The following is a 41,604-nucleotide window of genomic DNA, read 5'->3' as shown; positions in this document are numbered from 1 at the left end:
TTATACCAAATAGGTATTATTTAGAACTATATGGTTTAGGAAAATTGCGAAAACATTTTAAAATTTGAGTTTAACTTTTCTGTAAAAATCAGGCAGAATTTAAACGCAATGCGATATGAAAAAAATGTTTTGGATGTTATGCTTACTGAGCCTGCATATTACTGCTCAGACAGTTGTAGAAAACGGCGCTACGGATGATTATACTTATGATGCTTCTGGCAATCTGATCCGGGATGCTAACAAGAACATCACCAATATTACCTACAACCACCTGAATTTACCGGTAGTCATTACCTTTTCCAACGGTGACAAAATTGTGTATCTTTACAATGCTGTGGGTGAAAAAAGACAAAAGAAAGTCACTGTTGGCGATAAGACTACCGTTACCGATTATCTGGGCGGATTCCAGTATGAAGATGGCGAATTGAAATTCTTTCAGCATGAAGAAGGATATGTGGCTGTAACGAATAGTGACAGCGGAATGGATTTTACGTATGTGTACAATTATACCGATCATTTGGGTAATGTGCGTCTGAGCTGGGCAAAGGACAATACTACCGATGCTCTTAAAATCATCCGCGAAAGTCATTATTATCCGTACGGACTGGAACATAAAGGCTATAATACACAAAAGTATGCTTTTATAGTCCCTCAAAACGGTACTTCAGGTATCTGGACGGAACAGAAAAAGGCAATAGTAAACCCTTATCGATACAGCTATAACGGAAAAGAATTTCAGCATGAATTAAGATTAAACCTATACGATTACGGTGCCCGGAATTATGATCCTGCGATCGGGAGATGGATGAATATCGATCCGCTGGCAGAAAAATCCAGGCGTTTTTCGCCTTATGTTTATGCATTGGACAATCCGGTCTATTTTATCGATCCGGATGGTATGCAGGCCATAAGTACTTCGAATATTTATGATGACCGTATACAAATGACTACGGCGGTGGGGAATGAAAAATATGGGGAGAATGATGGAGATTATTTTAATAAAAATGGAACGTATTTAGGTTCTGACAACAAAAATGATAAGGCTATTTATATCACGAATACTACTACATTAGGTGGACAAATATCTCCTTTTAATGCCCCTAAAGGATTCTATAATAATGATGGTTCAGTGAATGAAGGAATTGCTCAAGGGGTTTCTAAATCTGTTCGGCAATTAGCAGCAGATGATAGAATTCAGGCAGCCGGAGGTATTTATAATCATTATTATCAAGAAGCAGGTTATAATCTTAAGGAATTAAAATCTGGAAAAATTGACGATACCAAAGGAGGTTGGGAGTCTGCATTATCCTATACAAAATTAGGAGGTGTAACGGGAAATTCGAATCATTTGGGAAAAGGTGAAAGAGCTGTTGAAATCAGTTACGGAGGTTTAGGATTGGTTTTAAATAATGGATATGATGTGTTAAACTTAATTTCTCATGAGGGAGGTAAACATATGGAAGATTTAAATATGATGAGCTCAGGTGTTTCATTAGGTAAATGGCAACTCGAGAATAGGGCCGCATTACATCAACTACAAGATTCCAGTTGGCCAAAAACTTCTCCTGAATTTAAGTCTCATATTAAATATAATATGAGTCCATATCTTACATCTGAACAAGTTAAAAAGTATTTTAAATAAACAATTATTTATTATGAAATTTATAAAGCTATTATTAGTAATACTGGTCTTTAATTGTTGTAAAAAAGAAACTACAGAGAAAGGTATTTGTTTGGTTAACATGACTTATAAATCTGATAAAAATGTTTTAGCTCCACCAACAATAAAAGTTGATTTTCTTGATCGTTCTGATTTAATTGAAAAAAAAATAAAATCGGAGTCATTTAAAAGTATTTTTTTTTACGGTTATGAGGAAAATCAGCGAAATGCTATTTTCATGAAATACGGTAATTATGAAAAGAAGAATGATACAATCAGTCTGTATGTAAGTACATCCTATTTCGAGTCAGAGAAGTATCACACATGGAGTACACAAAAAATAGAATCTTTCTTAATGAAAAAAGGAGTTGGATTAGTAATAGAAAATGATACTTTAAATATAACAGGTTGTAATTGAGTGGTTATGGGGACTTATAGGTATTCCTAATGTTACTACTTTAAGTAGTTCAATTAAATTCAATAACAAATTATCAAAATAATATTAAAGATGAAATAAAAAATAATTTTACTGTTAATTTCTTTGATACTTATATCATGTTATAAAACAAAAGAGATATTACAAATGAAGATTTAAATCTTTTTTTAAAAGTGTTCACAGATAGTTTAAAACATAAAGTGGCCGGAATTTCTCCCGGCCACTTTTACTTTTATATAGTTCATGCAAATACTATTGCACACCGCCACCCAATGCTTTATAAAGCATGATGATGGCATTGTATTGTTTGTATTTGTTATTAATCAAATCCAGTTCGCTGCTTAAAGCAGAATCTTTAGCCGTTAACACTTCTAAATAGTTAACAAAACCCTGCGTTAACAACTCGTCAGAATAACTTGCTGCTTTGCGTAAAGCATCTACCTGTTTTTCGCGGATGACTAACTTGTCCGTTTCGTTTTTATATTGTGCCAACGCATCCGAAACTTCTTTTCCGGCATTCAGCAAAGACTGTTCAAATTGTAAATAGGCTTTTTCCTGATTGGATTTTGCTACTTCATATTTGGTTCGGATCTGGCGCTGATTGAAAATCGGCTGGGTTAACCCGGCAACAATGTTCGCAAACAGGGAATTGGTACTAAACCATTCTTTTAACTGCAAACTCTGGAAACCACCGGTAGCGGTAACCGTAAAGGACGGATAGAAATTACTTTTGGCCACATTGGTCAATTCGAAACTGGTAATCAGATTGTATTCAGCCGCAATAACGTCCGGTCTTTTGCTTAACAGCTCTGAAGGCACGCCAAAATCAACATCCACATTCATTTTCTGGGCTTCAAGAGTACTTCTTTCGATTTTCCCCGGAGCCTGTCCTAAAAGAATAGACATGGTATTCTCTAACAATGTGATGTTTGTTTTCAAATCGGCAATAATCAAATCGGTTGCATATTTCTGCGCTTCCGTTTGTTTAACAGCCACCTCGTTTACATTACCGGCATCTTTTAACGCTTTAATCGTAACAATACTGTTATCGCGGTTTAAAAGCGTTTCCTGTGCTATTTTTAACTGCGAATCCAAAGACAGCAATTGGTAATAGGTAGCAGCAATACTCGCTAACAACTGTGTTTTAACTGCCTGGTTCGCGGCTACCGTTTGTAAATAGGAAGCATTTGCTGCTCTTTTATTACTTCTGATTTTTCCCCAGACATCTGCTTCCCAGGACAGGTTTCCGGAAAGCTGGTACTGATCCAGAGAACCGTTAAAGAACGATCCGAACTGACTGTTTTTTGCCAGTTCCTGGTGGGTCAGGTTAGCCCCTAAACTCAAGGTAGGGAAGTAACCTGCTTTTCCTTGTTTCAGATTGGCTTCGGCAGCAACAATGGTTTGTATCGCAATACGGATATCAAAATTGTTTTGCAGTCCTTTTTCAATATGTCCCTGTAAAATTGGATCTGTAAAAAGCGTTTTCCATGAAACACTCGCCATAGAAGTACTGTCTTTAGCTGTCTGGTCTGTTCGGTACAGGTTTTCGGTAGCTACTTTCGGTCTTTCGTATTTTTTAGCGACAAAGCAGGACTGCATCACCGATGCAGCTGCTATGACAACCATTATTTTATATGATTTTTGATAGTTCATGTTCATGATTTTATAGTGCAACATTTTCAGAATCTTCTTCTGCCGCTTTTTGAGCTGCTGTTTTTCCGCTCATACGTTCCTGTAATCCCTGGAAGATGACAAACAATACCGGAATAAAAAATACCCCTAAAATAGTACCGATTAACATTCCTCCAACAGCACCCATACCGATAGAACGGTTACCTACCGCTCCGATTCCATTGGCTAATGCCAGCGGTAATAAACCGAAGATAAAGGCGAAAGAGGTCATCAAGATCGGACGCAGACGCGCTTTAGCACCTTCAACTGCCGATTCAAAGAGACTCATTCCGTGCCTTCTACGCTGGATGGCAAATTCGACAATCAGAATGGCATTCTTCGCAAGTAGTCCGATTAACATGATCAGGGCAATCTGGAAGTAAATATTGTTTTCCAGTCCAACGAGTTTTACAAATCCGATGGCTCCTGCAATACCAACCGGTAACGATAGGATTACCGATAACGGAAGCAGGTAACTTTCATATTGTGCACTTAACAGGAAGTAAACGAATATCAAACTCAACAGGAATACACCAATCGCCTGTCCGCCGGAAGAAATCTCCTCACGGGTCATACCGGAAAACTCATAATCGTAATTGTTCGGCAAATGTTCGGCAGCCACTTCTTTAATCGCGTTAATCGCATCACCGGAGCTATATCCCGGATTAGCTTTACCGTTAATGTTAACCGATTTCAATAGGTTGAAACGGGTAACCGCTTCCGGACCATAGGTCTTTTTCAGACTCACAAACTGACTGATGGCTACCAGTTCGTCATTTTGGTTCTTGATATAAATCTTATCCAGACTTTGCTCTGTAGCGCGATCTTCGGGTTTTGCCTGGATCATAACACGGTATTGCTTACCGAACCGGTTAAAATCCGTTGTGTACAATCCACCGTAATACCCCTGTAGCGTATTGAAAATATCGGATACGGAAATTCCGGCATCTTTGGTTTTTTCAATATTGATATCCAGCTGGTATTGCGGGAAGTTCGGGTTAAAATTGGTCATGGCATACTGAATCTCCGGTCTTTTGTTTAAAGCCTGTAAGAACTCGCCGCTAACTTTACTGATTGTTCCCCAATCGTCATCGCCTTTGGACTGTAACTTAAATTCGAAACCGTCCGCAGTACCGAATCCCTGTACACTTGGCGGTGTAAAGAACAATGCTTTTGCATCTTTAAAGTGTGCCGTTCTTCCGAATAGTTCACCCACTACGGCTTCAATGGACTGATTAGCTTCTTTACGCTGTGACCAGTCTTTTAATTTGATAACGGTAAAGGCATAAGAACCACCGTTTACGTTGTTTAATAAACTGAATCCGACAACGCTCATACGGGATTCAATGATATCCATAGAAGCTAAAATAGAATCCAGCTCGTTAACGGCTTTCTGTGTTTTTTCTAAAGTTGTTCCCGGAGGCAGGGTTAAATCTCCCATGATGATTCCACGGTCTTCATTCGGAATAAATCCGGACGGCGTGGATTTGAACAACAGGAAGGTGATCCCTACAACTGCTAATAAAGCAATTCCGGTGATCCATTTTCTTCTTACCAGGAAGTTCAGGGATCTACTGTATTTATTATTCATCGAGTCGAATGCCGTATTGAAAGACGTAAAGAAACGGTCTTTCAAGCCTTTTTTGGCATGCTCGGAATCATCGTGTGGTTTCAGGAACAAAGCACAAAGCGCCGGACTCAGGGTTAAGGCATTAATCGCTGAAATTACAATCGCTACGGCTAATGTAATAGCAAACTGCTTATAGAATACTCCCGAAGGTCCTTTCAGGAAGGATACCGGTACGAATACCGCCGACATAACCAGGGTGATCGAAACAATCGCTCCGGTAATTTCGTCCATCGCAGAAATGGTTGCTTTTTTTGCATCCTTGATACCGTGATCCAGTTTGGCATGGACCGCCTCGACGACGACAATCGCATCATCGACCACAATACCAATAGCCAGAATCATAGCAAACAGGGTTAGCATGTTAATCGAGAATCCGAAGAGCTGCAGGAAGAAGAAAGTACCAACAATTGCTACCGGAACCGCAATGGCCGGAATTAGCGTTGATCTTAAATCCTGAAGGAAAACGAATACCACGATAAATACCAATATAAAGGCTTCTACCAAAGTGGAAACCACTTTTGCAATAGAAGCATCCAAAAAGGTTTTGGAGTTATAAGGAATAACATAATCCAGTCCTTTAGGGAAAGTACCTTTGCTCTCTTCCAGGATATGCATTACTTCCGTCATGATATCCTGTGCATTTGAACCGGATGTCTGGAAAATACCAACGGCAACACCCTGTTTACCCATGGCCATATTCTTGGCGCCATAGTTGAAAGCCCCTAATTCTACAGTGGCAACATCTTTTAAACGAAGGAAATTTCCGTTTCCGGTCGATTTGATAATGATGTTTTCATATTCTGAGATCTGGGAAAGACGGCCTTTGTATTTGATTACATATTCGTAAACCCCTTCTGCGTTTTCACCGAATTTTCCGGGAGCCGCTTCTAAGTTCTGCTCTCGTAAAGCGTCCTGGATTTCAGACGGAACCACTTTGTAGTTCGCCATTTTTTCAGGATCGATCCAGATACGCATTGAGTAGTCTTTTGCACCAAACACGTTTACCTGACCAACACCCTTAACACGTTGTAACTTGGGTACCAGGTTAATTCTGGCGTAGTTCTGGATAAAGGTTTCGTCATATACTTTATTGTCAGAATAAAGGGCAAAGAACATCAGGGCACTCGTCTGGCTCTTGATGGTGGTAACACCGGTATTTACTACTGCCTGAGGCAATTTACTGGTTGCTCTTGCCACACGGTTTTGTACGTTTACGGCAGCGATATCAGGATTAACCCCTAATTCGAAGAACACACTGATGTTTGCCGAACCGTTATTTGCCGATGTAGAAGTCATGTAGGTCATCCCTTCCACACCGTTAATTTCTTCTTCAATAGGTGTTACCACACTATTTAAAACGGTTTCTGCATTTGCTCCGGTATAGGTAGCACTTACCTGAACGGTAGGCGGAGCAATTTCCGGATATTGCTCTATTGGCAACGACGTTAATCCCAATATCCCGAGTATGGTAATGATAATGGAGATTACGGTTGAAAGAACCGGTCTGTTTATAAACGTTTTTATCATAATCTATTTTTTAGCTTGAGCATTAGGAGCCGGAGCGGACTGGGCATTTTTACCAGCTTCCTGAGGAATGATTTCCTGGTTGTCTGTTAATTTGGTTACCCCTTCGACAACAACAATTTCATTAGGTTCGATACCGCTGGTAACGATGAAATTCAATCCGGATGTTCCGTTAGTCTCAATAATTTTGGAATGTACTTTATTGTCTTTGCCAACCGTATATACCATTTGTTTCCCCTGCATGTCGTACACTGCATTTTGCGGTAATAAAATCACGTCTTTTTCCTCTATTGGCAAACGGATGATCCCGCTGCCGCCGCTTCTCAATACGGCCTGAGGGTTTGGAAACTGTGCTCTGAATTCGGTACTACCGGTACGGGCGTTAACCAATCCGTTGATCGTTTCAATTTTTCCTTTCTGATCATATACTGAATTGTCGGCCAAAATCAGCTCAACAGGAGGCAATGCCTTGATCTTTTCAGCAGTTGTAGCGCCTTTAAAGGTTTTGTTGAAATGGATAAGCTGTTTTTCATTCATCGTGAAATAAGCACGGATGTTACGGATATCCGATACGGTTGTCAGCGGATCTACTGTAGTAGAACCAACAAGGCTTCCCACTTTGTACGGTATGCTTCCGATAACACCGTCTACCGGGCTGGTTATCGTCGCAAAATTGATATTGGAAGCAATACTGTTGTAATTCGCTTTTGCCTGAGCTAAATTGGCTTTCGCCGTTTCAAGCGTCACATTACTGATGATTTTGCGCTCCACTAAAGGAATCAGCCTGTTTACTTCCACCTGAGCAGCGTTTACAGCAGCCTTGCTGGCGTTTGCATCCTGCGAAAGGGTGTTGGTTTCCAGTTTAAACAGTATTTGACCTTTTCGTACGTTTTGTCCTTCGTCAACAAAGATCTTTTCAATAAAACCGTTTACTTTCGGTCTGATTTCAACATTTTGCTGTCCTTGTAAATTCGCAGAATATTCTTGATAGGTTATAGCGTTCTCTTTAACTACTTTTTGAACCGGGAAGGGCATCGGTCCATTTGCCTGCTGTTGTTGTGATTTCTTGTCGCCACACGATGCCAGAATCAGTGTAGTCACCAACATGCTAAAGATTAATTTATTCTTCATAAGATAACTATTTATATAATTGTAAATAAACTTTTAAAATTCGTCTCGGGATAGGGATTCTTCGGTAATGGATTTATTCAGTAATTTTTCAAACTCAAGCAAATATTTCATATAGGTATCAATTGCTTTTGTTACCATAGGGGTGTGTCCTTCGGCAGGATACCGGACTTCATAGTCCCGGACTCTCATCAGCATTTTCTTTTCGGAGTCAAGGAATTTCAGATGGTTTTGAATGCGTTCGCCGGGAGGAGAGGGGAGGAAATATTTTTTCCGGTCTCCGGGTTTGGTATAGTAGCTTATTTTGCCCAATTTCAGCAGGAGGTTGATATTGGTAGAGATCGTGCTTTTACTGGCATTTCCCTGTTCTACCAATTCTTCAAAAGTCAGCCCTTTGGTTCTGCTGTTCAGGATCAGGATCCCAAGCAGTCGGGAAGCACAAGGGGGTAAATTATAGTAGGTTTCAAAGTGAATACCGAACAATTCGATCAACTCGTCTTTTTCTTCTTGCTGCTTATCCATAGTATTCTTTTTGTTAAATTGGTTGCAAAGATACAATTAGTTCGGTTTGAACCAAACTAACCGAACTAGTCGGCACGTTAAAAAAAGCTTAATATTTTATGGCTTGGATGGCTTGGAAAAAAAAGAATCTGAATATTAGTAAGTTACCAATATTCAGATTCTAAATTCTTTAACTAATTTACAACAAAAAAGGATTAAAAAGACATTTTCCTGTTAAGAAATTATTTAATATTACTTTGCGTGTTAAAAAAATCCGGTCAGGGGATTAGTTTGCCACTTTTATTTCAAACATTTTATCCCAGTTTTTACCGGTAACAAAAATGGTTTTGGTCTTAGGATTGTAGGCAATTCCGTTTAAAACGTCCAGATCCGGATGTGCCGTTACTTTCGATTTCAGATCGGTTAAATTAATGATGGCTTCCACCGCACCGTTTTTAGGGTCAATGATGGCAATAGCATCTTTGGTATAAATATTTGCGAATATTTTCCCGTCGATCCATTCCATTTCATTTACGGCCTTGATTTTCGAACCGGCAGTATAGACATTAATATAATCGACTTCTTTAAAATCGGCAGGATTAACAAACCAGATTTTTTCAGTACCGTCAGACATTAAAAGGTTTTTACCGTCATTGGATAATCCCCAGCCTTCCATTTGCGGTTTAAAGTACGGGAAGGTTTTCTCTTTTTTAAAGGTATCGGCATTGTAAACGTATGCTTCGTTGTTCTGATACGTTAACTGGTATACTTTATTGTTCAGTACGGTAGCGCCTTCTCCGAAAACAGTTTGCGGAAGTTCTACAATTTTATATACTTTTCCGGTTTTATAATCGGTTTTACGCAAGCTTGAAATACCGCGCAGACCGGTTCCGTTTCCGGCACCGTTTCCGGTACTTTCAATTAAAGTATCACGGTAAAATTCCAATCCCTGTGTGTATGCCTTGATATCGTGAGGGTAGGTGTTTATAATTTTATAGTCTAAAAGTTTAGGCTGAATTGCCGAAACCAGTTCGACTCTTCCGGTGGCTTCATTGTTTTCGCCTTCAAAATAAACCAGTGCCTTAATATTCTGATAACCCAGTTTCTGGTCTTTTAAGGCAAAACTGAATTTACCGTTTCCTTTTACAGCGCCAACTTTTTTATCGTTTACATAGTAAATAACCGAGTCAATCGCCTTGTTTTCGATGTTTGTTATACCCAAAGGAAGGGTTTCCTGAGGCTGATAAACCTCTTTTAAGCCCGTTGTATCAATGCTGAATAAAATTTTTTCATTATTTTTTTCTTTGTCACAGGAGAAGAAAAAACTGCTTAATAAAATGAATGCTAATGCATTATAATTTTTCATGATTACTAAAATTGATTACCACAATATACGATTGTATTTTATATCTCACAATTGCCTTGCAAAAATATAAAAAGATTGTATATTTGCACCGGCAAGTCCTACACGACCAGCTCCTGCAGACTCCTCCAGGGTGGGAACACAGCAAAGGTATGTGGTTGTAGCGGTGCGATGTAGGTCGCTTGCCATTTTTTACAAAATACACGAATTATCTCCTTTAGGGAGATTTTTTTGTTTTAGGGCCTTTTTGGTTTTTATAAGCGTGCGAACTTCCTTATTTTAGCATGCTGAAAAGCAAATTAAACAATCAATTACAGTTCCATGAATAAAGTGGTTTTAATTACCGGCGGTTCTTCCGGTATTGGTAAAGCAATCGGAGAATTATTGTTCCGCAGCGGATATAAAGTTTATGGAACCAGCAGGAATCCGGAACGGGTACCGCAAAGTGTTTTTCCATTGGTAGCTTTGGATGTACGGGATGCCGTTTCTATCCGGAAGGCTGTTGCCGAAGTGATTGCCAAAGAAGGCAGGCTGGATGTACTGATCAACAATGCCGGCGTGGGAATCACAGGGCCGCTGGAAGAGATTCCGGCTGAGGAAATCCGCAATAATTTTGAAACCAATTTATTCGGGCCGATAGAAGTAATGAAAGCCGTGCTGCCGCAAATGCGTCAGCAGCAATCGGGTTTAATCATTAATGTAACGTCTATAGCCGGTTATATGGGACTGCCTTACAGAAGCGTATATTCGTCGTCCAAAGGCGCCCTGGAATTAATTACGGAAGCCTTGCGAATGGAAGTGAAAAAATTCGGTATTCATATTACAAATGTGGCACCGGGGGATTTTGCGACCAATATTGCTGCCGGACGTTACCATGCACCTGTTATTAAAGGCTCGGCCTATGAGCTTCCGTATGGCAATACGCTAAAGGAAATGAACGAACATGTAGACGGTGGAAGCAATCCCGGTCAGATGGCGGAAGCGGTATTGAAGATCATTCAGAACCCGGATCCGAAAATTCATTATAAAGTAGGGGCTTTTATGCAGAAATTTTCCATTGTACTCAAACGGATCCTGCCGGATAAAGTATATGAAAAATTACTGATGAACCATTATAAATTGTAATTTTGTATTCCGTTTTTTAACACAACTATTATTAAATATATTTAAGATGAAATTTTTTATAGACACGGCTAATTTAGAGCAGATTAAAGAAGCACAGGCTTTGGGAGTATTGGATGGCGTTACAACAAACCCATCATTAATGGCGAAAGAAGGTATTACAGGAAAAGACAATATCTTAAAACACTATGTGGATATTTGTAATATAGTTGAAGGTGATGTGAGCGCGGAAGTAATCGCTACCGATTATGACGGAATGATCAGAGAAGGTGAGGAGCTGGCAGAATTGCACGAGCAGATCGTAGTGAAATTACCAATGACTCAGGAAGGTATTAAAGCGTGTAAATATTTCTCAGACAGAGGCGTTAAAACAAATGTAACGTTAGTATTCTCTGCAGGTCAGGCATTGTTAGCCGCAAAAGCAGGTGCTACTTATGTATCGCCTTTCCTGGGAAGACTGGATGATATCTCTATGGATGGTTTGAACCTGATTGATGAAATCCGTCAGATCTATGATAACTATGCTTTCGAAACGCAAATTTTAGCCGCTTCGGTACGTCACACGATGCATGTTGTTAACTGTGCTAAAATCGGAGCAGATGTAATGACAGGACCTTTATCGTCTATCCTTGGATTGTTAAAACACCCTTTAACGGATATCGGTTTGGCGCAATTTTTAGCAGACTACGAAAAAGGAAACAAATAGTTTTCTACAGTTATACATTAAAAAAGGCGGTTTCTTATAAAAGTAACCGCCTTTTTCGCTGATTTAGTTTGTGTATTCTCTTTATTTAAGGTTCTTTTCAAAGTCGGCATCAAAAAGGCTTACAAAAGCATTTTTGATAGTCCCGTCCGGTCGCAGCAATATTGTCCGCTGGATTTTTGTAATTACCCAATGATCTTTTAAAGCTTCAAAATTATTGGACCGCAACTCGTTTGTATCTTCATTTTCAAACTGATATTGCGCTAAAATCTGTTTCCATTCCTGTTCGGAATCGTCTACATTGATCGATATAAAATTGGTTGCCGGATATTTCTTTTTAAGGGCACTTACTTTCTTGTGTACGGTAACCATATGTGCTTTGGCGTTTGACGTCCAGAAAAACAATACGGTTTGTTTGCCTTTTGTCAAAGCAGCCAGGTCCACTTTTTCACCGTTCAGGTTGGAAAGGTCGGCCGGCGGTAATTTTTTTCCTTCTGTAAGCGACTGAATCGCATCACTTATTTTTTTGATTTCGTTATGATTGCTGTTGTCTGTAGACAATTGCGAATAACGGTCAAAGAATTTCTTTTTATTATGCATGTTCTGGTCTTCCAGCAAATACATAAAAGCGATATTGTTTAAAACGCTGTTTTTGATCTTTTCGTTTTTAAACAAGGTATCGGCAATGTTCAGCTTTTTGATATTGCTTTCAATAGCGCTTTCTTCCAGGTTGAAATGATGATTCGGGTCGGAATAAGCAACATTGTTCAGCATGGCTGTTAAATAGCGTACAAAAGGAGAGTAGTTCGTCAGCTTCGCATTGTTGAAGTTGATTTCTTTACGGAAATCGTAATACTCTTTTGGCAGCTTGGTGTTTATTTCTTCTCCGGTGCGGCGTTCGTGTGCAAACGGATAAATTTCTTTTTTGGCAAGATGATTGAATTCCAGACTGGCTTTGGCAAATAAATCAAAGTTTTCATCCCAGTTGATTTCTGTTTTCTTTCTCAGATAAAATGCTTTTTTGCGGGCGTAAATGGAATCAATGCTTTTGGAGAAGCTGTTATAATCCTTATCGAAAAGATTAAACATATTGTTTTTGTCCGATTCGTTTTTAAGATACATTTCCATCAGGAAATTGTTTTTCTGATCGCCGCGTCCGCAAAAAACGATAGAATTATCAAAATCACCGGAATTGATCCGCACCATCAAACTGTCGTTTTTATCAAAATACACATACTGGTATTCCGGATCATGGCGGAAGGTGTACATACCCGGCGTTAAGGAATCGAATTTCTTAAAGAATCTGTTTTTGTCATCTAAGGTCAGGGTATCAATAACCTTATTATCTTTACAGAAAAGCACGTAACGACTAAGGGGATTGATTACTTCGCCTCCAAAATATGCGGAATAATTGTCACTCTCAAATTTCTTATTGCAAGAAGTAAGGGAACAGATTAATATTGAGGAAACCGGAAGTATAAAATTTCTTATATAGGCAAACATTCAAACAAATTTATCTCTAAACAAAAGTATTTCTATATTATAGAACAGGCTGTTAATGTACAGTTAAAATAAAGCTTTATAGATTCTAAATTAGATAGTTCAAAACTGCACTATTTTTTCTACTTTTGCAACAATTTTATAAAAAATCAATTTCAATGTTAACAGTTTCTAATTTATCGGTTCAGTTTGGTAAGCGAATTTTGTTTGACGAGGTAAATGTAACTTTTACCCAAGGTAACTGCTACGGTATTATCGGTGCTAACGGAGCAGGAAAATCAACGTTTTTAAAGATATTATCAGGAGATATAGATCCAACGTCAGGTCGTGTAATCCTTGAACCGGGCAAACGTATGTCGGTTTTAAACCAGAACCACAACATGTTTGATGAGCATACGGTGCTTGAAACTATCTTAATGGGAAATAAAACCTTATTTGCCGTTAAAAAAGAAATGGATGAGCTTTATCTGGATTATAAAGATGAAAATGCAGACAGAATAGGGGAATTACAGGTTCAGTTTGAAGAAATGAACGGATGGAATGCCGATTCGGATGCAGCAGCAATGTTGTCGAATTTAGGGATTTCGGAAGAACATCACTATACTTTAATGGGTGAAATGGATGCTAAATTAAAAGTACGTGTCCTTTTAGCGCAGGCTTTATTTGGCAGTCCGGATGTATTGATCATGGATGAGCCTACGAATGACCTGGATTTCGAAACCATCGGATGGCTGGAGAATTTCTTAGCTAATTATGACAATACGGTATTGGTAGTATCGCACGACCGTCACTTCCTGGACGCTGTTTGTACACACGTTTCGGATATCGACTTCGGAAAAATCAACCATTATTCCGGTAACTATACTTTCTGGTACGAGTCCAGCCAGTTAGCGGCGAAACAACGTGCGCAGCAAAACAAAAAAGCAGAAGAGAAAAAAGCAGAATTAGAAGAGTTTATCCGTCGTTTCAGTGCGAACGTTGCCAAATCAAAACAGGCAACTTCCCGTAAAAAAATGATTGATAAATTAAATCTGGACGAGATCAAACCGTCAAGCCGCCGTTATCCGGCAATCATTTTTGACCAGGAGCGTGAAGCAGGTGACCAGATTTTAAATGTTCAGAACTTAAGTGCTTCTATTGAAGGCGAAACGTTATTTAAAAATGTAGATCTGAATATGGCAAAAGGCGACAAAATTGTTGTTTTTTCCAAAGATTCCCGTGCTACAACGGCATTCTATGAGATCTTAAACGGAAACATGACACAGGATTCCGGTACGGTAGAATGGGGAATTACGACAAACCAGTCCTATCTTCCTGCAGACAACCACAGTTTCTTCGAAAATGATTTAACATTAGTAGACTGGTTACGCCAATGGGCGAAAACAGAGCCGGAAAGAGACGAAGTTTATGTTCGTGGTTTCTTAGGAAAAATGATCTTTTCCGGAGAAGAGGCTTTAAAAACAGGACGTGTATTATCCGGAGGAGAAAAAGTACGTTGTATGCTTTCCCGTATGATGATGTTGCGTGCGAACGTATTAATGCTGGACGAACCAACAAACCACCTGGATCTGGAATCGATTACGGCATTTAACAACTCGTTAAAAAACTTTAAGGGTTCGGTATTGTTTACCACACATGACCACGAGTTTGCACAAACGGTTGCAAACCGCGTACTGGAAATCACACCAAATGGTGTTATTGATCGTTACATGACGTTCGATGACTATCTGGAAGATGATAAGATCAAAGAATTAAGACAGAAAATGTACACTGTATAAATAATGAATCCCGCCTTACAGCGGGATTTTTTTATAACCGGATTGTCCGGTATTGTAACCGATTACCGCGATTTTGTGTAAAATGCAATTCGCCCGATTACAATTGCCTATAAATGCTATATTTGACATCTATTCCAATTTTTATGAAACTATCGTTACAAATCTGTCTGTTTTTACTTTTTTCACTCGGGGCTTTCTGTCAGGATGTTAGTATCCCTTTTCGCGAAGGCAATGCTTTTGGAATATCGGATTATCAAGGCAAACTGCTTACTAAAAACCGGTATGATTATATTGATTACCAGCGGAAAATGCCCAAAGGTTATTTTTATTTTTCAGAAAAAGGAAACAAGGGAATTCTTTACAACGGCAAGCCGGTAGTTTCCGGAGCCGAATATGATGAATTTGGTATAGAACCGCATAAATTCATTATAGCCACTTTACGTGAAAATTCCAATACAACCAAAACATATAAGGATGAAAAGGAATACCATTACTATAAGAAAAGAAGAACCGGACAGGCAATATTCAATTTAAAAGGCGAGAATCTTTATCCGGATAATTTCAAATATATCAGGCCAATCGATACGGTAGGCATAAGTGCGATCAATAAAAAAAGAGCCCGTTATGCTCTAATAGCGGTTACTGATTTTGATGACGCCTACAGTTTGTTTGTTTACGATTGTGATAAGCAGAAAATTTCAGAATGGCTTTTAAAAGATTATTATAAAGTAACGTTAGACAGGTCTTTATCACTTCCCGGCAGAAGTATTTATTTAACAGCATCCCGGCAGCGGTCTGATGCAAAAGAACCCATGAAAATTATTAATGATAGCGGAAAGTTTACGTTACAGAAAGTACCCGTGAAACAGGAGGATGACGGGCAGGAAGTATATGAGGGAAGCGGATATGGCTCCGGAACGGGCAGAGGTAGTGGCGACGTTAAAGTTATGGATGGAGGTGATGTACCGGAACCGTATGCCTATGTAAAAGCAGATGGAGGAAGTGTTACGCCTACACCTAAGAAAATAAAAAAATACAGTACAAACAGTTTCGAAATTAAAGACGGTAAACTGTTTTTAAGCGAACGGATTGCCGGGCAAAAAGAGGCTTCACCGGCTACGGAATTTCAAATGCCGGCAAGTGATAAACCGTATGCTTTTGAAAGCATCAGCTACGGAGGTGTTATTGAAGATACCGAAGAAAAACGCGTAAACCTGAAAAATATCATCCGGTATAAATCCGGTGACCAGTACGGAATCATTCTTTCCAAAGAACAGACAATCCCAAGCCGTTATGAGAGTATAACCCCGTTAGCATTCGATGTTGCCGGAAACCGGACGCTACTGTTTATTGTAGGTCAAAAAGACGTAAATACTCCACAAATAAAATACGGACTGATCGATAAAACGGAAAAAGTGATCATCCCGATTCTGTATGACGAACTGGATCCTTTTGCGCTGTCAAAATATGCCACAAAGGAGTTTAACGTTTATATAAAATACTGGAGGGTTAAAAAGGATGGAAAATATGGCGTGATCACACCATTTGACGGTATGGTACTCCCGGTTAGTTATGACGAGATAGAAGCCAATAAAACAAACTACCTGCGCCATGATGATGATTTTATCAGTCTTAAAAAAGACGGGTTGTATGGTTTTGTAGCCGACTGGGATTTTACTGCGGAAAAAATTATCCAGCCGGTTTTCCCTTATAAAGTAGGCTTTTATGACCGGAATTATCAAAAAGAAAAACGATTACTGCTTTTGGGACTGGTTAATAATGAAGGGAAATTCTTTTGCTATGCGCGTAAAGACGGCTTCCTGTACTATAAAGAAAAATAATCCTGATAATTTAACACGGTTAACGGTAAGGTAAATAAATAGTGTAAAAGGGTAACGTTGTTTTAAAAGTGTTTGGCGGTGAGCAGAATACTTTTGCCACGTCTAACTAAACACACTATTCATGAAAAAAATTTACTTTTTGCTCTTCCTGATGGTCGGCCTGACCGTCAAGGCGCAAACGCTGTATCCGTATTTGCAGAATGTCACGCCGACATCCATTTACGTCACCTGGAAAACCGAAAATAACACCGAATCGATTGTAGAATATGGAACTGCTGCAGCCGATCTGAATGTTACCGTTACCGGAAACACGAACATCTTTACCGATTCCGGTTATCCCGGAAACTATTATTACCACAGTGTAAAGCTGATTAATCTTGCGCCGAACACGAAATATTATTACAAAATAAAAACCGGCAGCAATACTTCTGCGGTTTATTCTTTTAAAACCCTGCCCAATCCCGGACAGGCTGCTACAGCCGACGGGCATATCCGCTTTTTTATCATGGGAGATAACCAGCTAAAGGCTGTTCCCCGTTATGATTCGCTGGTGGCGGCAGCCAAAAGAAAAGTTCAGGAAAAATGGGGCGCACCGGAAGACCATATCGCGATGACATTCATGGTAGGGGATCAGGTCGATGTGGGAACACTGGATCATTATGAACACGTACATTTTAAAAAGAACCGCTCATTATCCGGTAATGTACCGATTCAGACAACTGTTGGAAATCATGAAACTTACGGAACTTTAGGAATGCAGTCTTACTATGACCATTTCTATATCAGTGAACTAACGTATAAAGGGATTGCTTCAGGAACCGAAAATTACTATGCACAGCAAGCCGGAAACGTATTGTTTATCAGCCTGAGCTCGGAACACACCGGAGCAGCACAAATGAACTGGCTGCAACAGGTGGTAACGGCTGCCAATGCCGATCCTACGGTAGACTGGATTTTTTCATTAAGCCATAGGCCGTATCAGGCAGAGCAATATGTGGGTGATATCTCCACATGGGTACGAAACTCGGCTGTTCCTTTATTGGCAACTTCATCAAAATACAGCATGCACATTGGGGCACACCACCATTTGTATCACAGAGGGCAGTTAAAGAACACACCGAATTACAATATTATTTCCGGAGGAACCGCCTGGGATCAGTATTGGGGAATGTCATCGGAACAGGATTTTGATGACGTACAGAAAACGATCTGTAACTGGATTTACCAGATTGTGGATATTGATGTTGTCAATGGTAAAATGGACGTAGAAAGCTATTCTATCGGAAGTGTGGACCAATGGAAAAACAACCAGCTGATGGATGAATTCCACCGTTATAAAAACAAACCGGCTCCGGAAAAACCATCCATTCAGAACACCTTTACCGGAAATACAACATTGCCGGTAACTATTGAAGGAAGTCCGTATACCACAACTGCTGCGGAATTATTAAACACCAGCCAGTTTGTGATTTCAAAAACATCCGATTTTAATATCATTACCAAAGAAGTATACCGTGATTTTGAAAACCTGTTTGGAATGTACCAGACACAAAAAGATTCAACAGCAGATCGCAATCTGGGTGTGGATATAACCAAAATGACACTGGCGTCTAATTCGATTCCGAACGGACAATACTATGTAAAACTGCGTTACAGGGATCGCAACCTGGAATGGTCACCGTGGAGTGATATTAAAACATTTACGATTACCGGCAGTAATGTGGTGAATACAACCATCGTGACCGATTCTATTGCGTATGCTCAGAATGCGCCTATTAAAGTAAACTACAGCGATGCTCCGGCAAGTACTTCCACATGGATTGGTTTGTATAAAGAAGGGCAGACTCCGGGTTCGGCTTCACCTTCGCAAACCTGGCAATATACCAATGGAAACCCGACCGGAACGATAACTTTTGCTAATGGTCTGGCAACAAAAGGGCGCTATTTTGCCGCTATATTTTCAAACGGAGGATATACCGAAATTGCTCCGCGTCAGTTCTTTTATGTAGGTCCGGTTCCTGTAGTGGCAACCAGTCAGGAAGAATATCCGGTGGGAACAGCTGTGAACGTAACATTCAGTAACGGGCCGCAATTGCTGAAAGACTGGATTGGTATCTATAAAATGGGGCATATTCCGGGTGAAGTAACGGCTACAGCTTACCAGTATGTTACAACTACTTCCGGAAGTTTAACGTTCAATAACCTGCCTACAGGCTATTATTATGCGCAATATTATCTGCAGGACGGTTATAATGCCATCGGGAACAAAGCTTTCTTTAAAGTAGGAAACCTGGTAACCGATTTATGGATCAACAAACCGGTATATGATTTGGGAGAGCAGATTGTTGCTTCGTGGACCGATGCTCCGGGTATTGTAAAAGACTGGTTGGGGATTTACCATGAAGGGGAGAACCCGAATATTGATCCGTTATTGAGCTATACTTATTTTAACGGACAGGCAGAAGGTACCTTAGCCTTGACCGGAACGGCATTGCCAACAGCAACCGGGAATTATTTCCTGGTGATGTTTACCAACGATTCTTATAATGAAGTATCCAATCGTGTTTCTTTTGAGGTAATCGACGGAACTTTGGGAACCAATCCTTTTAAAATTGACAACGGTTTAAAAGTATATCCGAATCCTACCAATAATGTCAATCAAACGATTGTACAATCGGATTATCCTATTGATGAAATCGAGATTTTCAATACGGAAGGTAAATTAATGTATGCAACTAAAAATGTGAATAACAATAAATATTCCCTGATCACTCAGGATTTACCAACAGGTGTTTATATTTTAAAGATTCATTCCAGAAAATTGTTTACAGCAAAGCTGATTGTTAAATAGTGGATTATAAAGGTTCTGTAAACAACAACTCCCGCCAAAAGCGGGAGTTTTTTTATAATAATTGCGTTTGAAAAACCAGGAGTTGCTTTTTAGTATTAAAATAATGTTGCTGTACTAAATAGAGATAATTCCCCAGAACCGTAAACAAAATAGAAATATTGGCATCGTTGTAGTTATTGTTTGAAAAATAGACAATCTCTTCTGCCAGATAAGCTGTAATGTTTTCCTTAATTTCCGGAGTAATAATGCTCTGAATTCCAGGTGCATCCGTAACTTCTTTTAATTTAGTTCTGAAGTGACTTTCATTAATCCTGAAATTTTTCATACTTCTGTTAATGGCATCATATTCTAAGGTTTGAAAAACAAAGCTAAATGAACTATAAGTTGTGGTATAAACATTTATTAATTCATCATATTTTGAATCGGCACTAAAAAAACTGTGGTATAGCCTTGATAAATTATCTTTATTTGTACGGTCTTCAGATTTGCAATAGAAAAATCTGAAAATGGCAATATCGTTTTTCAAAATAAGCTGTTCCAGGTCTTTTTGTTTGTTTTTTAACTCTGCAACCAATCTTCGTGTATCTCTTATTTTATATTTATTGCCATCATAATCAAACGTTTTGAGTTTAATGGTATTTTCATTTTCAATTATTTCTTCTAAAGTTCCGATATCTTTTTTCAGGCTGTAAAGCGACAAAATATTATCCATTTTGGAATCATCAAATAATTCTTCAAAGGTTTTTGTACTTTCTGAAATACTGTTTATTTCGGAATCTACATTAAATGCCAATGGATTATAATTGTCATAATAACCGTTATATACTTCGGGAAAAGCATTTTTATCAAAATTGGACTGAAATTCCTGTTCGAAAGCATTTATATTTTGAATAGCCGGTGTTTGCTGATATTCAATAACTTTAAAAAGTTTATCGGTAATCCGTTGTTGCGTCATTTCAATATTTTCAAACAAGGTATTAGCAAAATTGTTTTCAATATTTACAGACGGAATATTTAATCTGTCAAAAGCTGCAATCCGTTCCTCTGAGGATGGGTGTGAAGCCCATTGATTTTTGATAACTAATTTTGATTTATTGAATCGATCTAAATTTTGAAAAGTAACACTAGGTATTCCATTCAGGTTTTCAATTTTATTTTTTGCTGCTAAAAAAGTCATTATAAAAAACTGTTTTGGAAAAATATTATCAGTTGTAATAGCTTCAGAAATTTTACCACTGTAAAAATTGAGTACTTCATTATAGGACTCATCTGCTAAACTCATTCGTAACATTGAATTTTTCATTGGTTCCGAACCAACAATATTGGCTGCAATTTCATCGGCATGGAATTCCATTTCCCGGGATAAGCTCATATAGCTGATATTAACAACGTCATACGTTTTTCTTAGAATCCATTGAATTCCACGTACTACTGTTATGGAAATTCCCATAAAGATGATTGAATAATTACTGGTATTAGCCCATGACTGAACAGACTTTTCATAGGACTCATTGTCATACAGCATATCGTATATAATCTTATTTACGTTATATACATAACTTCCTACTTTCATGGATTTTTGAGAGAAATGACCAAATTCATGTGCTAAAATCCCTTTAAATTCCGATATAGTGGTACTATTCACCAGGCCAAGCCCAATGTGTAAATTCTTTTTTACGGGTAAAAACATACTCCAAAAGCTGGAATTGTAAAATACGGAGGCGTTTACTTCTGAAGATAAATAGATTTTTTTAGGGAAATCAGTACCAATTTCAGAGACTAATTCCTGAAGCATGGCATGTAACTTTGGTTCCGATTTAATGTCAATTTCCGTTAGATGGGAATTATCGGTTTTATTCTTTTTGAATAAAAATTTGATAAGGAAATAGAGAATAAAAACACCAACACTGGCAATACCCAATCCCAGCATAAGGGTAATTAATGAAGGCCGGATAGCCACAACGGCTATTGCTCCATATATACAGGCAATAAAGATGCCTATAGCTAAAGCTATTAATAATAAATAAACAGTAATAAAGAATAAAATGGCAAACATGGCTTTGGTTGCCATTTGCTTAAAGCGTTTAGAAATTTTGACAGGCTGCATAATCTTAAAATTAACAGCCTCAAAGATATAGGATTCCTTTGTTTTTTTAAACAAAATACATTTATGGAAGTATTATATCACAAAAAAAGCCGATTATGATAACCGGCTTTGTAAATTACTGTTAAAACAACACATCGTGAAGATCCGGATTTTTATCAAAAACGCTTTTGGCAATACCTTACCATATTATTTCTTGTTTGTTGTTACTCCAATTATTACTCCAAAATTTCCGTCAGTTTGTGTCCAACTTTGTTCAGGCAAATAAGTTCTTGAAACAAACCCGTCAAGATACAAAGCGTTCTTACAACCTAATTTTTTAAAGTAGTCAGCAAAGTCGTAAAAATTTATTTCGCTCCTGGACATTGCAAAAATTAATTTGTTGTCTGGCAAAATTCCAACACCATTTCTAATGTTCAAATTGTTTGAGCCTTCTTTAAAAGCGGAATGAATTTGTCCGTCAATGACTAACATCGGTCCTGATTGTGTTGCATATTTTATTTGTCCTGTTTCTTTGTAGTCAGAAGTCTTACAAATTTTCGGCAAGTTGTCTGTTGTAATATAAAAAACACCATTTGGCATTAAATAGAAATTGCCGTTTCCTTTTGTAGTGTCCAACGCTATAATTTGTTTCCCATTGTCAATAAAAAGTCCTTGTGGTGAGTTGTCTTTTTTAAACATTCCGCCGTTCATAGCAAAATTCAATTTTTTGTTTTTTGTGTCAAGCCAATTTTTAAGGTTGTCAATACTTTTAAAAATTTCGCCTTTGTCATTTTTCCAATAAAATTTCAGGTCTTGTATTTTTGTGTCAACTGTGTAAGAAACAAATCTCTCATCGGTCTTAACTTTTGTCTGTCCAAATAGAAAATACCCAACTGTCAGAAGGGCAATAAAAGTTAGCAATATTATAATTCTATTTCTGTTCACAGATCATTTCTAATGGTTGCAGACGCCGGGATAAAGCTAACTTACAAATAAAAAGCGAATGTGAAACACATTCAGCGGCGCAAAAAGTACAAAATTCAATTTAGTATTTAACCCCGCTTTTTGCCAATGCGATGTTATAGGCAGTTATTTTTTGTCTTTCCAATTCCACCATTTTAGTTTTTCACTATCTTGTCTGTTCATTGGTGTTTCTGCAAAATATACCGCACACCTAAAAACATAAAGTAAACACCTCTCTGTTGCTGTCATTACAGTTTTACGTTGTCATTTTCGTCAAGTTTCCAAAACGGATTGTAAGCAACTTCAAACAAATGTCCGTCCAAGTCTTTGAAGTAACCACTATAACCGCCCCAATAAACCTTTTGTGCAGGTTTTACGATTGTTGCACCAAGTTTCGCAACTTTTTCTAAAATTTCGTCCACTTCTTTTTCCGATTTTGTGTTGTGTGAAATTGTTAGTCCCGAAAATGTTGTTGGCTGATATGTCAATGTTGTATCGTTTGCAAGTTCGTGTATTGGGTGCAACGCTAAAATAATTCCGCCTAAGTCAAATAGCGCTAAACTGTCCGTACTTTTGTCGGATTTTTTCCAGCCAAGTCCATTTTCGTAAAAGTTTAATGATTTCTGAAAATCATCAGTTCCAAGTGTTATTAAGTTTAGTTTTTGTCGCATTCGTTGATTTTGTGAAGTTCGGTTGTATAATTGCAGAAACTTTGTATCCGTTCGGGCGGGATTTCCGCACAAACTTTCAAATCCCGACTTTCCCCCGCCTGACAGCAACCCGTTTGTTAACAGTAGGCATTTTGTTATGCTACTTGTTATTTGTTTTGATATGTACCTTCAAGTTTTTTAGATAAGTAAATCTGGCTTTTAGTAATTATATTGATTGTCTATATTTTTCAGTATATACAACGAAGATATTATTTTTCATTATTTTCAAAATAGCCGAGATGTAAATTTATTTGTTCAACATGCTGATATTAAAATTTACTATATTTCAAATTACTTAAACTCCAAATTGTCTCAAATGATGGTCAAAATGTTTCCATTGTACGATTGCCCATTCATTGGGTGTCAATTTTCCAAAAAAAGGATGAGGGTGTTTGGTGCATTTTTCTGGACCATTTTCATAAAACTGTTTAATAAGTAAGATTGCTTTACTCTTTTCTTTTTCAAAATCTTTTTGGTCTATAAAAGTATAGTTTTTACTTGTTGGTGAGTTTTTTGAAAATTGCTTTTTACTTACATAACGGTTTTTAAAAAATCTACCTATAATTTTCCCAATTAACATTCTTTCTTGGCAATTACTGTCCAATGCAGTTTCTATAAATGCATTTAAATGAGCCAGCATTTGCCCAATGTTCATTTTTCCCCATTTTCTTTGTGTGTTAGGTGTTAATTTTTCGACACGGTTTAAAATTTCATCAACATCTATTTTGTTATATAGGTTTTTCATTTTTTTTGAAAAATTATTATTTAGTGATATATTGGAATTGCTTTCCGCTAACACTCAAATATACGAAAATTTTTTAGCTTCAAAAAAACAGAATATCCGTGTAACAATTTGTAAATCAATGTTTTGATTTATTTTTAATTACTCGTAAGTACTTACAAATAACATTCAATTGAATTTACTTTATCTAAATTAATCTCGTAGAAAGTTTAGGTATCAATTTTTTTATTTTCTGTGAAAAACGAAAAAGGTGTTTTAATCACAGGGAAAGATGGTGTTGTTAAAGATGGTTCCTATTTGGAATCCATAAAAATTGATTATTCCAATCCGATCAACCTGATAAAATTAATTCTACAGTATACATAATAACTATTTAGACAGTAATTAAACCGAAAGATTATAGTCTAAATAATTTTAAGATAAGAGGATCTATTTTTAAATCGGGACGAAAAATCTGGATTCCTTTAATAAAGTGCTTTTGAAGTTCCAGTTCATTACTGATATCATTCCATAATAGATTAGTCTCTATTCTTTTTACATTATTCAACCTTTGCAAGTTGATATTTGCTGCCTCAAGGTGAAAATAAATTCCTCTTTGCATCGGATTAAATACCCTAAATTCTTTTGATGATCTATAGTATCTCCTTTCCAGTTTTATACCAATATCATAAGTAAGTCCGGAGCTACATAGGCCGGTATATAATACTTTATCCACAAGTTCATCATCGCCATTATAATAGAAAACACCATTTTTATTAACAATTATTTTTTTAATCATTGGCTTTTTCTTACTTAGCTGTACTCCGAAAAAGAGTAATAGTGCAAAAAAAAGAACCAGTACTATTAACCCAGGATTATAAGCTCCCATCCAAAATAGAAAAAGAGAACCAAATAGAGGAATGCCCAAAAAGCAGGTAAACATTAAAATCTTAATGCTAATATTAGCATATTTACATGGCTTTGATTCAACACTGATAAATTCTTTTCTCATAAACTTGTGTTTTGTTAAGGATTCGTGTTTCTCTTCTTCTTTTCTTTTAATTCTTTTTCAAAATCTGTTTTACCAAGGTTTGCAAACATATTTGGATGGATTTCCTCAATATTCTTAAAAAGAAAATTCACTTCATTTTTAAGGCTATCGGGATTTAATCTTTTTTTCTTGAGCGTTTAAACTTTTCGCAAAAAACAAACAGATAGTTAGAATTATGAATTTTATAATATTTCATTTCAATATTTCTTGCGTTTTGTATGTTAACCTTATAGCTACCGAGCCGCAGCTTGGCGACAGTGACGGATAAGAAAGCCTAAACTTTCAATAGCGCACTAATCTAAGCAACGGCCTTTTATAAGCATTGGAGCTAAGGTAAAATCATCGGGCCCAAAATGATCATCCATATAATATAGCCTGATATACTACCCAGAACACCGGAAAAAATAAAGGTTAATCTGTACTTTAAAGGAACTATTTTGAGTATTAAAAAGGATATAATGCATAATCCGATACTTCCTGAAATAATAGAAAACGTTCCCTCATAGCATCCCAAATGATTAGAAATTTTCAGTTCATCTCCCCAAAAGTAATTTCCTTTATTAAAAAAGATACCGTTGATAATTCCTTTAAAAAAATTGAAAACTTCTCTGGACCAAAACAAGGACAGAAAAATAAGTCCCCATTTCATAAATGAAGTTGTATTTGTCGCTTTATAATACTGGAATAGCAATATCACAAAACCAGCTGTACCAATAAAGACGGTTAGCAAAACACCTCCTAAAGTTATAAATAGCTCATCGGTATTTATTTTTTTGATCTTTATAACATATTCATTTTTATGTTTAAAAGGCAAATTGTTTTCAATTTCAAAACGATACCTGTCGTATGTTTTTAAAACGTCGCTTTTAAAATCATTAGACCATTCCATACTGGCATAATGCAGTGTATTTTGGTAACCTAAACATTTGGCAACGGCTATATGACCGTATTCATGTGTAATAGTTCCCAAAATAGTCAACAGTATAAAACAGCCTGACAAAAGAAACAACATGCGTTTGTAAAGAATAAACATATAAAAAGCATTATAATCAGTTAGGATAGACCGATAGTTTATATATAAATTACATCGATAAAAATGCTTTGATTTGATCAGTGTTTCTATTTGAAATAGATTCTAAATCTGTTATTATTGAATCCAAAACTTCTTGATATTCAGAATCATTTAATCTTTTTGTTTTGTAAAATTTGACTAAATCGATTAGTTTTTGGCTTTCAGAATCACTAATAATTATGCCTTTATAGGTAGTATCGTTTAATTTGTTGCTAATAGCAGTAACAACCGGTAAAATATCAAAATAATTATAAATTTCAGAAAGTGTTACCGGTTCATCTTTTAATCTTGAACTTAAATAATAGTACGCATTGATATAAAGAATACCAGTTGATGTTACATTAAGATTATTATCCCTTATATTATAAAATAGATCAAAAGAGTTTCGTATTTTTTCTTTATCAAGATCTTTAATTTTTGAAAAATAGCCCAACAGATTGATACGACAATCTGTTGGGCCACCCGGAGTATCTACCTTAATTATTCTTAGAAAAATTTCTTTCTCCTGAATTAATTGTTTTAATTCTGATTCAGAGATTTTTGAAAAATCCGCCTTTGCTTCAATTTTTTCATTGGAGCAATTAAAGCATAAAATTGACAATGTAAGCACGAGCATTAATGAGATTACTTTTTTCATTATTTCAGATTTTAGTTGTTAATAGCATTTAATACTTTTATCTATACTGTTGTCTGTAAGTGTATTACTTAAATTTACCAGTACGAAATTGTATATTATTTCTGCTAAAACCAAAAAATCAGCTACGCACTTATACTCATACTTAACAATTATCCCGTTTTAAGTGTTAATTCGTTATTAGGTTATCTGCTTATGATAATCAATATATTTCTATTTTAAAACAACACATCGTGAAGATCCGGATTTTTATCAAAAACGCTTTTGGCAAAAGGACATAACGGTAAGATCTTAATATTGCTTTTTCGGGCAAAAGCCACTGCTTCCAGTACCATATTTTTACCAACGTTCTGTCCCTTAAAATCCGGATTTACTTCGGTATGGTCTATTATTATTTTATCAGTACCAGCCCAGCTGTAGGTCATTAATCCGGCTTTTGTGTTAGTATCTATGGCTTTAAAATAGCCTTTATTGCTTTCGTTTACTTGTTCTATTTTCATTAAAGTATCATTTAATCTGGTTATTTTTTAGTGTATTCCATACGGTACAGGTCAAAACCTGCTGCCCAATAATCTTTTACAATTTCTTTTAGCTCAAAACCGTTTTTTTCGTAAAACGCATATACCAGTTGGGATGTTCTTACCGTAATCAGCTGTATATGGTTTAAAGCTTTCAGTTTTTCTATGCGATGCTTTAAAAGCATCCCGCCAATACCTTTGCCCTGGTATTCCGTATGCAGTATATCCCAGCTGATTTTTCCGGTTGTAAGGTCTTCTGAAAAATTAAACCCGCCGGAACCAATGATTTTATTGTCATATTCCACAACAAAATACTGTTCGATTTCATTATCGAGGTAAAAAATCAGATCGGCTTCTTCTTCCGGAGAAAAATATTGCGGTGTGTTTAGCTGCAACAAGGCAATAACCGCTGGTTTATCGGTACTTTTATAATTTCGGATGCTAATTTCGGTATGCATGGTGGTTTGCCGGTTAATTTTCAAGAGTTTTTAGCTGCTTAACAGCAAGAGTGCTTCAAACGCTTCATTAAATCAAATATAAAAAAAATCTGTCAGTTTTTTTGAATCCGACAGATTTAGAATGCTGGTAAACCCCCGAATTATAATAGTTCTTTTGCCGCACTAATGATAAAATCGGCAATTTCATCCGGTTTTGAAGCCATAGAGGCATGTCCGGTATGTAACGAAATTGTTTTGGCTTTCATTCTTTCCGCAAAGAAATGCTGTGTTTCCGGCGGAATCATATTGTCGTTTTCTGAAACCTGGTACCATACCGGCAGTTTTTTCCAGCCTACAGTTGTTGGCTTTTCTTCAAAACATTTTCCGGAAGTCGGTTTTTGGGCCGCAGCCATTACCAAAGCTTCTTCTTCACTGCAATCCTGAGCAAAACTTGCCCGGAATAAATCTCTTTTAATCCATAGGAAACCGTATTTATCCGGGTAAAGGCTTGCTGCGCCTGTAGGCGGTTTTGTCCTGCCTAATAGCTCCCCGAGATTTTCCGTTTCATCCGGTGCAAAAGCGGCAATATACACCAGCCCGACTACATTGGGGCATTTTGCAGCGGCTTCGGTTATGATAGCGCCGCCATAAGAATGACCTACTAAAATAGTTTGTCCTTCCAGTGATTCCGCCAGCCTTTTTACGGTTTCGGCATCATCTGTGAGTGACGTTAAGGGATGTTGTGAGGCCACTACTGTATAACCAGCTTTTGTGATTATCGGGATAACTTTTCTCCAGTGAGAACCGTCTCCCCAGGCTCCATGTACCAATACAATGTTTGACATAAGTTTTATTTTAAAGTTAGAAATCCTAAGCAATATTTAGTGATGCATTCCTGCTGCAGCACTATTATCCGGGGCAACTTATTCAAAAATGGAAACTTTGTTTTTTGGAGCAATCTAAGTTACAAAAATAACGGACACTAAAATATAAAATGATAGCAATCAGCATATTATAATATTTTCAGAACAGACGCTATAAAGAACCGGCCTGGTTTACAAAAAATCAGGCCGGTTCATATATTATAATATGGTCGTTGTTATGGCTATCGGATTGGATAAGGCTTTGTGAATAGGACAACTGTCTGCAATTACCCGCAAACGGGCACGCTGTGCTTCATCAAGATTACCGGTAAATTCGATTTTGCGTTCCAGTTTAGTAATATTGACAGGAATATCCCTTTCGAAAGTCACTTCGATTTTCACATCGGTTAAATCCCAGCCTTTACGGTCGGCATACATGCGCAGGGTAATAATGGTACAGGCGGCAAGAGAAGATGCAAACAGTTCCTGTGGGGCAAAGCCAAGGTTCTGACCGCCCATGCTTTCCGGTTCGTCTGCAAAAAGGGTGTTCGTGCCGGCAGTAATCGTGGTTTTATAAAGTTCTTTTCCGATATGTGCGTTGATCGTATCCATACGTTTAAAATTTAGGCGGTGGTGGTAAAGGGACAAATTCTGTTTCACCGGGTACTTTCGGGAATTCCTGCTTTTGCCAGCGTTCTTTCGCTTCTTCAATCAGTTCTTTACTGGAAGCTACGAAGTTCCAGAATATAAAACGCTCTTCGGGAAATGCCTCACCGCCAAAAATATATACGGTTGTATTGGCTGCCATTTCAAATTCACACAGGGTGCTGTCTTTGGCAATCAGGATCTGTTTGGGTTCAAAAACAGTACCGTCACTGGTAATGCTGCCTTCCAGGATGTATAGCGCACTTTCACCAAAAAGGTCTTTTCCGATGTTTACTTTTTGCGCTTCGGTACTTTTAATTTCAATAAAGTACAGCGGACTGTAAACCGGTACAGGCGATTTTTTACCAAAGGCTTCCCCGGCAATCAGCTTTATCGATAATCCGCCTTCATTCCAGTGTGGCAGGTCCTCTTTGTCCACATGTACAAAAGAAGGCTCCATCTGTTCCAGATCCTTAGGCAGAGCCACCCAAATTTGCAATCCGTGCAGCATTTTGTCGGATGTTCTTAAATATTGCGGCGTTCTTTCGGAATGTACGATACCGTTTCCGGCGGTCATCCAGTTCACAGCACCCGGTTGGATTTCAATATCGGAACCCAGACTGTCTTTATGCTGTATACTGCCTTCAAAAAGATAGGTCAGCGTAGACAATCCGATATGCGGATGCGGCGCAACATCAAGATTCTGATAATCTTTTAAATGTGCCGGTCCCATGTGATCGATAAAAGCAAAAGGACCAACGGTTCGCTTTTCACGAAAGGGAAGGAGACGCCCTACCATAAAGTTGCCAATATCGGCAGCACGCTCCTCAATAATTAATTTGATGTTTGACATAGTCTGTATTTTAAAAAATTAGTCTTCCAGATACCCGAACCGTCCCATGTTTACATCTTCAAATGCCTGAATGATCTCTTCACGGGTGTTCATTACAAACGGTCCGTGAGCAACAATGGGCTCGTTGATCGGTTCACCGCTTAAAACCAGTACGATAGCATTTTCAAGGGCTTCAATCGTAAATGTTTCGCCTTTATTTTCAAACAAAGCCAGATGATCGGTAGGAACAACTTCGCTGTCGTTTATTTTAATGCTTCCTTCAATTACCAGTAAAGCAGTATTGTAATGTGCCGGAAAACTAAAAAGAGCTTTTCCGCCTTTATTCAGTTTGGCATTTTGCAGGTTTACCGGCGTAAATGTCGAAGCAGCACCTTTAACATCCTGATATTGCCCGGCAATAACTTCGATAATTCCGGCATTATCCGGTAATTCAAATTTATTGATGGCATCATTCGTGATCCCCTGATATTTTGGCTGGGACATTTTATCTTTTGCCGGAAGGTTTACCCACAATTGGACCATCTGAAAATCACCGCCGGTTTTGCTGAATTCTTTTTCGTGGTATTCTTTGTGTAAAACACCGGAGGCTGCGGTCATCCATTGTACGTCGCCTTCACCAATCACACCGCTGTTGCCCGAACTGTCATGGTGTGCCACTTTTCCTTTATAGGCAATGGTTACCGTTTCAAATCCCCTGTGCGGATGAACTCCGACACCTCTTGGAATTTCGGTAGGTGAAAAATGATATTTCGAATTGTAATCCATCATGATAAACGGACTCATGCGTTCCATATCCAGATGATAACCGCTTGGGATAAAGTTGTGAACTCTAAAGCCGTCGCCCACAAAGTGCGGAGCTCTTGGCGCTACTACTATTTCAATATTTTTTGTTGCCATTTTGTTTTCTTATTTAAAAGTTACAGTACAAAATTACCATCACAGCAATTGCTGTACATTGATGTATGGTAAGAAATCAATACGGCTTAAAATTCCGTTTGGCCATTTCTTTCCGTACACGGCTCAGGCTTTCGGGTGTAATGCCCAAATAGGAAGCGATCATCCATTGCGGAACACGCAGCATCAGGTCGGGATAAAGCCGGATAAAATCCAGATAGCGCTGTTCTGCCGTGGCGCCTAATAACAGGTTGATTCTTTTTTGTAAATGGCGGATATGATTCTGCAGGGCTTTTTCATTGAACAAGCGAAACGACAGGCTAATCTCGGAAGCTTTATTGATAAACTCCAGGTCGAGAAAAATAAAAGTTGTTTCTTCAATGGCATCGATATAAAAATCGGATGGTTCGTTAAAAAAGATACTGCTGCGGTCACTGATGATCCAGTTTTCGGAAGCAAACTGAATAATATGTTCCTTTCCGGAATGGTCAATCGTATAAGAGCGCAACAGGCCGTTTTCTACAAAAAAGGAGTGATGGCAAATTTCTCCCGGATTTAATAAAACAGTTCCTTTGGCAATTGTTTGGGTTTTTATCGCATCGGTCAGCAATAAAAACTGATCGGCTGTAATGCCTGCTTTTGCCTGTAAATAGGTTTTAAAATTGTTGTTTGCTGGTACCATGCAGTAGGGCTCTAATAGATACTCTCAAAGGTACGGAGAATTTTCGGGAGAAAAAGAATCCGGTAAAAACGGAGTAGGTAACAGAACCGATTTACTTTGTTAAAAAATGATTATTAGCGGTATAAATTTTAAATTTTTCAAATGAGCAAATTCTGTGATTAACAAATTTATTGTACTTTTACCACCCAAACACAACACTTCATTATGAGTCAAAAAATATTGCTTACTTCGAAAGAAGTCAATATCATTCTGCATCGTTTGGCCTGTCAGTTAATCGAAAAACACCTTGATTTTTCAAATACAATTCTTATTGGGATTCAGCCGAGAGGTAAATATTTAGCAGAACGAATCAAACAACTTTTAGAAGAAGAATACCACGTAAACCATGTTCCGCTGGGATTTTTGGACATTACCTTTTTCAGAGACGATTTCCGTAGAAATGAAAAACCGCTGGAAGCCAACAAGACCCAGATTGATTTTCTGGTAGAAGATAAAAAGGTCGTTTTTGTAGACGATGTTTTATTTACCGGACGCAGTATCCGTTCGGCTTTGACCGCTATTCAGTCTTTTGGCAGACCGTCAGAAATTGAACTACTGGTATTGATTGACCGTCGTTTTAGCCGTCATTTGCCAATACAGCCGGATTATCGCGGCCGTCAGGTAGATGTAATCAACAACGAAAAAGTAATCGTAAACTGGAAACAGAACGAAGGAGAAGATGAAGTACTTTTAGTGTCTAAACCTGTAACTAACAACTAACTAACCCGCAACAACACAACAATGAAAGAGTTAAGTGTCAATCATTTACTTGGAATAAAATACATCAACAAAAACGATATTGATTTAATCTTTGAAACGGCAGATCATTTTAAAGAAGTTATCAATCGTCCTATCAAAAAAGTACCGTCTTTACGGGATATAACCATTGCCAATATCTTTTTTGAAAACAGTACCCGTACCAAATTATCTTTTGAATTAGCACAGAAAAGACTATCGGCAGATGTGATCAGTTTTTCTGCTGCACAGTCCTCGGTTAAAAAAGGAGAAACGCTAATTGATACCGTAAACAATATCTTATCGATGAAAGTGGATATGGTGGTGATGCGCCACAGCAATCCCGGTGCCGCCCATTTTTTATCCCAAAATGTAAAAGCGAGTATTGTGAATGCCGGCGACGGTGCACACGAGCATCCGACGCAGGCTTTACTGGACAGTTTTTCTATCCGGGAAAAATTGGGAGAAGTAGGCGGAAAGAAAGTGGTGATCGTAGGGGATGTTCTGCACTCCCGTGTAGCCTTATCAAACATCTTTGCTTTGCAGATGCAGGGTGCGGAAGTTAAGGTTTGCGGACCGAAAACCCTGATCCCGAAATATATTGAAAGTCTTGGAGTAACCGTTGAGCCAAACCTGCGTAAAGCATTAGAATGGTGTGATGTAGCAAACATGCTTCGGGTGCAAAACGAACGTATGGATGTGAATTATTTCCCATCTACAAGAGAATACGCACAGCAATATGGTGTTGACAAAGCCTTACTGGATTCGTTAAATAAAGAGATTATCATCATGCACCCGGGACCAATTAACCGCGGGGTGGAAATTACATCGGATGTTGCCGATTCGCAGCAATCTGTAATTTTAAACCAGGTAGAAAACGGGGTTGCTATCCGAATGGCGGTTATCTATTTATTAGCCTCAAAAATCAAATAATACATAATGAAAAAATGGCTGGTTTTACTTCTAATCCCTTTTCTGTTTTCAGGATGTACGCTGGCAGAATTTTTCTGTATTAGAAATTATACCAACAAACCCATATTAATAATGTTTCCCCGGCATGTTTTCCATAACGGCTATGAAATATTAATAAAACACAGGCTCATTGATGAAACGGAGATTAAAAGTGATTTGTTTTTAAAAGGTTTTATCACGCATAAGACTGACATTAAAAATAATAAGATTACTTTTATTATTCCGGAAAAGAGTACTGTTTACCTGGAAAGGTTTAAAAAAAGTTTTAAGCATATAACGATTAAACCGGCTGCAGCCAATAAAGACTATATTGTTAAAAATAAAAAACAGATTTACAAACCTAATATGATGAGTGCTGTATATTGCACAGATATAGAGGAGGTTAAAAACTAAAGGAACTTATTTTGTTTTGATAATGAATGAAGATAATAAGAAAAAAATTGCTTTAGGCTTTATTTTAGGATTTGCAGTGATCTTTACGATAATCATTGGCGTAAAATACCTGATGAAGCCTTCTATCGATAATGATCTGATATCCATGTCGCATGAAGTGAACCGGAAGTGTCCTATTTTTGTTGACAAAGAAACCCGTCTGGATAATGCCAATGTTTTACCCAATAAAGTCTTCCAGTATAATTACACCCTGGTCAACCTGGTTAAAGAACAGGTAGATGTAGACGAAGCACAGAAAGTTATTGCCCCTAATCTGATTAATAGTGTAAAAACCAGCCCTGATATGAAAAAATTCAGGGATAATAATGTGAAACTTATTTATGCTTACCGGGACAAAAACGGTAAATCCCTATTTAAAATATTCATCACTCCGGAAATGTATAATGATTAAAACGCCCGGAGTTCATAAAAAATAGTAATTTAGCAGTTGTATTGATATAAAAGACTCATTTTTATAAGCACATGAAAGTAGACGAAAAAGGACATACTATAATTATTAAAGACACAGAAGGGGAAGTAAATACCTTTTTAGAAAAGGTGAGCAGCCAGCACAATAATTTTAAAGATTTTAACCTGGTTTTAGATGTAACACAGGATAAAAGTGTCGATTTAAAAGCGATCAAACTGTTTACGCCTTTGTCTAAAATACATAAAAAAGGAAAGAAATCCTTTGTGATCGTAGCGGAAAATATCGATTTCAATGATGTTCCGGCTTCGCTATTAGTGGTTCCGACACTTTTAGAAGCGCATGACATGATTGAAATGGAAGAGATAGAGCGCGATTTAGGATTTTAACCGCAAAACTGCCGATGAAACTGACCATATTGGGCTGTTATGCCGCAACACCACGAACAATTACCAATCCGACAGCACAGGTTCTGGAAATTAAAAACCGGATGTTTCTGATTGACTGCGGTGAAGGAACACAGGTACAGCTTCGGAAAAATAAAATAAAATTCTCCCGTATCGAGCACATCTTTATTTCCCATTTGCATGGCGACCATTTCTATGGCCTGGTGGGACTGATTTCCACCTTTATGCTGTTAAACAGGGTGAGCGATTTACATGTTTACGGACCAAAAGGAATCAAGGAAGTTATTTTACTACAATTGCGGCTTTCCGGTTCTTTTACGGGCTATAACCTGTATTTCCATGAATTGGAAAGCACCGAGAGTGAAGTTATTTATGAAGACGAAAAAGTTATTGTGAAAACAATTCCCTTAAAGCATAGGGTTTATACCAATGGCTTTTTGTTTCAGGAAAAAAACAAAGAACGCAAACTCGATATCAATACCATATTAAACTACAATATTGAACAGTGCTATTACCAGAAGATCAAAAACGGTGGTGATATCACTTTAGATGACGGCACGGTGATCCCTAATGCCCAACTTACATTTGACCCGGAACCGGAAAAAAGCTACGCGTTTTGCTCTGATACCGTTTATGATGAAACCATAGTACCGTATCTTAAAAACGTAAGTGTTCTATACCACGAAAGTACCTTCCTGGAAACGGAAGCACATCTGGCAGGAAAAACCATGCATACCACCGCAAAACAGGCAGCAGCGATAGCAAAGCTTGCCAATGCCGGTCAGCTGGTTATGGGACATTATTCCACGCGGTATGAAAGCATAGCGCATTTTAAAGAAGAAGCACAAACTATATTTCCGCATATTTTATTGGCAGACGATGGTAAGTCGTTTGAATTCTAATGGTTAACCATCCCTATAAAACAAGGATTTTTCCGTTTGAAAAAGCTAAAAACGCAGTAAATTAGTGCTCTGAAATTTTTTACTTTAAAGTCATGAGTGATTTAAGCAACTATAGAAAATCCTACGAAAAGAAAGCCTTAGTGGAAACGGATATACCGGAAGATCCGATTAACCTGTTCCAGAAGTGGTTTTATGAAGTAGAAGAGTTTGGTGGTATTGAAGAAGTAAATGCCATGACGGTTGCGACTATCGGTTTGGACGGATTTCCAAAATCGAGAGTTGTTTTATTAAAAAAATTCAACGAAGAAGGCTTTATTTTCTTCACCAATTATAATTCCGAAAAAGGGAAAGCTATTTCCCATAATCCGCATATCTGTCTTTCCTTCTTTTGGCCCACAGCCGAGCGCCAGGTAATCATTAAGGGCATAGCCGAAAAAACATCGGAGCAGGTTTCCGATGGTTATTTTGACAGCCGTCCGGACGGAAGTAAACTGGGTGCCATTGTTTCGGCCCAAAGTGACGTAATTCCATCACGGGAATACCTGGAAGAAAATCTTAAAAAACTGGAACAGGAATATGAAGGAAAAGAAATTCCGCGGCCACAACATTGGGGCGGTTTCCTGGTTCGTCCGGTAGAAGTAGAATTCTGGCAGGGAAGACCCAACCGCCTGCACGACCGCATACGCTATAAATTGCAGGAAGATTACTACTGGAAAATAGAACGGCTTTCGTCGTAAAGCCCATTTTAAGGTTTAAGTGTTAAAATTTAAGGTATTTTATCGATTTTTTTTGCAGGTAATCGATATTAGGATACTTTTGTACCTGTTATTTGCTGTTATATAGACAGTTATAACATGCCCCAATATTACATACTTAAACTATTAAATGTATATGAAGCTATTTCGTTGCACATTACTTGTGTGCTTTTTTATGATGTTGATTTCCTGTTCAACGGATAGTGCTAATGAGACGATCGACACGCCTAAAGTTGTAAATGATTTTACCTATAATCAGGAAGAACTTCAGATTGAACAAAAATTAAACAGTTACAGAGCCAGTAAAGGACTGGCACCTTTGAGCAGAATCAATCATATATCGCATGTTTCGGAAGGACATGACAATTATATGATTTCAACTAAAACAGTTGACCATTCGTATTTTGAAGAAAGAGAGCAGAACTTAAAAGCCACATTAGGAGCGAAAAGAGTAGGCGAGAACATCGCTTACGGTTACAGCACTATTGATGCCACTTTTAACGCCTGGCTAAACAGCGATCTTCATAAAATGAATATCGAAGGGGATTATACTAATTTTGGTGTTGCCGTGCGAAAAGATGCAAACGGCGATATGTATATCACCAATATGTTTATTAAAAAATAACCAACCAGGAGTATACAATACAAAAGCATCCTTTTTGAAGGGATGCTTTTGCTGTTAATAGGGGGGCTTTATTACATTTTTATAACAATAAATTCACTGCGTCTGTTTTTCTGATGTTCGGCTTCCGAGCAGGGAACACCATCCGAACAACCGTTAACCAATCGGGTTTCGCCATAACCTTTAGCCGTTAAGCGGTTTCTTTCGATACCGTTTTTAACCATATACTCTAAAGTCGATTTGGCTCTTCGGTCGGACAAACGTTCGTTGTACTGGTGTGTCTGACGGCTGTCTGTATGGGAACGGATATCCACGATCATCGTTGGATGTTCTTTCATCACGGCAATTACTTTTTGTAAATCTACAGCGGCATCCGGACGGATATTCCATTTGTCCAGGTCAAAATAAATGATTTCGATATCCAGTACTTTTGCCAGATCGGTTCCCACTTCAATCGGGATAACGCGTTTTTCAAGGGCAATATCCACAACCGTTTCCCCGGATTTGGCCGGTATGGTTACATTTACTTCTTTGGTTTCATAATCGGTATTTTCAGCCCTTACATAATATCTCTTATCACAATCGATGGTTTCAAAGGTATAATGTCCGTTGCTATCGGTCATCCTGCTGCCCATTTCCTTCATGTTGGAATCAAACAGGGTGACTTTGGCATTCAAGAGCGGTAAACCACTTTCTTTATCGGTAATCGTACCTTTTAGGATCTGGTCGCATCGCAGTTCCCGGAATTTATAAATATCATCCGATCCCATTCCGCCTTCACGGTTCGAGCTGAAATATCCCATTTGTGCCCGGGTATCCACAATATAAGCAAAATCATCTTTAGGACTGTTCACGGGGCTTCCCAGATTTTCCGGAGCAGAAAAACTACCGTCAGCATTCATTTTCGATTTAAAAACATCCAGTCCGCCAATACCCAAATGACCGTCGGAGGCAAAGTACAGCTCATTTTTCAGCGATACAAACGGAAAGGATTCCCTGCCGGTAGTATTGATTTTTTTACCGAGGTTTTCCGGTTTACCATAGGTTCCGTCGCTATTGATGGCTACTTTATAAATATCTGAAGCACCGGATGTTCCCGGCATGTCCGATGAAAAGTAAAGTGTTTTTTCATCCGGGCTTAACGCCGGATGCGCCACACTATAATTGTTGTTGTTAAACGGCAATTCTTTAATATCGTCCCATTTTCCGTTCACTAAAGACGCTTTATAGATTTTCAGCTTGATAATGCGGTCGCTGCTTTTTCCTTTTTTACCATCATTATAATTGTTACGGGTAAAATACATCGTGTTTCCATCTTTGGTAAATACCGGAGTCGATTCATGAAAACGGGTATCTATCGAGCTTGAAAATTTTACGGCAGGATCCAAAAAACCTTCTGCTGCAATCCTGGCCGTATAGAGTTTTGTAAAATACTGGTTGGTCCATTTGTGTTTTCTTTGAAACACGCCGCCGGTATCGCGGGCAGAAGCAAATACCACATCTTCTCCGTAGAAAGCTGAGCCGTAATCGGAATATTTTGAATTCGTACCGGAATTTTCAACCTGGTAGCGTCCGGAATCTTTGGATAACCGCTGGATATAATCGGGATTAGCCAGCAGCTCCTTACCGATAGGATCATTTGTTTTCTGGGAAAACGTTTGCAGCATCCTATCGGCTTCATCATATTTCCCTACAGATTTCAGTGCCTGGGAATATCGGAAATAATATTCCGGATCCACAGCCTGGTTAAGGGCAAAAAGTTCCCGGTACCATTTTTCAGCTTTATCCAGTTCTCCGTTGAAATAATAGGCATTTCCAAGTTTTTCAAACAGATTAACGGATTTATATCCTTTATCGGCTACTTTTTCATAAACGGCAATAGCATCAATATAAGCATATTTGTCATATTTCTTATTGGCATTATTGAGCCTCGAATTCTGAGCAAATCCTGAGAGCATACCAATAAAAGTAAATAGAAGTATAGTTTTGATTTTCATGACGTCAGGGTTTTAAAAGAATCGGGGTGTTAACACTCTGTTGTAGTTGTTCAAAAATTCAAATCGCAGGAATATTTCATGGGAACCGGAGTTGTAATTTGCCAGGCGGGTTGTTTCCGCATCGTAGGCATAACCGATAAACCAGGAATCTGTGATTTGAAATCCGGCCAAAGCACTCACAGCGGCATCCCATCTGTAGGCTACGCCAAGAGTTAACTTATCAGAGATCAGGAAGTTTCCGGAAACATCCACTTGTAATGGTGCTCCTTCAACAGCTTTTACCAATAAAGCAGGTTTGAATTTTAATTCCGTGCTAAAGTCAAATACGTGACCGGCAATGAAATAATAATGCAGACGCTCTTTGGTTACAGAAACCGAATTGTCTTTATAATGTTTGGTTTCCAGAAAGTTCGGAACAGACAAACCGAAATAAGTATTGTCAGAGTGAACGTATATCCCGGTTCCTACATTCGGACTAAAGTCCATGTTAAGGTTCTGGAACTGCGGATCACCCTGGTGCTGAATGTTCAGTTTGTTAACATCGATGCTAAACAGGTTTGCTGTTGCTTTTACGCCAAAGGAAATTTTATAATCCCCGGAAGTCTGGATAGTATAAGATACATCAAGAGAAATATTGTTTTCTGTGGAAGGACCGATTTTGTCATTTAAAAAGGAAAGACCAAGTCCTACATTAGAATTGTTGATAGGTGTATTAATGGAGGCCGCACCGGTGGTGGGCGCTCCATCTAATCCTACCCATTGTCTTCTGTACATCCCATAAACGCTCATTACACCACGGGAACCGGCATAACCAGGATTTATATTAATGGTATTGTACATATACTGAGTATATTGAGAGTCTTGTTGTGAATAACCTGTCACACTGATCAATATAAAAACGAATATTATAATTTGTGTTTTCATGTACACCGTAATTTAAATTGAACTAAAAAATTGATACGGAACTATCTATTAAGATATAAATAACCTGCTTTATCGAAGTTGGTTCCTTTTTCATCTTTATATTTTAAAATATAATAATACGTTCCGTCCGGTAATTCTGCGCCTCTGTCAATAGTGGCACGACCTTCAGATACACCAGCAAATACTTTGGTGGTATTGTTATAACCATCTGTACTGAACACTAATATACCCCATCTGTTGTAAATTTCAACATTATTTTCCGGATAACATAAAATTCCGTCAATAAAGAAAACATCGTTATAACCGTCATTATTTGGCGATACCGCATTGTAAACAGTGATCGAACAGGCTGGTAATACAATACATCTGTCGTGTACTTCAATATTTATTTCAAATACTTTAGGACAGTCTCCATCCGAGATAGTATAGCGGACAATATAGTTTCCTAAAGCGACCTGATGCGGATTGAAGATACTTCCTTCCAGTGCTGTTCCGGCATTAGGACTTGACCAGGTGCCATTTTGAGCGGTGCCTTCCGGCAGTAATGTGAAAAGATTAACGGGTTCATCATTGATACAGATTGTTTTCGCAATTACGGTTAACGGATTCTCAATACTAACAGTAACCGTTTGAGTAAAAGTAGCTGTATTAAAACAAGTATCGCTTACCGTCCATGTTCTGATAATAACATAAGAGCCGGCGGTTTGATTACCTGTATTTTCAGAATATGCTACCGTTACCGTTGCACCACAATTGTCTGTAAATGTCAATTCCGGAACAGGTGGAATAGCGGTACAAACAGCATTTACTTCCGTTTCTAATGCCGAAGCTAAAACCGGAGCGGTATCATCAGAAACCGTTATCAGCTGTATGCTGTTTGAAGTATTGCCACAGGTATCGGTAAATGTCCAGGTACGGGTAATGATATACGAATTAGGACACTCACCTTGTGTGGTACTATCCTGTCCCTGTACGGTAATTTCACCGGAACAGCTGTCATTCGCAGTCAGACTGATCATTTCCGGAATTTGTCCACCACAAGATACAGTTACATCAGCCGGAGCCGTTGGAGCTACCGGAGGAATGGTATCGCTTACATTGATGGTTTGCGATACGGAAGCACTGTTGCCACAGGCATCTACAAATGTCCATGTTCTGGTAATGGTATAAGAACCGGGACAGTTACCGGGAACAGTGGAATCTTGTCCCTGTACGGTGATTTCACCGGAACAGTTATCATTAGCGGTCAGGCTAATCATTGCCGGAATTTGTCCACCGCAAGATACGGTTACATTTTNNGAGCAGTTGGAACAACCGGAGCCACGGTATCATTAACATTGATGGTTTGCGATACAGACGAACTATTGCCGCAGGCATCCACAAAGGTCCATGTTCTGGTAATGCTATAAGAACCGGGACAGTTACCGGGAACAGTTGTATCCTGTCCCTGTACGGTAATTTCACCGGAACAGTTATCATTTGCAGTCAGACTGATCATTTCCGGAATTTGTCCGCCGCAAGATACGGTTACATTTTCAGGAGCAGTTGGAACAAC

The 41,604-nt window shown here is 38.1% G+C and carries 41 protein-coding genes and 1 other RNA gene; 17 read left to right on the top strand and 25 right to left on the bottom strand.

Annotated elements, in window-relative coordinates; translation table 11 throughout:
- Window positions 1-115 precede the first annotated feature (115 nt).
- Window positions 116-1,642 carry an RHS repeat domain-containing protein gene (locus B3394_RS07400; RefSeq protein WP_286914702.1) on the top strand — a complete coding sequence of 509 codons (1,527 nt, stop codon included), beginning with the start codon at window positions 116-118 and terminating at the stop codon, window positions 1,640-1,642.
- Window positions 1,643-1,655: 13 nt separating this feature from the next.
- Window positions 1,656-2,078: a hypothetical protein gene (locus tag B3394_RS07395; RefSeq protein ID WP_286914701.1), complete on the top strand. Its 423-nt coding sequence runs from the start codon at window positions 1,656-1,658 to the stop codon at window positions 2,076-2,078.
- Window positions 2,079-2,348: 270 nt separating this feature from the next.
- Here the strand turns inward: B3394_RS07395 and B3394_RS07390 are convergent, their stop codons facing one another.
- From B3394_RS07390 to B3394_RS07370, 5 genes are all read right to left on the bottom strand, one after another.
- Complete coding sequence (locus B3394_RS07390; RefSeq protein WP_286914699.1) at window positions 2,349-3,749, bottom strand: efflux transporter outer membrane subunit; 1,401 nt, start codon at window positions 3,747-3,749, stop codon at window positions 2,349-2,351.
- A 10-nt stretch (window positions 3,750-3,759) separates the two neighbouring features.
- Window positions 3,760-6,924: an efflux RND transporter permease subunit gene (locus tag B3394_RS07385; protein WP_177734356.1), complete on the bottom strand. Its 3,165-nt coding sequence runs from the start codon at window positions 6,922-6,924 to the stop codon at window positions 3,760-3,762.
- 3 nt (window positions 6,925-6,927) lie between these two features.
- On the bottom strand, window positions 6,928-8,052 hold the full coding sequence (locus tag B3394_RS07380) for an efflux RND transporter periplasmic adaptor subunit (RefSeq protein ID WP_286914695.1): 1,125 nt from the start codon (window positions 8,050-8,052) through the stop codon (window positions 6,928-6,930).
- Window positions 8,053-8,085: 33 nt separating this feature from the next.
- Complete coding sequence (locus B3394_RS07375) at window positions 8,086-8,571, bottom strand: GbsR/MarR family transcriptional regulator (RefSeq protein WP_286914687.1); 486 nt, start codon at window positions 8,569-8,571, stop codon at window positions 8,086-8,088.
- A 265-nt stretch (window positions 8,572-8,836) separates the two neighbouring features.
- Window positions 8,837-9,916: a glutaminyl-peptide cyclotransferase gene (locus B3394_RS07370; RefSeq protein WP_177734359.1), complete on the bottom strand. Its 1,080-nt coding sequence runs from the start codon at window positions 9,914-9,916 to the stop codon at window positions 8,837-8,839.
- 89 nt (window positions 9,917-10,005) lie between these two features.
- On the opposite strand from B3394_RS07370, the gene ffs reads away from it, so the two are divergent.
- The 3 genes from ffs to fsa all read left to right on the top strand — a co-directional run bounded on the left by ffs (window position 10,006) and on the right by fsa (window position 11,741).
- Window positions 10,006-10,103: signal recognition particle sRNA small type (ffs, locus tag B3394_RS07365), an RNA gene on the top strand.
- A gap of 131 nt (window positions 10,104-10,234) precedes the next feature.
- Window positions 10,235-11,038, top strand: a complete 804-nt coding sequence (locus B3394_RS07360; protein ID WP_286914686.1) for an SDR family oxidoreductase — start codon at window positions 10,235-10,237, stop codon at window positions 11,036-11,038.
- A gap of 46 nt (window positions 11,039-11,084) precedes the next feature.
- On the top strand, window positions 11,085-11,741 hold the full coding sequence (fsa, locus tag B3394_RS07355; RefSeq protein WP_177734361.1) for a fructose-6-phosphate aldolase: 657 nt from the start codon (window positions 11,085-11,087) through the stop codon (window positions 11,739-11,741).
- A gap of 81 nt (window positions 11,742-11,822) precedes the next feature.
- On the opposite strand, the gene B3394_RS07350 is transcribed toward fsa, so the two are convergent.
- Window positions 11,823-13,241, bottom strand: a complete 1,419-nt coding sequence (locus B3394_RS07350; RefSeq protein ID WP_286914684.1) for a TlpA family protein disulfide reductase — start codon at window positions 13,239-13,241, stop codon at window positions 11,823-11,825.
- A 155-nt stretch (window positions 13,242-13,396) separates the two neighbouring features.
- On the opposite strand from B3394_RS07350, the gene B3394_RS07345 reads away from it, so the two are divergent.
- The 3 genes from B3394_RS07345 (at window position 13,397) to B3394_RS07335 (ending at window position 19,708) form a co-directional block, all read left to right on the top strand.
- Complete coding sequence (locus B3394_RS07345; RefSeq protein ID WP_177734363.1) at window positions 13,397-15,016, top strand: ABC-F family ATP-binding cassette domain-containing protein; 1,620 nt, start codon at window positions 13,397-13,399, stop codon at window positions 15,014-15,016.
- Window positions 15,017-15,159: 143 nt separating this feature from the next.
- On the top strand, window positions 15,160-16,857 hold the full coding sequence (locus B3394_RS07340) for a WG repeat-containing protein (protein ID WP_286914681.1): 1,698 nt from the start codon (window positions 15,160-15,162) through the stop codon (window positions 16,855-16,857).
- Between the two features lie 121 nt (window positions 16,858-16,978).
- Window positions 16,979-19,708 (top strand): fibronectin type III domain-containing protein, encoded by a 2,730-nt coding sequence (locus B3394_RS07335; protein WP_177734365.1) that lies wholly within the window; start codon window positions 16,979-16,981, stop codon window positions 19,706-19,708.
- A 52-nt stretch (window positions 19,709-19,760) separates the two neighbouring features.
- Here B3394_RS07335 and B3394_RS07330 read toward each other — a convergent pair whose 3' ends face one another.
- The 5 genes from B3394_RS07330 to B3394_RS07315 form a co-directional block, all read right to left on the bottom strand.
- A complete protein-coding gene (locus B3394_RS07330) occupies window positions 19,761-21,779 on the bottom strand; it encodes a M48 family metalloprotease (protein WP_286914673.1) in 2,019 nt (672 codons plus the stop codon).
- Window positions 21,780-22,001: 222 nt separating this feature from the next.
- Window positions 22,002-22,739, bottom strand: coding sequence for a phosphodiester glycosidase family protein (locus tag B3394_RS07325; RefSeq protein WP_286914669.1), 738 nt, complete (start codon window positions 22,737-22,739; stop codon window positions 22,002-22,004).
- A gap of 144 nt (window positions 22,740-22,883) precedes the next feature.
- A complete protein-coding gene (locus B3394_RS18115) occupies window positions 22,884-23,006 on the bottom strand; it encodes a helix-hairpin-helix domain-containing protein (RefSeq protein WP_177734368.1) in 123 nt (40 codons plus the stop codon).
- Window positions 23,006-23,428 (bottom strand): VOC family protein, encoded by a 423-nt coding sequence (locus tag B3394_RS07320; protein WP_286914663.1) that lies wholly within the window; start codon window positions 23,426-23,428, stop codon window positions 23,006-23,008. The genes B3394_RS18115 and B3394_RS07320 overlap by 1 nt, the downstream gene beginning before the upstream one ends.
- 334 nt (window positions 23,429-23,762) lie before the next feature.
- A complete protein-coding gene (locus B3394_RS07315; protein WP_286914661.1) occupies window positions 23,763-24,212 on the bottom strand; it encodes a DUF1569 domain-containing protein in 450 nt (149 codons plus the stop codon).
- Window positions 24,213-24,443: 231 nt separating this feature from the next.
- Between B3394_RS07315 and B3394_RS07310 the strand changes: the two genes are divergently transcribed.
- Window positions 24,444-24,575: a hypothetical protein gene (locus tag B3394_RS07310; RefSeq protein WP_286914659.1), complete on the top strand. Its 132-nt coding sequence runs from the start codon at window positions 24,444-24,446 to the stop codon at window positions 24,573-24,575.
- A 31-nt stretch (window positions 24,576-24,606) separates the two neighbouring features.
- Here the strand turns inward: B3394_RS07310 and B3394_RS07305 are convergent, their stop codons facing one another.
- The 10 genes from B3394_RS07305 to B3394_RS07260 form a co-directional block, all read right to left on the bottom strand.
- Window positions 24,607-25,200: a hypothetical protein gene (locus tag B3394_RS07305; RefSeq protein WP_286914654.1), complete on the bottom strand. Its 594-nt coding sequence runs from the start codon at window positions 25,198-25,200 to the stop codon at window positions 24,607-24,609.
- 367 nt (window positions 25,201-25,567) lie between these two features.
- Window positions 25,568-26,272 (bottom strand): hypothetical protein, encoded by a 705-nt coding sequence (locus B3394_RS07300; RefSeq protein ID WP_286914649.1) that lies wholly within the window; start codon window positions 26,270-26,272, stop codon window positions 25,568-25,570.
- 49 nt (window positions 26,273-26,321) lie between these two features.
- Window positions 26,322-26,948, bottom strand: a complete 627-nt coding sequence (locus tag B3394_RS07295) for a hypothetical protein (RefSeq protein WP_286914647.1) — start codon at window positions 26,946-26,948, stop codon at window positions 26,322-26,324.
- A 215-nt stretch (window positions 26,949-27,163) separates the two neighbouring features.
- Entirely contained in the window at window positions 27,164-27,445 is a 282-nt protein-coding gene (locus B3394_RS07290) for a GNAT family N-acetyltransferase (RefSeq protein WP_286914642.1), read from the bottom strand.
- Between the two features lie 20 nt (window positions 27,446-27,465).
- A complete protein-coding gene (locus B3394_RS07285; RefSeq protein ID WP_177734374.1) occupies window positions 27,466-27,921 on the bottom strand; it encodes a GNAT family N-acetyltransferase in 456 nt (151 codons plus the stop codon).
- Window positions 27,922-28,061: 140 nt separating this feature from the next.
- Window positions 28,062-28,745, bottom strand: a complete 684-nt coding sequence (locus B3394_RS07280; protein WP_286914638.1) for an alpha/beta fold hydrolase — start codon at window positions 28,743-28,745, stop codon at window positions 28,062-28,064.
- A gap of 237 nt (window positions 28,746-28,982) precedes the next feature.
- Window positions 28,983-29,375, bottom strand: a complete 393-nt coding sequence (locus B3394_RS07275; protein ID WP_286914635.1) for an OsmC family protein — start codon at window positions 29,373-29,375, stop codon at window positions 28,983-28,985.
- Window positions 29,376-29,379: 4 nt separating this feature from the next.
- Window positions 29,380-30,261, bottom strand: a complete 882-nt coding sequence (locus B3394_RS07270) for a pirin family protein (protein WP_286914633.1) — start codon at window positions 30,259-30,261, stop codon at window positions 29,380-29,382.
- 18 nt (window positions 30,262-30,279) lie between these two features.
- The gene (locus B3394_RS07265; RefSeq protein ID WP_177734378.1) at window positions 30,280-31,158 is read right to left on the bottom strand and encodes a pirin family protein; all 879 of its coding nucleotides are present in this window, start codon (window positions 31,156-31,158) and stop codon (window positions 30,280-30,282) included.
- A 76-nt stretch (window positions 31,159-31,234) separates the two neighbouring features.
- Window positions 31,235-31,837: a Crp/Fnr family transcriptional regulator gene (locus tag B3394_RS07260; protein WP_286914631.1), complete on the bottom strand. Its 603-nt coding sequence runs from the start codon at window positions 31,835-31,837 to the stop codon at window positions 31,235-31,237.
- Between the two features lie 204 nt (window positions 31,838-32,041).
- Between B3394_RS07260 and pyrR the strand changes: the two genes are divergently transcribed.
- The 8 genes from pyrR (at window position 32,042) to B3394_RS07220 (ending at window position 37,131) form a co-directional block, all read left to right on the top strand.
- The gene (pyrR, locus tag B3394_RS07255; protein ID WP_273245887.1) at window positions 32,042-32,596 is read left to right on the top strand and encodes a bifunctional pyr operon transcriptional regulator/uracil phosphoribosyltransferase PyrR; all 555 of its coding nucleotides are present in this window, start codon (window positions 32,042-32,044) and stop codon (window positions 32,594-32,596) included.
- A 21-nt stretch (window positions 32,597-32,617) separates the two neighbouring features.
- A complete protein-coding gene (locus tag B3394_RS07250) occupies window positions 32,618-33,544 on the top strand; it encodes an aspartate carbamoyltransferase catalytic subunit (protein WP_177734381.1) in 927 nt (308 codons plus the stop codon).
- 6 nt (window positions 33,545-33,550) lie between these two features.
- A complete protein-coding gene (locus B3394_RS07245; RefSeq protein ID WP_286914624.1) occupies window positions 33,551-33,976 on the top strand; it encodes a hypothetical protein in 426 nt (141 codons plus the stop codon).
- A 22-nt stretch (window positions 33,977-33,998) separates the two neighbouring features.
- Complete coding sequence (locus tag B3394_RS07240) at window positions 33,999-34,427, top strand: hypothetical protein (RefSeq protein WP_177734382.1); 429 nt, start codon at window positions 33,999-34,001, stop codon at window positions 34,425-34,427.
- Between the two features lie 71 nt (window positions 34,428-34,498).
- A complete protein-coding gene (locus tag B3394_RS07235) occupies window positions 34,499-34,831 on the top strand; it encodes a ribonuclease Z (RefSeq protein WP_177734383.1) in 333 nt (110 codons plus the stop codon).
- 14 nt (window positions 34,832-34,845) lie between these two features.
- Entirely contained in the window at window positions 34,846-35,751 is a 906-nt protein-coding gene (locus tag B3394_RS07230; protein WP_286914622.1) for a ribonuclease Z, read from the top strand.
- A gap of 92 nt (window positions 35,752-35,843) precedes the next feature.
- Window positions 35,844-36,488, top strand: coding sequence for a pyridoxamine 5'-phosphate oxidase (pdxH, locus tag B3394_RS07225; protein ID WP_273245881.1), 645 nt, complete (start codon window positions 35,844-35,846; stop codon window positions 36,486-36,488).
- A 154-nt stretch (window positions 36,489-36,642) separates the two neighbouring features.
- Entirely contained in the window at window positions 36,643-37,131 is a 489-nt protein-coding gene (locus B3394_RS07220) for a CAP domain-containing protein (RefSeq protein WP_177734386.1), read from the top strand.
- 71 nt (window positions 37,132-37,202) lie between these two features.
- Here B3394_RS07220 and B3394_RS07215 read toward each other — a convergent pair whose 3' ends face one another.
- The 4 genes from B3394_RS07215 to B3394_RS18215 form a co-directional block, all read right to left on the bottom strand.
- A complete protein-coding gene (locus tag B3394_RS07215; RefSeq protein ID WP_286914620.1) occupies window positions 37,203-39,125 on the bottom strand; it encodes an OmpA family protein in 1,923 nt (640 codons plus the stop codon).
- A 12-nt stretch (window positions 39,126-39,137) separates the two neighbouring features.
- On the bottom strand, window positions 39,138-40,049 hold the full coding sequence (locus tag B3394_RS07210; protein WP_177734388.1) for a PorP/SprF family type IX secretion system membrane protein: 912 nt from the start codon (window positions 40,047-40,049) through the stop codon (window positions 39,138-39,140).
- A gap of 41 nt (window positions 40,050-40,090) precedes the next feature.
- Window positions 40,091-41,308 (bottom strand): gliding motility-associated C-terminal domain-containing protein, encoded by a 1,218-nt coding sequence (locus B3394_RS07205; RefSeq protein WP_286914614.1) that lies wholly within the window; start codon window positions 41,306-41,308, stop codon window positions 40,091-40,093.
- 29 nt (window positions 41,309-41,337) lie between these two features.
- Window positions 41,338-41,604 (bottom strand): hypothetical protein (locus tag B3394_RS18215; RefSeq protein WP_422653556.1); only part of this gene is annotated, 267 nt, incomplete at its 5' end.

Origin of the sequence: Flavobacterium sp. UBA4197 (assembly GCF_002379575.1) — a bacterium.
GTDB classification, from domain to species: Bacteria; Bacteroidota; Bacteroidia; order Flavobacteriales; family Flavobacteriaceae; genus Flavobacterium; species Flavobacterium inviolabile.
This window is presented reverse-complemented; position numbering and strand designations above follow the sequence as displayed.

Bases quoted from the DNA above. Each gene is read 5' to 3' on its own strand.
- B3394_RS07230 (WP_286914622.1), top strand. From the start codon at position 34,846: ATGAAACTGACCATATTGGGCTGTTATGCCGCAACACCACGAACAATT.
- B3394_RS07335 (WP_177734365.1), top strand. From the start codon at position 16,979: ATGAAAAAAATTTACTTTTTGCTCTTCCTGATGGTCGGCCTGACCGTC.
- B3394_RS07375 (WP_286914687.1), bottom strand. From the start codon at position 8,571: ATGGATAAGCAGCAAGAAGAAAAAGACGAGTTGATCGAATTGTTCGGT.
- B3394_RS07240 (WP_177734382.1), top strand. From the start codon at position 33,999: ATGAATGAAGATAATAAGAAAAAAATTGCTTTAGGCTTTATTTTAGGA.
- B3394_RS07270 (WP_286914633.1), bottom strand. From the start codon at position 30,261: ATGTCAAACATCAAATTAATTATTGAGGAGCGTGCTGCCGATATTGGC.
- B3394_RS07380 (WP_286914695.1), bottom strand. From the start codon at position 8,052: ATGAAGAATAAATTAATCTTTAGCATGTTGGTGACTACACTGATTCTG.
- B3394_RS07210 (WP_177734388.1), bottom strand. From the start codon at position 40,049: ATGAAAACACAAATTATAATATTCGTTTTTATATTGATCAGTGTGACA.
- B3394_RS07280 (WP_286914638.1), bottom strand. From the start codon at position 28,745: ATGTCAAACATTGTATTGGTACATGGAGCCTGGGGAGACGGTTCTCAC.
- B3394_RS07370 (WP_177734359.1), bottom strand. From the start codon at position 9,916: ATGAAAAATTATAATGCATTAGCATTCATTTTATTAAGCAGTTTTTTC.
- B3394_RS07290 (WP_286914642.1), bottom strand. From the start codon at position 27,445: ATGAAAATAGAACAAGTAAACGAAAGCAATAAAGGCTATTTTAAAGCC.
- B3394_RS07205 (WP_286914614.1), bottom strand. From the start codon at position 41,308: ATGATTAGCCTGACCGCTAATGATAACTGTTCCGGTGAAATCACCGTA.
- pyrR (WP_273245887.1), top strand. From the start codon at position 32,042: ATGAGTCAAAAAATATTGCTTACTTCGAAAGAAGTCAATATCATTCTG.
- B3394_RS07315 (WP_286914661.1), bottom strand. From the start codon at position 24,212: ATGAAAAACCTATATAACAAAATAGATGTTGATGAAATTTTAAACCGT.
- B3394_RS07385 (WP_177734356.1), bottom strand. From the start codon at position 6,924: ATGATAAAAACGTTTATAAACAGACCGGTTCTTTCAACCGTAATCTCC.
- B3394_RS07300 (WP_286914649.1), bottom strand. From the start codon at position 26,272: ATGTTTATTCTTTACAAACGCATGTTGTTTCTTTTGTCAGGCTGTTTT.
- B3394_RS07305 (WP_286914654.1), bottom strand. From the start codon at position 25,200: ATGAGAAAAGAATTTATCAGTGTTGAATCAAAGCCATGTAAATATGCT.
- B3394_RS07215 (WP_286914620.1), bottom strand. From the start codon at position 39,125: ATGAAAATCAAAACTATACTTCTATTTACTTTTATTGGTATGCTCTCA.
- B3394_RS07285 (WP_177734374.1), bottom strand. From the start codon at position 27,921: ATGCATACCGAAATTAGCATCCGAAATTATAAAAGTACCGATAAACCA.
- B3394_RS07345 (WP_177734363.1), top strand. From the start codon at position 13,397: ATGTTAACAGTTTCTAATTTATCGGTTCAGTTTGGTAAGCGAATTTTG.
- pdxH (WP_273245881.1), top strand. From the start codon at position 35,844: ATGAGTGATTTAAGCAACTATAGAAAATCCTACGAAAAGAAAGCCTTA.
- B3394_RS07395 (WP_286914701.1), top strand. From the start codon at position 1,656: ATGAAATTTATAAAGCTATTATTAGTAATACTGGTCTTTAATTGTTGT.
- B3394_RS07235 (WP_177734383.1), top strand. From the start codon at position 34,499: ATGAAAGTAGACGAAAAAGGACATACTATAATTATTAAAGACACAGAA.
- B3394_RS07245 (WP_286914624.1), top strand. From the start codon at position 33,551: ATGAAAAAATGGCTGGTTTTACTTCTAATCCCTTTTCTGTTTTCAGGA.
- fsa (WP_177734361.1), top strand. From the start codon at position 11,085: ATGAAATTTTTTATAGACACGGCTAATTTAGAGCAGATTAAAGAAGCA.
- B3394_RS07400 (WP_286914702.1), top strand. From the start codon at position 116: ATGAAAAAAATGTTTTGGATGTTATGCTTACTGAGCCTGCATATTACT.
- B3394_RS07360 (WP_286914686.1), top strand. From the start codon at position 10,235: ATGAATAAAGTGGTTTTAATTACCGGCGGTTCTTCCGGTATTGGTAAA.
- B3394_RS07275 (WP_286914635.1), bottom strand. From the start codon at position 29,375: ATGGATACGATCAACGCACATATCGGAAAAGAACTTTATAAAACCACG.
- B3394_RS07265 (WP_177734378.1), bottom strand. From the start codon at position 31,158: ATGGCAACAAAAAATATTGAAATAGTAGTAGCGCCAAGAGCTCCGCAC.
- B3394_RS07340 (WP_286914681.1), top strand. From the start codon at position 15,160: ATGAAACTATCGTTACAAATCTGTCTGTTTTTACTTTTTTCACTCGGG.
- B3394_RS07350 (WP_286914684.1), bottom strand. From the start codon at position 13,241: ATGTTTGCCTATATAAGAAATTTTATACTTCCGGTTTCCTCAATATTA.
- B3394_RS07260 (WP_286914631.1), bottom strand. From the start codon at position 31,837: ATGGTACCAGCAAACAACAATTTTAAAACCTATTTACAGGCAAAAGCA.
- B3394_RS07220 (WP_177734386.1), top strand. From the start codon at position 36,643: ATGAAGCTATTTCGTTGCACATTACTTGTGTGCTTTTTTATGATGTTG.
- B3394_RS07330 (WP_286914673.1), bottom strand. From the start codon at position 21,779: ATGGCAACCAAAGCCATGTTTGCCATTTTATTCTTTATTACTGTTTAT.
- B3394_RS18115 (WP_177734368.1), bottom strand. From the start codon at position 23,006: ATGACAGCAACAGAGAGGTGTTTACTTTATGTTTTTAGGTGTGCGGTA.
- B3394_RS07390 (WP_286914699.1), bottom strand. From the start codon at position 3,749: ATGAACTATCAAAAATCATATAAAATAATGGTTGTCATAGCAGCTGCA.
- B3394_RS07295 (WP_286914647.1), bottom strand. From the start codon at position 26,948: ATGAAAAAAGTAATCTCATTAATGCTCGTGCTTACATTGTCAATTTTA.
- B3394_RS07320 (WP_286914663.1), bottom strand. From the start codon at position 23,428: ATGCGACAAAAACTAAACTTAATAACACTTGGAACTGATGATTTTCAG.
- B3394_RS07250 (WP_177734381.1), top strand. From the start codon at position 32,618: ATGAAAGAGTTAAGTGTCAATCATTTACTTGGAATAAAATACATCAAC.